The 55,836-nt window shown below is 71.8% G+C and carries 53 protein-coding genes, 1 other RNA gene and 2 pseudogenes (2 of these 56 only partly in view); 35 read left to right on the top strand and 21 right to left on the bottom strand.

The window, feature by feature from the left end:
- Positions 1-584, bottom strand: partial view of a class I SAM-dependent methyltransferase gene (locus tag ACIBL4_RS13525; RefSeq protein ID WP_399409471.1) — the 5' portion only. It extends 67 nt beyond the left edge of the window; only the first 584 of its 651 coding nucleotides appear in the window; its start codon is at positions 582-584; its stop codon lies beyond the left edge, outside the window.
- An 89-nt stretch (positions 585-673) separates the two neighbouring features.
- Complete coding sequence (locus ACIBL4_RS13530; RefSeq protein WP_399409473.1) at positions 674-2,413, bottom strand: MFS transporter; 1,740 nt, start codon at positions 2,411-2,413, stop codon at positions 674-676.
- A gap of 240 nt (positions 2,414-2,653) precedes the next feature.
- Between ACIBL4_RS13530 and ACIBL4_RS13535 the strand changes: the two genes are divergently transcribed.
- Complete coding sequence (locus tag ACIBL4_RS13535) at positions 2,654-3,976, top strand: MFS transporter (protein WP_399409475.1); 1,323 nt, start codon at positions 2,654-2,656, stop codon at positions 3,974-3,976.
- Between the two features lie 266 nt (positions 3,977-4,242).
- The gene (locus ACIBL4_RS13540; protein ID WP_399409477.1) at positions 4,243-4,983 is read left to right on the top strand and encodes a class I SAM-dependent methyltransferase; all 741 of its coding nucleotides are present in this window, start codon (positions 4,243-4,245) and stop codon (positions 4,981-4,983) included.
- 4 nt (positions 4,984-4,987) lie between these two features.
- Here the strand turns inward: ACIBL4_RS13540 and ACIBL4_RS13545 are convergent, their stop codons facing one another.
- The 3 genes from ACIBL4_RS13545 to ACIBL4_RS13555 all read right to left on the bottom strand — a co-directional run bounded on the left by ACIBL4_RS13545 (position 4,988) and on the right by ACIBL4_RS13555 (position 8,321).
- Positions 4,988-5,605: a response regulator gene (locus tag ACIBL4_RS13545; RefSeq protein WP_399409479.1), complete on the bottom strand. Its 618-nt coding sequence runs from the start codon at positions 5,603-5,605 to the stop codon at positions 4,988-4,990.
- The gene (locus ACIBL4_RS13550; RefSeq protein ID WP_399409481.1) at positions 5,602-6,825 is read right to left on the bottom strand and encodes a hypothetical protein; all 1,224 of its coding nucleotides are present in this window, start codon (positions 6,823-6,825) and stop codon (positions 5,602-5,604) included. The genes ACIBL4_RS13545 and ACIBL4_RS13550 overlap by 4 nt, the downstream gene beginning before the upstream one ends.
- Before the next feature lie 233 nt (positions 6,826-7,058).
- A complete protein-coding gene (locus ACIBL4_RS13555) occupies positions 7,059-8,321 on the bottom strand; it encodes a sensor histidine kinase (protein WP_399409483.1) in 1,263 nt (420 codons plus the stop codon).
- 363 nt (positions 8,322-8,684) lie between these two features.
- Here ACIBL4_RS13555 and ACIBL4_RS13560 point away from each other — a divergent pair, with 363 nt between their 5' ends.
- The 3 genes from ACIBL4_RS13560 to ACIBL4_RS13570 are packed head-to-tail and all read left to right on the top strand — an operon-like array spanning position 8,685 to position 11,602.
- Entirely contained in the window at positions 8,685-9,542 is an 858-nt protein-coding gene (locus ACIBL4_RS13560) for a MaoC/PaaZ C-terminal domain-containing protein (RefSeq protein ID WP_399409485.1), read from the top strand.
- A 31-nt stretch (positions 9,543-9,573) separates the two neighbouring features.
- Complete coding sequence (locus ACIBL4_RS13565; protein ID WP_399409487.1) at positions 9,574-10,650, top strand: Zn-dependent alcohol dehydrogenase; 1,077 nt, start codon at positions 9,574-9,576, stop codon at positions 10,648-10,650.
- A gap of 10 nt (positions 10,651-10,660) precedes the next feature.
- The gene (locus tag ACIBL4_RS13570; protein ID WP_399409489.1) at positions 10,661-11,602 is read left to right on the top strand and encodes a 3-oxoacyl-ACP reductase; all 942 of its coding nucleotides are present in this window, start codon (positions 10,661-10,663) and stop codon (positions 11,600-11,602) included.
- A gap of 70 nt (positions 11,603-11,672) precedes the next feature.
- Here ACIBL4_RS13570 and ACIBL4_RS13575 read toward each other — a convergent pair whose 3' ends face one another.
- A complete protein-coding gene (locus ACIBL4_RS13575) occupies positions 11,673-11,849 on the bottom strand; it encodes a hypothetical protein (protein ID WP_399409491.1) in 177 nt (58 codons plus the stop codon).
- 97 nt (positions 11,850-11,946) lie between these two features.
- Positions 11,947-13,188: a hypothetical protein gene (locus ACIBL4_RS13580; RefSeq protein ID WP_399409493.1), complete on the bottom strand. Its 1,242-nt coding sequence runs from the start codon at positions 13,186-13,188 to the stop codon at positions 11,947-11,949.
- A 198-nt stretch (positions 13,189-13,386) separates the two neighbouring features.
- Between ACIBL4_RS13580 and ACIBL4_RS13585 the strand changes: the two genes are divergently transcribed.
- The 3 genes from ACIBL4_RS13585 to ACIBL4_RS13595 are packed head-to-tail and all read left to right on the top strand — an operon-like array spanning position 13,387 to position 16,320.
- Positions 13,387-14,241, top strand: coding sequence for a Nif3-like dinuclear metal center hexameric protein (locus ACIBL4_RS13585; protein ID WP_399409495.1), 855 nt, complete (start codon positions 13,387-13,389; stop codon positions 14,239-14,241).
- Complete coding sequence (locus ACIBL4_RS13590) at positions 14,238-14,981, top strand: zinc ribbon domain-containing protein (RefSeq protein ID WP_399410562.1); 744 nt, start codon at positions 14,238-14,240, stop codon at positions 14,979-14,981. Before ACIBL4_RS13585 ends, ACIBL4_RS13590 begins: the two co-directional genes overlap by 4 nt.
- Positions 14,982-15,000: 19 nt before the next feature.
- Positions 15,001-16,320 (top strand): bifunctional RNase H/acid phosphatase, encoded by a 1,320-nt coding sequence (locus tag ACIBL4_RS13595; protein WP_399409497.1) that lies wholly within the window; start codon positions 15,001-15,003, stop codon positions 16,318-16,320.
- Here ACIBL4_RS13595 and eda read toward each other — a convergent pair.
- From eda to ACIBL4_RS13615, 4 genes are all read right to left on the bottom strand, one after another.
- Positions 16,295-16,942 carry a bifunctional 4-hydroxy-2-oxoglutarate aldolase/2-dehydro-3-deoxy-phosphogluconate aldolase gene (gene eda, locus ACIBL4_RS13600; RefSeq protein ID WP_399409499.1) on the bottom strand — a complete coding sequence of 216 codons (648 nt, stop codon included), beginning with the start codon at positions 16,940-16,942 and terminating at the stop codon, positions 16,295-16,297. The two genes, ACIBL4_RS13595 and eda, sit on opposite strands and share 26 nt — an antisense overlap.
- Positions 16,943-17,029: 87 nt before the next feature.
- A complete protein-coding gene (gene yaaA / locus ACIBL4_RS13605) occupies positions 17,030-17,812 on the bottom strand; it encodes a peroxide stress protein YaaA (protein ID WP_399409501.1) in 783 nt (260 codons plus the stop codon).
- 43 nt (positions 17,813-17,855) lie between these two features.
- Positions 17,856-18,434 carry a hypothetical protein gene (locus ACIBL4_RS13610; protein ID WP_399409503.1) on the bottom strand — a complete coding sequence of 193 codons (579 nt, stop codon included), beginning with the start codon at positions 18,432-18,434 and terminating at the stop codon, positions 17,856-17,858.
- Positions 18,431-19,186 (bottom strand): MerR family transcriptional regulator, encoded by a 756-nt coding sequence (locus tag ACIBL4_RS13615; RefSeq protein WP_399409505.1) that lies wholly within the window; start codon positions 19,184-19,186, stop codon positions 18,431-18,433. The genes ACIBL4_RS13610 and ACIBL4_RS13615 overlap by 4 nt, the downstream gene beginning before the upstream one ends.
- Positions 19,187-19,349: 163 nt before the next feature.
- Here ACIBL4_RS13615 and ACIBL4_RS13620 point away from each other — a divergent pair, with 163 nt between their 5' ends.
- The 6 genes and pseudogenes from ACIBL4_RS13620 (at position 19,350) to ACIBL4_RS13645 (ending at position 27,131) form a co-directional block, all read left to right on the top strand.
- Complete coding sequence (locus tag ACIBL4_RS13620) at positions 19,350-19,928, top strand: Uma2 family endonuclease (RefSeq protein ID WP_399409507.1); 579 nt, start codon at positions 19,350-19,352, stop codon at positions 19,926-19,928.
- 24 nt (positions 19,929-19,952) lie between these two features.
- On the top strand, positions 19,953-20,792 hold the full coding sequence (locus ACIBL4_RS13625) for an AraC family ligand binding domain-containing protein (protein ID WP_399409509.1): 840 nt from the start codon (positions 19,953-19,955) through the stop codon (positions 20,790-20,792).
- Positions 20,793-20,874: 82 nt separating this feature from the next.
- Positions 20,875-21,588, top strand: a pseudogene (locus ACIBL4_RS13630) (DMT family transporter); the annotation flags it as partial.
- 115 nt (positions 21,589-21,703) lie between these two features.
- An RNA gene (gene rnpB, locus ACIBL4_RS13635) (RNase P RNA component class A) lies at positions 21,704-22,109 on the top strand.
- Positions 22,110-22,860: 751 nt separating this feature from the next.
- The gene (locus ACIBL4_RS13640; RefSeq protein ID WP_399409511.1) at positions 22,861-24,750 is read left to right on the top strand and encodes a DNA/RNA helicase domain-containing protein; all 1,890 of its coding nucleotides are present in this window, start codon (positions 22,861-22,863) and stop codon (positions 24,748-24,750) included.
- Between the two features lie 266 nt (positions 24,751-25,016).
- Positions 25,017-27,131 carry a DUF2075 domain-containing protein gene (locus ACIBL4_RS13645; protein ID WP_399409513.1) on the top strand — a complete coding sequence of 705 codons (2,115 nt, stop codon included), beginning with the start codon at positions 25,017-25,019 and terminating at the stop codon, positions 27,129-27,131.
- Positions 27,132-27,186: 55 nt separating this feature from the next.
- Here the strand turns inward: ACIBL4_RS13645 and ACIBL4_RS13650 are convergent, their stop codons facing one another.
- Positions 27,187-27,315 (bottom strand): DUF6408 family protein, encoded by a 129-nt coding sequence (locus tag ACIBL4_RS13650; protein ID WP_307174844.1) that lies wholly within the window; start codon positions 27,313-27,315, stop codon positions 27,187-27,189.
- A gap of 516 nt (positions 27,316-27,831) precedes the next feature.
- On the opposite strand from ACIBL4_RS13650, the gene ACIBL4_RS13655 reads away from it, so the two are divergent.
- The 13 genes from ACIBL4_RS13655 (at position 27,832) to ACIBL4_RS13715 (ending at position 41,356) form a co-directional block, all read left to right on the top strand.
- The gene (locus ACIBL4_RS13655) at positions 27,832-28,857 is read left to right on the top strand and encodes a lytic transglycosylase domain-containing protein (protein WP_399410564.1); all 1,026 of its coding nucleotides are present in this window, start codon (positions 27,832-27,834) and stop codon (positions 28,855-28,857) included.
- 116 nt (positions 28,858-28,973) lie between these two features.
- Complete coding sequence (locus ACIBL4_RS13660) at positions 28,974-30,041, top strand: sigma-70 family RNA polymerase sigma factor (RefSeq protein ID WP_399409515.1); 1,068 nt, start codon at positions 28,974-28,976, stop codon at positions 30,039-30,041.
- Positions 30,042-30,383: 342 nt separating this feature from the next.
- Positions 30,384-31,313, top strand: coding sequence for an ABC transporter ATP-binding protein (locus tag ACIBL4_RS13665; RefSeq protein WP_399409517.1), 930 nt, complete (start codon positions 30,384-30,386; stop codon positions 31,311-31,313).
- Complete coding sequence (locus ACIBL4_RS13670; protein ID WP_356924281.1) at positions 31,310-32,080, top strand: ABC transporter permease; 771 nt, start codon at positions 31,310-31,312, stop codon at positions 32,078-32,080. Before ACIBL4_RS13665 ends, ACIBL4_RS13670 begins: the two co-directional genes overlap by 4 nt.
- 3 nt (positions 32,081-32,083) lie before the next feature.
- Positions 32,084-32,887, top strand: a complete 804-nt coding sequence (locus ACIBL4_RS13675) for an ABC transporter permease (RefSeq protein ID WP_104783858.1) — start codon at positions 32,084-32,086, stop codon at positions 32,885-32,887.
- An 8-nt stretch (positions 32,888-32,895) separates the two neighbouring features.
- Positions 32,896-34,137, top strand: a complete 1,242-nt coding sequence (locus ACIBL4_RS13680) for an MCE family protein (protein WP_399409520.1) — start codon at positions 32,896-32,898, stop codon at positions 34,135-34,137.
- Positions 34,134-35,171 carry an MCE family protein gene (locus tag ACIBL4_RS13685; RefSeq protein WP_399409522.1) on the top strand — a complete coding sequence of 346 codons (1,038 nt, stop codon included), beginning with the start codon at positions 34,134-34,136 and terminating at the stop codon, positions 35,169-35,171. Before ACIBL4_RS13680 ends, ACIBL4_RS13685 begins: the two co-directional genes overlap by 4 nt.
- Positions 35,168-36,334, top strand: a complete 1,167-nt coding sequence (locus tag ACIBL4_RS13690; protein ID WP_399409524.1) for an MCE family protein — start codon at positions 35,168-35,170, stop codon at positions 36,332-36,334. The genes ACIBL4_RS13685 and ACIBL4_RS13690 overlap by 4 nt, the downstream gene beginning before the upstream one ends.
- Positions 36,331-37,446, top strand: a complete 1,116-nt coding sequence (locus ACIBL4_RS13695) for an MCE family protein (protein ID WP_399409526.1) — start codon at positions 36,331-36,333, stop codon at positions 37,444-37,446. Before ACIBL4_RS13690 ends, ACIBL4_RS13695 begins: the two co-directional genes overlap by 4 nt.
- The gene (locus tag ACIBL4_RS13700) at positions 37,443-38,747 is read left to right on the top strand and encodes an MCE family protein (RefSeq protein WP_399409528.1); all 1,305 of its coding nucleotides are present in this window, start codon (positions 37,443-37,445) and stop codon (positions 38,745-38,747) included. The genes ACIBL4_RS13695 and ACIBL4_RS13700 overlap by 4 nt, the downstream gene beginning before the upstream one ends.
- Positions 38,744-40,021 (top strand): MCE family protein, encoded by a 1,278-nt coding sequence (locus ACIBL4_RS13705; protein WP_399409530.1) that lies wholly within the window; start codon positions 38,744-38,746, stop codon positions 40,019-40,021. The genes ACIBL4_RS13700 and ACIBL4_RS13705 overlap by 4 nt, the downstream gene beginning before the upstream one ends.
- Positions 40,022-40,041: 20 nt before the next feature.
- A complete protein-coding gene (locus ACIBL4_RS13710; protein ID WP_399409532.1) occupies positions 40,042-40,506 on the top strand; it encodes a hypothetical protein in 465 nt (154 codons plus the stop codon).
- Positions 40,507-40,573: 67 nt separating this feature from the next.
- Positions 40,574-41,356, top strand: coding sequence for a hypothetical protein (locus ACIBL4_RS13715; RefSeq protein WP_399409534.1), 783 nt, complete (start codon positions 40,574-40,576; stop codon positions 41,354-41,356).
- A gap of 18 nt (positions 41,357-41,374) precedes the next feature.
- Here ACIBL4_RS13715 and ACIBL4_RS13720 read toward each other — a convergent pair whose 3' ends face one another.
- Positions 41,375-41,719: a MazG-like family protein gene (locus ACIBL4_RS13720; protein ID WP_399409536.1), complete on the bottom strand. Its 345-nt coding sequence runs from the start codon at positions 41,717-41,719 to the stop codon at positions 41,375-41,377.
- A gap of 45 nt (positions 41,720-41,764) precedes the next feature.
- Positions 41,765-42,322 (bottom strand): DoxX family protein, encoded by a 558-nt coding sequence (locus ACIBL4_RS13725; RefSeq protein ID WP_399409538.1) that lies wholly within the window; start codon positions 42,320-42,322, stop codon positions 41,765-41,767.
- Positions 42,323-42,477: 155 nt separating this feature from the next.
- On the opposite strand from ACIBL4_RS13725, the gene ACIBL4_RS13730 reads away from it, so the two are divergent.
- The 3 genes from ACIBL4_RS13730 to ACIBL4_RS13740 all read left to right on the top strand — a co-directional run bounded on the left by ACIBL4_RS13730 (position 42,478) and on the right by ACIBL4_RS13740 (position 45,120).
- Positions 42,478-42,804: a nuclear transport factor 2 family protein gene (locus ACIBL4_RS13730; protein ID WP_399409540.1), complete on the top strand. Its 327-nt coding sequence runs from the start codon at positions 42,478-42,480 to the stop codon at positions 42,802-42,804.
- Between the two features lie 60 nt (positions 42,805-42,864).
- On the top strand, positions 42,865-43,851 hold the full coding sequence (locus tag ACIBL4_RS13735) for an aldo/keto reductase (protein ID WP_399409542.1): 987 nt from the start codon (positions 42,865-42,867) through the stop codon (positions 43,849-43,851).
- A gap of 126 nt (positions 43,852-43,977) precedes the next feature.
- Positions 43,978-45,120, top strand: a complete 1,143-nt coding sequence (locus tag ACIBL4_RS13740; RefSeq protein WP_399409544.1) for a D-alanyl-D-alanine carboxypeptidase family protein — start codon at positions 43,978-43,980, stop codon at positions 45,118-45,120.
- Positions 45,121-45,396: 276 nt separating this feature from the next.
- On the opposite strand, the gene ACIBL4_RS13745 is transcribed toward ACIBL4_RS13740, so the two are convergent.
- Entirely contained in the window at positions 45,397-46,155 is a 759-nt protein-coding gene (locus ACIBL4_RS13745; protein ID WP_399409546.1) for an SDR family oxidoreductase, read from the bottom strand.
- A gap of 223 nt (positions 46,156-46,378) precedes the next feature.
- On the opposite strand from ACIBL4_RS13745, the pseudogene ACIBL4_RS13750 reads away from it, so the two are divergent.
- Positions 46,379-46,852: pseudogene (locus ACIBL4_RS13750) on the top strand (alkaline phosphatase D family protein); the annotation flags it as partial.
- Between the two features lie 48 nt (positions 46,853-46,900).
- On the opposite strand, the gene ACIBL4_RS13755 reads toward ACIBL4_RS13750, so the two are convergent.
- Positions 46,901-47,935, bottom strand: a complete 1,035-nt coding sequence (locus tag ACIBL4_RS13755) for a Gfo/Idh/MocA family protein (protein ID WP_399410566.1) — start codon at positions 47,933-47,935, stop codon at positions 46,901-46,903.
- Positions 47,936-48,020: 85 nt separating this feature from the next.
- Here ACIBL4_RS13755 and ACIBL4_RS13760 point away from each other — a divergent pair, with 85 nt between their 5' ends.
- Both ACIBL4_RS13760 and ACIBL4_RS13765 read left to right on the top strand, forming a co-directional pair.
- The gene (locus ACIBL4_RS13760; protein ID WP_399409548.1) at positions 48,021-49,436 is read left to right on the top strand and encodes a multidrug effflux MFS transporter; all 1,416 of its coding nucleotides are present in this window, start codon (positions 48,021-48,023) and stop codon (positions 49,434-49,436) included.
- Positions 49,433-50,563 (top strand): serine hydrolase domain-containing protein, encoded by a 1,131-nt coding sequence (locus ACIBL4_RS13765; RefSeq protein ID WP_399410568.1) that lies wholly within the window; start codon positions 49,433-49,435, stop codon positions 50,561-50,563. Before ACIBL4_RS13760 ends, ACIBL4_RS13765 begins: the two co-directional genes overlap by 4 nt.
- A gap of 66 nt (positions 50,564-50,629) precedes the next feature.
- Here ACIBL4_RS13765 and ACIBL4_RS13770 read toward each other — a convergent pair whose 3' ends face one another.
- Positions 50,630-51,310: an IMP cyclohydrolase gene (locus tag ACIBL4_RS13770; protein WP_399409550.1), complete on the bottom strand. Its 681-nt coding sequence runs from the start codon at positions 51,308-51,310 to the stop codon at positions 50,630-50,632.
- Between the two features lie 19 nt (positions 51,311-51,329).
- On the bottom strand, positions 51,330-51,521 hold the full coding sequence (locus tag ACIBL4_RS13775; RefSeq protein WP_399409552.1) for a hypothetical protein: 192 nt from the start codon (positions 51,519-51,521) through the stop codon (positions 51,330-51,332).
- A gap of 222 nt (positions 51,522-51,743) precedes the next feature.
- Here ACIBL4_RS13775 and ACIBL4_RS13780 point away from each other — a divergent pair, with 222 nt between their 5' ends.
- Complete coding sequence (locus tag ACIBL4_RS13780; RefSeq protein WP_399409554.1) at positions 51,744-52,730, top strand: small ribosomal subunit Rsm22 family protein; 987 nt, start codon at positions 51,744-51,746, stop codon at positions 52,728-52,730.
- Between the two features lie 10 nt (positions 52,731-52,740).
- On the opposite strand, the gene ACIBL4_RS13785 is transcribed toward ACIBL4_RS13780, so the two are convergent.
- Both ACIBL4_RS13785 and ACIBL4_RS13790 read right to left on the bottom strand, forming a co-directional pair.
- Positions 52,741-54,087, bottom strand: coding sequence for a S28 family serine protease (locus ACIBL4_RS13785; protein ID WP_399409556.1), 1,347 nt, complete (start codon positions 54,085-54,087; stop codon positions 52,741-52,743).
- 130 nt (positions 54,088-54,217) lie between these two features.
- Positions 54,218-54,427 carry a DUF6243 family protein gene (locus ACIBL4_RS13790; protein ID WP_399409558.1) on the bottom strand — a complete coding sequence of 70 codons (210 nt, stop codon included), beginning with the start codon at positions 54,425-54,427 and terminating at the stop codon, positions 54,218-54,220.
- 107 nt (positions 54,428-54,534) lie between these two features.
- Here ACIBL4_RS13790 and ACIBL4_RS13795 point away from each other — a divergent pair, with 107 nt between their 5' ends.
- Positions 54,535-55,176, top strand: a complete 642-nt coding sequence (locus ACIBL4_RS13795; protein ID WP_399409561.1) for a TetR/AcrR family transcriptional regulator — start codon at positions 54,535-54,537, stop codon at positions 55,174-55,176.
- Here ACIBL4_RS13795 and ACIBL4_RS13800 read toward each other — a convergent pair.
- On the bottom strand, positions 55,155-55,836 hold the 3' portion of the coding sequence (locus ACIBL4_RS13800) for a glycerophosphodiester phosphodiesterase (RefSeq protein ID WP_399409563.1). The gene runs 203 nt beyond the window's last position; 682 of the gene's 885 nt are visible here — the last part of the coding sequence; its start codon lies beyond the right edge, outside the window; the stop codon is at positions 55,155-55,157. The genes ACIBL4_RS13795 and ACIBL4_RS13800 overlap by 22 nt on opposite strands.

Here is a 55,836-nt window from a genome sequence, read left to right on the forward strand (position 1 = left end):
CCGGAGGCGAGGGCCCGGAGGTAGACGCGGTAGGGGGCCTGGCCGGTGAACTCGTCCTCCGGCTCGGGGAAGACGTCGTGGATGACGAGCAGGCCGCCCTCGGCCACGTGCGGGGCCCAGCCCTCGTAGTCGGCGGTGGCGTGCTCGTCGGTGTGGCCGCCGTCGATGAAGACGAAGCCGAGAGGGGTCTGCCAGATCGCCGCGATCTGCGGGGACCGGCCGACCAGGGCGACCACGTGCTCCTCCAGGCCCGCCTTGTGCAGTGTGCGGCGGAAGGTGGGCAGCGTGTCCATCAGGCCGAGCTCGGGGTCGACCGTCTCCGGGTCGTGGTACTCCCAGCCCGGCTGTTGCTCCTCGCTGCCCCGGTGGTGGTCGACGGTCAGCGCGGTGACGCCGGCCTCGCGGGCCGCGTCGGCGAGCAGGACCGTGGAGCGGCCGCAGTACGTGCCGACCTCCAGCAGCGGCAGCCCGAGCCGCCCGGCCTCCGCCGCCGCCGCGTACAGGGCCAGGCCCTCACCCACGGGCATGAAGCCCTTCGCCGCCTCGAAGGCGGCCAGGATCTCGGGCTCGGGGGCCGTGGGCATGGGGTTCCTCTCGGTCGTACGACGGTCCGGGCGCCCATGCTGCCGGACCCCCTGCCGGGGAGTGACAGGGGGTCCGGGTGGGCAGCGGGTCAGGCGGAGACCGTCTCGCCCGGCAGCGACAGGTCCAGGTCGACCGGCCGCTCGTCGCCCGTGTGGGTCGCGGACGAGGCGAGCGGGGCGTGGCCCGTGGCGCGGGCGGCGACGACGTAGGAGCCGCCGGCCGGGACGGTGAGGGCGTAGGCCCCGTCCTCCGCTGAGAGCGTCGCGCCCGCCTGGCGGCCCCGGCGGTCGATCAGCGTGACCTTGGCGCGGGCGACCGGAGTGCCGTCCGCCGCCAGGACGCGGCCGCGGAAGCCGCGCAGCACCGCTTCGGCGCGCTCCAGGTTGGCGTCCTCCTCGCTGCTGGCGCGCAGCCGCGGCTTGTCCGACGTACGGCGGCCCGGCAGGAAGAGGGCCAGCAGCAGGCCCACGGCGACCGCGCCGGTCGCGATCAGGAAGGAGAGCCGGAAGCCGTGCATGGTCGGGATCTCGACGCCGCCGACGTTGTCCGCGGTGTTCGCCAGCACCATGCCGATGACGGCGCTCGACACCGACGTGCCGATGGAACGCATCAGGGTGTTGAGGCCGTTCGCGGCGCCCGTCTCCGAGGCCGGGACCGCGCCGACGATCAGTGCGGGCAGCGAGGAGTAGGCCAGGCCGATGCCCGCGCCCAGCAGGACCGAGATGACCAGGCTCTGCCAGGCGGCGCTCATCAGGCCGAGGCCCGCGCCGTAGCCGATCGCGATGATCAGCAGGCCGAGGATCAGGGTGACCTTGGGTCCGTACTTCGCGGACAGGCGGGCGTAGACGGGCGCGGTGAGCATCATCGTCAGGCCGAGCGGCGCGACGAGCAGACCCGCGACGACCATCGACTGGCCGAGGCCGTAGCCGGTGGACTTCGGCAGCTGGAGCAGCTGGGGCAGGACCAGGGAGACGACGTAGAAGGAGACGCCGACCATGATCGAGGCGAGGTTGGTGAAGAGGACGGCCGGACGGGCCGTGGTGCGCAGGTCGACCAGCGGGGCCTTGACGCGCAGCTCCATCACGCCCCACAGGAGCAGGACGACCGCGGCGGCGGCGAACAGGCCGAGCGTGGTGCCGGAGGTCCAGCCCCAGTCGCTGCCCTTGGTGATCGGCAGCAGGAAGAGCACGAGACCGGCGGAGAGGCCGATCGCGCCCGGCAGGTCGAAGGAGCCCTCGGCGCGCATCGGCGACTCGGGCACGACGAGCAGGGTGAGGACGATGGCGAGGACACCGAGGCCGGCGGCGCCGTAGAACAGGGCGTGCCAGTCGCTGTGCTGCGCGACCAGGGCGGCGGCGGGCAGGGCGACGCCGCCGCCGACGCCTATGGAGGAGCTCATCAGGGCCATGGCCGAGCCGAGCTTCTCCCGGGGCAGCATGTCGCGCATCAGGCCGATGCCGAGCGGGATGGCGCCCATCGCGAAGCCCTGGAGCGTACGGCCGGCGATCATGAGCAGCAGGTCGCTGGTGAAGGCGCTCACCAGGGCGCCGACGACCATGACCGCCAGGCTCGTGATCAGCATACGCCGCTTGCCGTAGAGGTCGCCGAGGCGGCCCATGATCGGGGTGGCCACCGCGCCCGAGAGGAGGGTCGAGGTCAGGACCCAGGTGGCGTCGCTGGGGGCGGTGTCCAGCAGTTGCGGCAGATCCTTGATGACCGGGACGAGCAGGGTCTGCATCACCGCGACAACGATGCCCGCGAAGGCGAGCACCGGGACCACGGCCCCGCGCGCTCTGCCGGCGGGACGGACTGTCGTCGTCTGCGTCATTGAGGGTGGCCTCCAGGCCGGGGGTTCGGGTGTTGCGTGATTACGTGGGGTGTGAACCTTGTATGCGTAGGCAACTATTCCGTTGCTTCGGCACTCTAACGAAATCTTGACCTTCTCTTGGGGAAGGAGGTCCGGGGTGCCGTTGCCCCCCTGGGTCGAAATCCCGATGCAAGGAGCATGGAGTGGTTGAGAGCATGACATCCATGCTCGAAGTCGCCGAAACGCCCCGTACGCCACGTCGTGCTGGACGTGTCCGTCGTCAACGTGGCGCTGCCGTCCATGCGGACCGGGCTCGGACTGAGCGAGCAGGGCCTGCAGTGGGTGGTGAACGCCTACGCCATCGCCTTCGCCGGGTTCATGCTGCTCGGCGGGCGGGCCGGAGACCTCTACGACCGCAAGCGCATGTTCCTCGTCGGGCTCGGCCTGTTCACCCTGACCTCGCTGGCGGGCGGACTGGCGCAGGACGACTGGCAGCTGTTGGTGGCGCGGGCCGCGCAGGGGCTCGGGGCGGCGGTGCTGGCGCCCTCGACGCTGACGATCCTCACCGCCTCGGTGCCGGAGGGCGCGGCCCGGGCCCGGGCCGTCGGGACCTGGACGGCGGTCGGCGCCGGCGGCGGCGCGGCGGGCGGCCTGGTCGGCGGGCTGCTGGTGGAGACGCTGTCGTGGCGGTGGGTGCTGCTGATCAACGTGCCCGTGGGCGCGGTCGTGCTGTGCGGGGCCGCGTGGTTCCTCACCGAGGGCCGGGCCGGGGACGGGCGGCGGCTCGACCTGCCGGGCGCGCTGCTCGTGACGGGCGGGCTCGGCACGCTGGCCTACGGCATCTCCCAGACGGAGGAGGCAGGCTGGACGGCGACGGCCACGCTGCTGCCGCTGCTCGCCGGGCTCGCGCTGATCGCCCTGTTCCTCACCGTAGAGGCCCGGACGCGGAGCCCGCTGATGCCGCTCGGGCTGCTGCGCCTGCGGTCGGTGTCGTCGGCGAACGTGGCGATGTTCCTGTGCGGGTCCGCGATGTTCTGCATGTGGTTCTTCATGACCCTGTACGCGCAGAACGTCCTGGGCTACACCCCACTGGAGGCCGGGCTCGCCCTGGTCCCGAGCTCGCTGGCCGTCATCTTCGCCTCCAAGCTCGCGCCCCGGCTCATGCGGGGGCTCGGGCCGCGGAACGTGGCGGCGCTGGGCACGCTGGTCGCCGTGGCCGGCTTCGCCTGGCAGTCGACGATGACCCCCGAGGGCGCGTACGCGACGACGATCCTCATCCCCGGAGTCCTGATGATGCTCGGCGCGGGACTGGCGGCGACCCCGCTGGCCTCCGTGGCCACGTCCGGCGCGCCGCCCAAGGAGGCCGGACTGGTGTCCGACCTCGTCAACACCTCCCGCACGGTGGGCGGTTCCCTGGGCCTGGCGGTCATGTCGACCCTGGCGGCGACCCGATCGGCGGGCAGCGAGACACCGGCGGCACTGACGGAGGGGTATGCGCTGGCGTTCCGGGTGGGCACCGGGGTGCTGGTGGCGAGCGTGCTGCTCATGTGGGTCTGGCTGCCGCGCACGGCGGATAGGCGGTAGGGCCGCCGGACCGGGCTCGGCAGAAGAGCGGTAGGGCCGCCGCCATCGGAAAAGAGGCCTGCGGCGTGGTCCGGAACAGGGGTGTGGCGACCCTGGGAAGGCGCGCCGCGGGTGTTTCGGCCCGGCGATGGAGTGGTCCGGCGGCGGAGGCGCCACCGGGGCGCGGCAAGCCGCACAGGCGCCTCCCGCTCCTGCCCGGGAGGCCCTCCCGACCTGGCCTTTCGGCGTCTCCCGGCCTACGGTTGGCGGACCTGGAAGGGGGCCGGATGGACCGGAACATACGCACCGTCGACGACGTACTCGCACTGCTCGACGGGCTGTTCGCGCCCGAGGCCGATCGGTGGACGGGGCGGGGTGCCGACTGGTGGGACGGGTTCTACGCCGACCGCTCCCGGCCGGTGCCGTTCTTCGCGGCGAAGCCGGACGAGAGCCTGGTGTCTTGGGCGGACGGAGGGCTCGTCGGCGCGGGGCGGGCACTCGACCTGGGGTGCGGCCCGGGGCGCAACGCGCTGTATCTGGCGGAGCGGGGATTCGAGGTGGACGCCGTCGACCTGGCTCCGGCGGCCGTCGACTGGGCCAGGGAACGGGCCCGTGCGGCGGGAGTTGGCGGGGTACGGTTCCACTGCGGTGACGCGTTCGCGCTCGCCGGTACGGAACTCACCGGCCCGTACGACCTCGTCTACGACTCCGGCTGCTTCCACCATCTGCCTCCGCACCGGCGGATCAGCTATCTGGCCCTGCTGGACGATGTCCTGGCTCCCGGGGGCCTGTTCGGTCTCACGTGTTTCGCGGCCGGTGCCGGCGGGATGGGGTCGGAGCTGTCCGACACCGACTTCTACCGTGCGGCGAACGGCCTTGGGGGCGGGCTCGCGTACACGCCCGAGGCGCTGCGGGAGATCTTCTCGGGTCTGACCGAGGTCGAACTGCGGCGGATGCGGGACGAGTCGGAGGAGTCCGGGTGCTTTGGTGAGGGGTTCCTGTGGACGGCGTTGTTCCGGTCGGGCTGAGTTGTCACAGCCAGCCCTGGCGGCGGGCCTCGCGCAGGGCCTCCGTGCGGTTGCGGGTGCCCGTCTTGCCGATAGCGGAGGAGAGGTAGTTGCGGACGGTGGACTCCGAGAGGTGGAGTCGGGCGGCGATGTCCGCGACCGTCGCGCCGTCCGCGGAGGCCTTGAGGGCGTCGCTCTCGCGTGCGGTGAGGGGGTTGGGACCGGCGCTGAGCGCGGCCGTGGCGAGGGCCGGGTCGACGACCGTCTCGCCGGCCAGGACGCGGCGGATCGCGGCGGCGAGTTCCTCCACGGGGCCGTCCTTCACGAGGAAACCGGTGGCCCCCGCCTCCAGGGCGCGACGCAGATAGCCGGGCCGGCCGAACGTGGTGAGGATCAGCACGCGGCAGTGGGGCACACGTGCGCGCAGTTCGGCGGCGGCGTCCAGGCCGCTTTTTCCCGGGAGTTCGATGTCGAGGAGCGCGACATCGGGGCGGTGGGTGAGTGCCGCGTCCAGGATCGCGTCACCGGCCCCCACCTGGGCGACGACCTCGAAGTCGTCCTCCATGCCGAGCAGCAGCGCGAGCGCACCGCGCAGCATGCCCTGGTCCTCCGCGAGCAGCACGCGGACGGGTCTGCCGGTCACGGGCCGAGGGGAGGGCGGGGCGCGTCGAGCACCGAGGCCAGCGTCTCGGTGAACGCCGTCGCCGAGTGGTCGGCGTGGGCACGGATGCGCGCCGCCACGGCCTCGGCGCCGCCGCCCTCGAGGAGTTGGACCAGCCGGTCGAGCCGGTCGCCGCTCTGCCGGTGTCCTTCCTGGGTGGACAGGTAGAAGTCCGTCGCGTCGTAGGCCATGTGGAAGACGTGCTTCTTCACATCGCTCAGCGTCAGGTAGTCGTCGTGGGTCTTGGGGGTCGGCTCGGGCGCGCCGACGCACACCGCGGGCGTACCGGCGCCCCAGGCGTTGACGGCCAGGTGGTAGGTGTCCGTGATGACCAGGCGGTACCGGGGCAGGACCCGCACCAGGTCGCCGATGGTGTGCCGGCCTGGGCGCTGCGCGATGTGTCCGACCGGAGCGGGGACGTCCCGGTCGAACCAGGGCAGCCACTCCAGCGGGGCGCCCAGACGCTCGGACAGGTCCTGGCAGAAGGCGGGCAGCCACTCGGGGATCGGCGTCCGCGCACCGAGGAACACACCGATCGCACCGCCGTCCGGGACCGCCCGGGACCATTCCGTCGTCGCGAGGTGGTCGAGGTCGCCCGGGCGGGACAGCAGCGCCGCGTCCGAACCGAAGTGGTCGGTCGTACGGTCCCCGCGCAGATGCGCGATCTTCGCCCCCGAGAGCGGGTCACGCACCCAGACGCGGCGGCTTCGCGTCACCAGGCGTGAGAACAGCGGGCCGTACTCCTTGTCCTCGTAGTCGGACTGGGAGTTGTGCAGGATCGTCCCGCCGTAGCTGAGGGTGCGCGCGAGGAGTTCGTCGGGCTGGTCCGCGAACAGCAGGGTGCGGTTGAGCAGGTTGCGGGCGGCCACTCGGTCCTCGGCGAAACCGAAGTCGAGCAGGCGGTTCGTCGCGTCCTGCTCCAGGTAGTGCCGGGTGTGGAGGAAGTCGCCCCAGAAGACGACCGCGTCGTGGTCGCGGAGCGAGTCGAGGTGCTCGGCCAGGGGGAGGAAGCGGAACGGCAGCTCTGTGCCTCGGGCGCAGTCGCGCAGCGGCACGGTCTCCGGCGTGTGCAGGGTGTACCAGGTGGCGTCGGTCTCGGGGGCCATCCGCCGCCGCAGGGACTCGAACGCCAAGTCGACGGTCAGCATGCCGGTGTTGCGGTACCCGATGTTCGGCGCGGTGATGACGGCGACGCGTGCCATGTGCTCCATTTTCCCTAGCCGTTGCCGGCGCCGTTCACGTTGTACGTGTGCGGTACGAGTACGTGTGGCGCGCGCGGACCGTCGGCCAACGTACACGCCCGCGCGGGCCGTTGCGCGTCCCGCCCCTGGTCGCCGGGGCGGGCAGCCGGCATCCGGCCGCCCCGGACCAGCCCCGCGGCCTCGTGAGACGATGCTTGAGCTTCGCCCAGCCGCGCGCCCAGTCCTGCCGCCGGTCACGCCCGTTGCCCCACCGCCGAGTTCGCGTCCGTCGCATCGACATCGAGCGGGAGCTCCGCCGACACGGCGAATCCGCCCCCGGCCCGCGGCCCCGCCGTCAGTGAGCCGCCCACCGCCGCGAGACGCTCGGTCAGGCCCGTCAGCCCCGTACCGGCCCGGGCGCCCGAGCCACCGAGCCCACCGCCCGCGCCGTCGGCGACCACTCCGACCCCGATGCCCTCACCGCCGGAAACCCCTGCCCCCACCCCGTCGTCCACCACCGACAGACGCACTCGCTCCGCCCCGCCCGACAGCGTGATCTCGCACTGCCGCGCGGCGCTGTGGCGCACGGCGTTCGTGACCGCCTCGCGTACCACCCAGCCCAGCAGCGCCTCGGTCTGCGGGCCGAGGCGAGGGCCGGAGCGGGTCACCGTGAGCTTGATGCCCGCCGCCGTCAGGGCCGAGTGCGCGCGGTCGAGTTCTGTGTCGAGGCTGCCCTGGCGGTAGCCGGTCACGGCCTCCCGGATCTCGGTGAGCGCCTGGCGGCCCACGGACTCGATGTCCGTGATCTGGGCCAGCGCGGCGTCCAGGTCGCGGGCGGCGAGACGACGGGCCGCCTCCGACTTCACGACGATCACCGACATTGTGTGCCCGAGCAGGTCGTGCAGGTCACGGGAGAAACGGAGACGCTCCTTCTCGACGGCCCGGCGGGCCAGTTCCTCGCGGGCCGCGCGCAGTTCGCCCACCGCCTCGGAGAGCCGCATGATCGCCGCCGTCACCATCGTCGAGATCCACGTGGCGTACGCGGTGTCGAGGCCGCCCCAGCCGTCGTGGAACCAGGACACCGCACCCGCCAGCACCGCCACCGCCGTACCGGCGGACCGCAGGTGTGACATGCGCAGGGCCGCGCCCGTCGCGAGGCCGAGCAGGGGGAAGAGCAGCAGCCAGGTGCCGCCGTAGCCGGCGGCGAGCGAGCAGGTCACGGCCGCCAGCAGGGCGAGGGCCACCTGCGTGGAGCGGGCCTCGCGGGTCTCCCTGCGGAATGCGCGGAACGCCACGTAGATGTAGAGCGAGTTGAAGGCGAGCAATCCCAGCGCGCCGATCCACGGGTTCGGGGTCCGGTCCTGGAAGAGGTTGGAGAAGGCGCCCATCCCCAGCAGCAGCCACGGCAGCAGGGTGAACCCGCTGGCCGGCGGACCGGGATGCTCGGGAAACTCGCCCCCTCTCCTGGCCCCCCGGGTCGCCCGCACATGGCACCTGACCTTCTGTGTCCAGGACATGCCCTCGCCCCCGATCAGACGTCCGCCGCGCCGCGGCGGTACGACAGTGGTCTGCGTGTCATGGCAGCACGCTACGGACCCGCCGGGGCCGGGCGGCAGATGCGGTTGTACGGAGTTCGGCGGGACAAATGTCATGGGCCGGTTAATGTCATGGACCGGTTCTCACCCGGCGGTCATCTGACACGGCGTCAGGAGGCTTCACAAGTGTGGGGGCCTGGGCTATACAAAGGGCGCAGGACTGGAACGCGTTCCAGTTCGGCCGCAGACGGCCTCGGCGCGGCCGACGGTGCGGACGGCCGTGCCGAGGTCTTTGCCACGGTGGTCCTTCCCACGGTGGACTTTCTCACGGCGATCAGGAGCCCCATGCCCATCGACGCAGCCAAGGCGCTCGCCACCGAACCCCGGACCGGCGAGCTCTCCTGGGACCACAAGGACGTGCAGCTCTACCACCTCGGCATCGGCGCGGGCATCCCCGCCACCGACCCCGACGAGCTGCGCTACACCCTGGAGTCCCGGCTGCACGTCCTGCCGAGCTTCGCCACCGTCGCCGGTGCCGGATCCCCCGGCGTGATCAGCGGCCTGTCCATGCCCGGTGTCGACGTCGACCTCGCCCGAGTCCTCCACGGCGGGCAGAGCCTCCAGGTCCATCGCCCCATCCCGGCCCGGGGCCGCGCGACCGCCACCGGCCGGGTCGCCGCCGTGTACGACAAGGGCAAGGCGGCCGTCCTGGTCATGCGCACCGAAGTCGCCGACGACGACGGCCCGTTGTGGACCAACGACGCGCAGATCTACGTCCGGGGAGAGGGCGGCTGGGGCGGCGACCGGGGACCGTCCACCCGGCTCGAACCGCCCGTCGGCGAGCCGGACCGGGTCGTCGAACGGCACGTCCGCGAGGACCAGGCCCTGCTGTACCGGCTGTCCGGCGACTGGAACCCGCTGCACGCCGACCCCGAGTTCGCCAAGCGCGCCGGATTCGACCGTCCCATCCTGCACGGGCTGTGCACCTACGGCATGACGCTCAAGGCGGTCGTCGACACGCTGCTCGACGGGGACGTGACCCGGGTCCGCTCGTACGCCACCCGGTTCGCCGGGGTCGTGTATCCGGGCGAGACGCTGCGCATCCGCATGTGGCGCCTGGACGGCGAGGTCCGGGTCGCCGTCAGCGCCGTGGAGAGGGACGACGCGCCCGTCCTCGCCGACACCGTCGTCGCACACACCTGAGTCCCACACGCCGTACGAGGGGAGCCGCACCATGCGCGCAGCCGTACTGCACGAGATCGGCCAGGACAAGCTGGAGGTCCTCGACGACATCGAGGCGGTGGGGTTCGGCCCCGGCAAGGTGCGGATCCGGGTGCGCGCCGCGGGGCTGTGCCACTCGGACCTGTCCGCGATGAGCGGGGTGCTGCCGCAGCCCGGGCCGTTCGTACCCGGGCACGAGGGGGCGGGCGAGATCCTCGAAGTCGGCGAAGGCGTAAGCCGGTTGGCGGCCGGTGACCGGGTCGTCGTGTGCTGGCTGCCCGCCTGCGGTGCCTGCCCCGCGTGCAAGCGCGGACAGACCGAGCTGTGCCTGGCCGGGTTCATGAACGCGGGCACCCCCAACTTCAGGCGGCCCGGCGGGGACGTCTTCGGCATGGCCGGCACCGGCACCTTCACCGAGGAGGTCGTCGTCGACGCCGGGTGCGCGGTCCCGATACCCGACGACGTGCCCTTCGACATCGCCGCCCTCATCGGCTGCGGCGTCACGACCGGACTGGGCTCCGCGCTCAACACGGCCGACGTGGAGGCCGGTTCGTCGGTGGCGGTCATCGGGTGCGGCGGTGTCGGCATCTCCGTGATCCAGGGGGCCCGCCTGCGCGGGGCCGCCGAGATCGTCGCCGTCGACCCGGTCGAGACGCGGCGCGAGGCAGCCCTGCGGTTCGGCGCCACGAAGGCCGTCCCGCCCGACGAACTGCCCGACGCCAAACAGCAGATCACCGGCGGCGAGGGCTTCGACTACGTCTTCGAGGTCGTCGGCAAGTCCGCCACGGCACGCGCCGCCTACGAGAACACCCGGCGCGGCGGCACCCTCGTCGTGGTCGGCGCGGGAGCCATGGACGACGTCCTCCAGCTGAACATGTTCGAGCTGTTCTTCGACGAGAAGCGGATCCTGCCGTCCATGTACGGCGGCGGGGACATCCTGCGCTCCTACGAACGCACCATCGCCCTGTGGCGCGCGGGCCGCGTCGACCTGGCGGGCCTGATCACCCACCGGGTTCCCTTCGCCGACATCAACGAGGCTCTGGACCAGATGCGCACCGGAACCGCCCTGCGCACGTGCATCGAGCTGTGAGGACACCGCCATGCCGCTGCCGCTGAAGGGACTGTCCGCGATCGTCACGGGCGCGGGCCGCGGGCTCGGCCGGGCCGAGGCGCTGGAACTCGCCCGGCTCGGCGCCGCCGTCGTCGTCAATGACTACGGGCGGCCCGGCCGCGACGGCACCGGCGAGGCCTGCGCCGGACCCGCCGAGGAGGTCGTCGCCGAGATACGGGCGGCCGGCGGGACCGCGCTCGCGCACACCGGCGACGTCTCCGGCTTCGAACAGGCCCGCGGGCTCGTCGAGTCGGCCGTCGCCGAGTTCGGCAAGCTCGACATCCTCGTCAACAACGCGGGCATCCTGCGCGACCGCATGGTGTTCTCGATGGCCGAGGAGGAGTGGGACGCCGTACTCCGCGTGCACCTCAAGGGGCACTTCAACACCATCCGGTTCGCCGCCGCCCACTGGCGGGAGCGGTCCAAGCGGGCCGGGGAGCCGGTGTACGGGCGGATCGTGAACACCTCCTCCGAGGCGTTCCTCGCCGGTTCGGCCGGGCAGCCCAACTACGCGGCCGCCAAGGGCGGGATCGTCGGCCTGACCACCTCCACGGCCCTCGCCCTCGGCAAGTACGGCGTCACGGCCAACGCGATCTGCCCGCGCGCCCGCACCCGGATGACCGAGGACGTCTTCGCGGGCGTCGAACAGTCCACCGGCAACGGCCTCGACCCGCTCGCCCCCGAGCACGTCGCCCCGCTCGTCGGCTATCTGGCCTCACCCGCCGCCGGCCATGTGAACGGACAGCTCCTCGTGGTGCACGGCGGCATGGTGGCCGTCGTCGAACGGCCGCGCGTCGCCGCCCGGTTCGACAGCAAGCAGGACACCTTCACGTACGAGGAACTGGAGGCCGTCCTCGGGCTGTACTACGCGGACCGGCCGGCGGGGGAGACGTTCGCGGCGGTGGAGGTGCTGGGGCTGAAACGCGGCTGAAGAACGGGAACGGCCCCACCCGTCACACAGGGGGTGGGGCCGTTTCGGCCGTACGGTCACTGACGTTGCGTCAGGCCGCCGTCCCGGTGCGCTCCGTCCGCTCGGTCTCCGTCACCGGCTTGCGGTGGCGGCCGCGCGGAGCCGTCTCGCCGACCTGCGTGGAGATCTCGCCGCGGTGCCGGCCGTGGCCGGCGGCGGTCTCCTGGACGTCGGCAGTGTGCAGCTGGTTGGTGCTGGCGTCGCTCATCGGATGGAATTCACCCCGTCAACATGATCTTTCAAACAGCCGGGCGAGTTTAACCGGCCCCCCGCACCCCGGATCCAGGCGGCCACGCCAACCGGCACTAGTTCGTTACAAGCCGTCCCAACGGCGCCTCTTGCAGGGGAACCGGGCGGGGGGTGGAGGGGACCGGGGGCGGAGCGGGATCGGCTGGTGGAGTGGGTTGTGGGGGTTGTGCGGGCTGTGCCGGCCGCGGAGGCGTGTCGGAGGTTTCCGGAGTCGGGGGCGCCGGTTCCGGGGGGTGTCCTGTTACCGGGGACGCGCCGTGCTCGGGCGGTACGGCCGCGGGCGGGCTCACCTGTGCCACGCCGCACGGCACGGCCTCCGTCGCGTACGGCAGCCGCAGCACCCCGTCCGGCGTCCACAGGCCGGCGCCCGCCAGCCACCCCTCTGGTGCCGGGAGATGGTGCACCCGCCGCTCGGCCGGCCGCCACACGCCGACCCAGCTGCCGCGCGGACCGTCCATGCGCAGCGCCACCGCGCAGCTCTCCGGCGTCAGCATCTGCCCCGGCTGGATCGCGAACGGCGTGACGGTGCAGTCCGGCAGCCGCAGGCACTCCGGGAAGCGCACCGGCAGGGTGCTGCCGAGGACACCCCAGCCCAGCCGGTCCTGCCCCGGCGAGGGCGCGTCCGAGCGGATCAGCAGCAGCCCGCTGTCGTGGTCGGCGAGCAGCAGCCGGTCGTCGCTGTCGGCGGCGATCTGGAGCAGCGGCGACACCTCCCCGCCGCGCTCCAGGTCCACCACGACGGCCTTGGTGCGCCCGCCGGTCTCCCGGTCCAGGGCCAGCAGCCGTCCCGTACGGTCCAGCCAGACCCCGCCCGAGCAGCGGCCGGGCAGCTCGGCCAGCCGCTCGGGCCCGAAGGCACCGCCCGCCACCAGCCACACCGTCGTCGCACGCGGGCCGACGGACAGGGCGTACGCCCGCTCGCCGCCGGGGGCGGGCGGCAGTAGCCGCAGCCGGGCCGTGTCGTCCGGGCACTCCACCACGCCCAGGGGCACCTCGCCGGTGCCGGGCCCGGTCGGGTACAGCAGCGAGAAGGCGTGCCGCCCGGCCACCAGACGGTGGATGAGGACCCGCCCGTCACCCATCGGCTGCACCTCGGTGCCCGGTTCCTCCGGCTGGTTGCGGGGCAGGGGCACCGCGTACGGCTCGGGGCCGTCCAGGGTCCAGCGCTCGGGGAACCAGGAGTCGCCGGCCGACGCGAGGCGTGCGGCGTAGGCGCCGTCCGCGGTGAGTGTGCATCCTGCCGGCGCGGCCTCGTCGTCCCCGTGTCCCACCGAAGGCTCGATCGCACACGCTGTCATCGTTCGGTCACCTCCAGTGACGAACGTAGTTTTCGTAAGCGCGGCCGGGGATCCGCAGGCACCCGACTTCACACATAAGGGTGTTCCAGGAACGATTCGCCTGAGGAGCAGGGGGCGACTGTGCTGAGCGGGACCAGGGCGGGCGGGCCGCGGCGGTGGCGGTTCAACGCCACAGATCAGACGGGTAGCCTTGCACCCGTGCCCCGTCTGTCTGAAGTCATCGCCGAGCTGGAGAGCCTGTGGCCCGCCGAGCGGGCCGAGTCCTGGGACGCGGTCGGCACCGTCGCGGGCGACCCGGACCAGCAGGTCACGCGCGTCCTGTTCGCCGTCGACCCGGTCCAGGAGATCGTCGACGAGGCGGTGAAGCTGGGCGCCGACCTGCTCGTCACCCACCACCCGCTCTATCTGCGCGGCACGACGACGGTCGCGGCGTCCCACTTCAAGGGCCGTGTCGTCCACACGCTCATCAAGAACGACATCGCGCTGCACGTCGCCCACACCAACGCCGACACCGCCGACCCCGGCGTCTCCGACGCCCTCGCGGGCGCCCTGGACCTCAGGGTCACCGGGCCGCTCGTACCGGACCCCACCGACCCGGAGGGCCGTCGGGGCCTCGGCCGCGTCTGCGCCCTGGACCATCCGCTGACCGTCCGCGAGTTCGCCGCCCGCGCCGCCGAGCGGCTGCCCGCCACCGCGCAGGGCATCAGGGTCGCCGGCGACCCCGAGGCGCTCGTCCGCACGGCCGTCGTCAGCGGCGGCTCCGGCGACAGCCTCTTCGACCACGTACGCGCGGCGGGCGTCGACGCCTTCCTCACGGCGGACCTGCGCCACCACCCCGTCTCCGAAGCCCGCGCCCACAGCCCCCTCGCGCTGCTCGACGCGGCGCACTGGGCCACCGAGTGGCCCTGGTGCGAGCTGGCCGCGAGCCAGCTCGACGAGATCTCCGACCGCCACGGATGGGACCTGCGCGTCCACGTCTCGAAGACGGTCACCGACCCCTGGACCGCCCACGCGGCCTCTACCACTTCTGACCCCCTGGGAGCCCCGAACTGAACGCCGAGCCCGCCGACCAGATCCGACTTCTCGACGTCCAGGACCTCGACGTCCGCCTCCAGCAGCTGGCCCACCGGCGGAGGTCGCTGCCCGAGCACGCCGAGATCGAGTCGCTGACCAAGGACCACACCCAGCTGCGCGACCTGCTCGTGGCCGCGCAGACCGAGGAGAGCGACACCGCCCGCGAGCAGACCAAGGCCGAGCAGGACGTCGACCAGGTGCGCCAGCGCGCCGCCCGCGACCAGCAGCGCCTGGACTCCGGTGCCGTCACCTCCCCCAAGGACCTGGAGAACCTCCAGCGCGAGATCGCCTCGCTCGCCAAGCGGCAGGGTGATCTGGAGGACGTGGTGCTGGAGGTCATGGAGCGCCGGGAGTCCGCGCAGCAGCGGGTCGCCGAGCTGACCGAGCGCGTCTCCTCCGTCGAGGCGAAGATCGAGGACGCGACCGCGCGCCGTGACGCGGCCTTCGAGGAGATCGACGGCGAGACCGCCACGGTCACCAAGGAGCGCGAGGTCATCGCCGGGTCGATCCCCGCCGACCTGCTCAAGCTCTACGAGAAGCTGCGCGAGCAGCAGGGCGGCGTCGGCGCGGCGAAGCTGTACGCACGCAGCTGCCAGGGCTGCCGGCAGGAACTCGCCATCACGGAGCTGAGCGAGATCCGCAGCGCGGCGCCCGACAGGGTGATCCGCTGCGAGAACTGCCGCCGCATCCTGGTGCGCACGTCCGAGTCCGGTATCTAGGCCGCGGGGAGCCTGTCCGGTGCGGGAGTTCATCGTCGAAGCCGACGGCGGGTCGCGGGGCAACCCGGGGCCCGCGGGCTACGGCGCCGTGGTGAGCGACGCGGCGACCGGTGAGACGCTGCGGGAGGCCGCCGAGTACCTCGGCGTCGCCACGAACAACGTCGCCGAGTACCGCGGCCTCCTCGCCGGCCTGCGCGCCGCCCACGAGCTGGACCCGGCCGCGACGGTCCACGTCCGGATGGACTCCAAGCTCGTCATCGAGCAGATGTCGGGCCGCTGGAAGATCAAACACCCCGACATGAAGCCCCTGGCCGCGGAGGCGGCCCGGATCTTCCCGCACGGGCGCGTGACGTACGAGTGGATCCCACGCGAGCGCAACAAGCACGCGGACCGGCTGGCCAACGAGGCGATGGACGCCGGGGCCAGGGGGGAGCAGTGGTCGGCCTCGACTTCTACGGCGGAGCTGGACACCAAGGCCGGGGCTGCCGCCCCGCCTGGTCCACCGGGCCCGCCGGGTGACGCCGCGGCAGGCGCCGCGAGGGCCCGCGAAGCCCTGGCGGCCGGCAGGACTCCGGAATCCGGGCCTTCCCCCGTGCCGTCTTCCGTCCCCGGGACGACGGAGCAGCCGGACGCCGACGTCAGCCCGGCCAAGGCGGATGCCGATGCCCGTGCCGCCAGGGCCGTTGCCGCCCCGGGGTGGGCGCCCGCCGACATGGGTGCTCCGGCCACCTTCGTGCTGCTGCGGCACGGGGAGACGCCGTTGACGCCGCAGAAGCGGTTCTCCGGCAGTGGGGGCTCCGATCCGGCCCTCTCCGACATCGGCAGGGACCAGGCCGAGCGAGCCGCCGCCCTGCTCGCCCGGCGGGGCACGATCCAGGCGATCGTGTCGTCGCCGCTGGCCCGCACCCGGGAGACCGCCGGGATCGTCGCCGCCCGGCTCGGCCTGGACGTCAGCGTGGACGACGGGCTGCGCGAGACGGACTTCGGCGCCTGGGAGGGCCTCACCTTCGCCGAGGTGCGCGAGCGCCACCCCGACGACCTGAACGCCTGGCTGGCCTCCCCGGACGCCGAACCCACCGGCGGCGGCGAGAGCTTCGCGGCGACCGCCACCCGGATCGCCGCCACCCGCGACAAGCTGATCGCGGCGTACGCGGGCCGCACGGTCCTGCTCGTCACGCACGTGACTCCGATCAAGACACTGGTCCGGCTCGCCCTCGGCGCCCCGCCGGAGTCGCTGTTCCGGATGGAACTGTCGGCCGCGTCGCTGTCGGTCGTCGCGTACTACGCGGACGGCAACCCCAGCGTCCGGCTCCTCAACGACACGTCCCACCTGCGCTGAGCGCCGCCGCCTCACGGGCCAGCGCCTCGATGCGGCCCCAGTCGCGCGCCGCGACCGCGTCCTGCGGCAGCATCCAGCTCCCGCCCACGCAGGCGACATTGGGCAGGCCCAGATAGTCCGGGGCGGAGGCCGGGCCGATCCCGCCCGTGGGACAGAACCGGGCCTGGGGGAGCGGCCCCGCCAGCGACTTCAGATACGCCGTACCGCCCGCGGCCTCGGCCGGGAAGAACTTCATCTCCCGCACCCCGCGCTCCAGCAGCGCCACGACCTCCGAGGTGGTCGACACCCCCGGCAGGAACGGCACGCCGGAGCCCCGCATCGCCTCCAGCAGCACGTCCGTCCAACCGGGACTGACCAGGAAGCGGGCGCCCGCGGCCACCGTGTCCGCGACCTGCTCGGCGCTGATCACCGTCCCGGCACCGACCACCGCCTCCGGCACCTGCCCGGCGATCTGGCGGATCGCCTCCAGCGCCGCCGGCGTCCGCAACGTCACCTCGATCGCCGGCAGCCCGCCGGCGACCAGCGCCCGCGCCAGCGGCACGGCGTCACCGGCATCCTCGATGACGACGACGGGAACGACGGGCGCGAGGTCCAGCAGGGCGGCGGGCAGCGGAGAGGGCATGGCCGTATCCTGCCGCCGCGTCAACAGCATGCGCAAAGGGCATTGCGCATACTGCAACGCTTCAGGGTTGCGCTACTGGGATGTGGCTCAGTGCACCTCGGTCACCAGCACGTCCAGCGACCACGCCTGCCCCGCCTTCGCGGGCGCCTGAGCCTCCACGACGTACCCGAGATCCCGCAGCGCCTCCACCAGCTCGGCCGGCCCCTTCGGGGCGGCCCCGGCGGTCAGCAGGCTGCGTACGATCCGCCCCTTCGTCGCCTTGTTGAAGTGGCTGACGACCTTCCGCGTCGGCGCGTGCAGCACCCGCACGGCCGCCGTCCGCCCGGCGACCTCGCCCTTCGGCTTCCACGCGGCGGCGTACGCGGCGGACCGCAGGTCCAGCACCAGCCCGTCCCCGGCCACCTCGGGAAGCACCGACGCCATCGGCGTACGCCAGTGCGCGCCCAGCGCACCGAGACCCGGCAGCTTCACCCCCATCGAGCACCGGTAGGACGGAATCCGGTCCGTGACCCGGACCGCTCCCCACAGCCCGGAGAGGACCAGCAGCGACCGTGCGGCGCGGCGCTTGGCCGCCGTGTCGAGGGTGGCCAGGCCGAGGGCGTCGTACAGCACGCCCGTGTAGATCTCCCCGGCCGGCCGGGTCCCCGCGGTGAGCAGGTCGGCGTTCTTGGCGACCTCGCCCCGCAGCCCCTCGCTCAGCCCCAGCACCTCGCGTGCCTTGTTCTCGTCGCCGGAGCACAGCTCGACCAGCTCGGTGAGGACGGCCTCCCGGGCGTCGGACAGCCCCGGCAGGGACAGCGACTCGGGCTTCAGCGGGGCACCGCGGCCGGAAGAGGCCTTGCCCTCGGACGGCGGCAGCAGGACGAGCACGGGTACTCCTTCGATCGAACTCCGCCGACAGCGTACGGGGAGCTCAGACGCGGGCCCGGCCGAGGGCGCGGACGAGGCCGTCGGCGTCGTCCGCGTGGAAGCGGACGATCCGCACCTCGCGGCGCCGGCCGAGGAAGGTGACGTGGGTGACCGGCTCGGTCAGTTCGAGCGTGACGGTGGTCTGGGACCCGACCTCGACATCGAGTTCGCCGTCGGCCCGCTCGTGCGTCATCCGCAGCTCGCGCCGCACCGAGGCGATCCGCTCCAGCGGCACGCACAGGTCGACATGGACGTACCGCCGTATCCGCAGCCGGCCGGCGTCCGTATCCAGCACGTGCGGCCGTACGACGGACGAGGCGTGCAGCGCGACGACGAGCACGATGCCGTACACGTCCAGGAAGAGAAGCACGGCGTGTGCGGTCGGCCAGTCGCGCAGCAGCACGGACATAGCGACCGTCTCGACGAGACACACGAACCCGAACCCGAACATCATCGCGCCCTGCCCGCGCGCGTACCCGAAGACCTGTCCGCTGCGCGCCCCCTGCGTGCGCCGCAGCACCCACAGCACGAGACTCACGAGCAGCCGTGCCTCGTGCCGTACGACCAGCCGCGCGACCCTCACCGCCGCTCCTCGGTGAGGAGACGCAGCGTCCGGCGGAGCGCCTCCGCCTGGGCCGGAGCCAGGTCCTCGTAGAAGGCGCGCAGCACACTGTCCTCGCCGTCGAGGTCCCCGATCTCCGGGAACAGCCCCGGCGGAATGCAGTCGGCGAGGGCCCGGGCCGCTCCGGCGACGCGTGGATCGTCCGGCTCCGCATCGGCGAGCGCGTCGAGCAGGACGTACGCCTCGTCGGCCCGCGCCGCGGCGTCGGGCCGGCCGAACACCTCACCCAGCGACGACACGAGCTGCTGCCGCGCTTCGTCCGGCATGACCGTCTCCAGGAAGGCGATGATCTCGCGGTCCTTGGCCGCCATCGGCGAGTCCGACAGCTGCGCGGTCCCCGCGAACAGCGCGGCCAGCCCGGGCGACACCGGCCCCTCGGCCGGCAGCCCGCCCTCCGCCTCCAGCAACGCCCGCAACCGCCCCCGCCGCTCCCGGATGGCCTCCTCCTGCCGCGCCAGATCCTCGTCGAGCTCGGTCAGCACCTCGACGAGGTCCTTGGCCGCGTCGTCCGCCAGCACATCCCGCACCTCCGCGAGTCCCAGCCCCAACTCGGTCAGCCGCCGGATCCGCGCCAGCACGACGGCGTGCCGCAGCCCGTACTCCCGATACCCGTTCGCCCGCCGCTCCGGCTCCGGCAACAGCCCCTGATGGTGGTAATGCCGCACGGCCCGCGTGGTGACACCGACGACGGCGGCGAGTTCTCCGATCCGCATGGGACCAGTAGAGACGTTGACGTTGCGGCAAGGTCAAGGACCGGCTCTGGCTTCTGACGGCGCTCGTGATCCTGTGCCACGATCGAGGGAACGGGTCCCGATCTCACGGACAGGTGATCTTCCGATGTCCCAGTCTGGCGAGCGACCGAAGGAGGGGCGTGACATGACTGCCATGGCCCATGAGCCGCTCACGCAGGAAGAGGTCCTGCTGGAGGGCTTCCTCGCCCTGGACACGCCGGAGGGTTTCCGGGCCGAGCTGATCGAGGGGGAGATCGTTGTGACGCCGCCGCCGGACGGGGATCACGAGAAGTGCATCAGCCGGATCGTGCGGCAAGTGATCAAGCAGTCCCGGACCGACATGGACTTCTCCGGGAACAAAGGGCTGAAGATGCGGAGCGGGGACGCCTGCCCCAAGAACCACCTGGTGCCGGACGTCACGTTCGGTCCCGTCGAACTCGACCTGTTCGGCGGGGTCGGATCCTGGATGTCCTGCGAAGGCGTCGCCATGGTGCTGGAGGTGACGTCGACCAAGCCGAAGGCCGATCGCGAGGTGAAACGCCGTTGCTACGCCCGCGCCGGCATCCCTCTCTATCTGCTCGTCGACCGGGACACCGCTCAGGTCACGCTGTTCAGCGAACCCAAGCAGGACGACTACCGCGAGCATTGCGCCCGCCCCTTCGGCAAGCCGATCGCACTGCCCGAGCCGTTCGCTTTCGAACTGGACACCACGGACCTCCTCTGATCCCCTGTGAGCCGGGGGTACGAGATGAGCGCACAGGGGCGGATACGGGAACAGGCCCGGTGGGCCAGGGCGCGGCTGGGGCGGGGCGGGCCGCCGCTGGACCTTCTCACCGCACACTTCGACCGGCACGTCTACGCCCCGCACGCCCACCGCGAATTCACCATCGGCGTCACGGTCGGCGGCTCGGAGGTCATCGCGTACCGGGGTGGGCAGATCCACTCCTACCCCGGCTCGATCGTCGTCCTGGAACCGGGCGAGATGCACACCGGCGGACCGGCCGCCCGCGAGGGCTACGCCTACCAGGCCCTGTACGCCGAGCCGTCCCTCCTCACCGACGGCACGCTCGGCGGCCCCCCGCACTTCCGCGACCCCGTCCTGCACGACCCCGAACTGGCCACCGCCCTGCGCGCCGCCCACACCGACCTCAGCGCCTGCCCCGACCCCCTGGAGGCCGAGTCCCGGCTGCCCTGGCTGCTCACGGCCCTGGCCCGCCGGCACTCCACGGCCCGGGCGAGCGAGGACACCGTCCCCGGAGCCGATCACATCGCCAGAGCCGTACGCGACCGCCTCGCGGACGAACTCCTGGAACCCCCCTCCCTGACCGCCCTCGCCACCGACCTGGGCCTGTCCCGCTACCAACTCCTCCGCGCCTTCCGCACGACGATGGGCGTACCGCCCTACGCCTGGCTCGCACAGCACCGCGTGACCAAGGCCCGCGGCCTCCTGGAAGCCGGCCTGCGCCCCGCCGAGGTCGCCGGACTCGTCGGCTTCGCCGATCAGGCGCACCTCACCCGCTGGTTCCGCCGCGTGCTGGGCGTGACCCCGGCGGCTTACCGCAACAGCGTTCAAGACGCGGTGGGGTGAGGGGACCGAGACTCGCCGTATGACTGCACGCGGCTGGTTCCTGTTCTCCCTGATGGGAGTGGTCTGGGGCGTCCCCTACCTGATGATCAAGGTGGCGGTGGAGGAGCTGTCCCCGTCCATGGTGGTGTTCACGCGCTGCGCGCTGGGCGCCGCGCTCCTGCTCCCCTTCGCGCTCCGCCAAGGCGGTCTCGGCCGCACCGTCCGGACCCACTGGAAGCCGATGCTGGCCTTCGCCGTCATCGAGATCATCGGCCCCTGGTGGACCCTGACCGACGCCGAACGCCATCTGTCCAGCTCCACCGCCGGGCTCCTCATCGCGGGCGTGCCGATCGTCGCCCTCATCCTGGCCCGCTTCTTCGGCGCCGAGGAACGCGTGGGCGCCCGCCGTGTCGCCGGACTCGCCCTCGGTCTCGCGGGCGTCACCGTCCTCACCCTGCCCCACCTCACCGGCGACGCCCGCTCCCTGGCCGAGGTGCTGGTGACGGTCGTCGGCTATGCCACCGCCCCGCTGATAGCCGCCCGGCATCTCAAGGACGTACCGACCCTCCAGCTGATCACCCCCTGCCTCACGCTCGCCGCCGTCGTCTACGCCCCAGCCGCTTACCTGACCCGGCCCGCCACCATGCCCTCGGCCGAGGTCCTGGCCGCCCTCGCCGGCCTCGGCATCGTCTGCACCGCGATCGCGTTCGTGGCCTTCCTGGAACTGATCAAGGAGATCGGCCCGACCCGGGCCGGCGTGATCACCTACGTCAACCCGGCGGTCGCCGTCGCCGCGGGCGCCCTGTTCCTGGACGAGGAACTGACCCTCGGCATCGGCGTCGCCTTCACCCTGATCCTGGCGGGCTCGGTGCTGGCCACGGCCGCGGCGCCGAAACGGGAGATCCGCCGGGTACCATGGTCGACACGGCAGACGAGCCGGGCGGACGGCCGCGTGGAGTCCCCCTGACGGGGAGCTCCCCGAGGAACGTCCGGGCTCCACAGGGCAGGGTGGTGGCTAACGGCCACCCGGGGTGACCCGCGGGACAGTGCCACAGAAAGCAAACCGCCGGGGGCTCCGGCCCTCGGTAAGGGTGAAACGGTGGTGTAAGAGACCACCAGTGCCTGGGGTGACTCAGGCAGCTAGGTAAACCCCACCCGGAGCAAGGTCAAGAGGGAGCACCTCGGTGCTCCTGCGCGGACGCTCGAGGGCTGCCCGCCCGAGTCCGCGGGTAGACCGCACGAGGCCGGTGGCAACGCCGGCCCTAGATGGATGGCCGTCGCCCGGGGCTCCGCGAGGAACCCCGGGAACAGAACCCGGCGTACAGCCCGACTCGTCTGCCGCTGTCGGCGGCTTGCCTTGGAAAGGGCATCTGATCTGGGGCGGAAGTCCGTTTCGATCTTTCGGGGCTTGCCGCGTCACGCGGCGGAAGTCCCTCGGGCAGTGCTGGATGCCCTGAAAAGTTCCTTGGCGCAGATTTAGCGGGCTAGGTCTCTGCGCTGGCCGTTCGCGGCAGCCGTCAGAGCATGGTGCTGGAGCTGCTGGCGGTGGGGTTGGTCTTGGCTCGACGGGATCACGCGGCCCGATCGCGGTTCGCGCCGGCGACTGGAGCCGTCAGAGCGAGGCACTCGCCGGGCACTTCGAGCGGGGGCGCGGCTCGGCGCCGATATCCGGGACGCGCTGACCGGCGCCATCGACGCGTTGCTCGCCGCGGGAGACTTGATCGAGTCGGAGGGCAGCCTGATTCCCGCCGAGGGTTTCTGATTCTTTGCGATGGCCCTCCTCATCTCGCCCGGAGGGCCTCCGAGTGACGGGGCCTGGTCGCCGTTGCGTCGACAGGCTTCGTTGCGGCGTTTAGACCCTGACACGGCCGCATTCGCCGGGAGTACTCCGGTATCCGGACTTGGATAGGGGAGATCGGACACGCCACTCGCTGCTGCCACTATGACCACCGGTACGACCGTCAGTACCGCCAGGTACTCTAAAACCCATCGTCAACGCGGCCCGACGGGCTTCCGCTCCACCTCGGTGGAGTCTCGAAGGACATGCCCCCACCCGCACGAGTCTTTTCGTGCTGCCTGGGGGAAGTTCTTGCTGTTCCGCGCGTCCGCGAAAACGGTCGCCGTCATGGCACTCGACGGTTCGCTGTTCCTGCACCTCACCGACAACTTCGTCCACATGCACGGCTATCGGCCCGGCGCCTCGGAGGTGCGTTCCTGGGAGCGCAGCATCCCCGTCCTGGCCGCCGCCCTCAACGACGCCGGCCTGGGCGACGTGGAGGTCATGCTGGAGTACTCGCTCCCGCTGAACAGCAAGCGCGTCGACGTCGTCCTCGCCGGAGTACACCCGGTCACGGGAGAGCCGTCCTACGTCGTGGTGGAGCTGAAGCAGTGGAGCCAGGCGCTGCCCCACGAGGACGACCCCACCCTGTGCCACGTCGACGCCTATGCCCACCCGGTCCTCAACCCCATCGAGCAGGTGCGCCGCTACTGCGAATACCTCGTCAACTTCAACGGGGCGGTAGCCGAACACCGGCATCGGGTGGCCGGAGCGGCATATCTGCACAACGCCACCGAGTTCGGCGTGACCGGGCTGCGGGAGATCGAGCGCGATGGCCACGGACTGCTCTTCACCGCGGAACGGCGGGGCGCCTTCCTCGACCATCTCCGTACGAGGCTGAGCGACGAACACTCGGGGGCCCAGGCGGCGGACCAACTGCGGGCAGGAGCCACCGTGCCGTCGAAGCAGTTGATGTCCGTGGCCGCCGAGGAGGTGCGCGAACGCCAGCAGTTCATCCTCCTCGACGAGCAGCAGGTGGCGTACCGCATGGTGCTCAACGCGGTGGAGAAGGCGAAGCAGGCCGACCGCAAAGAGGTCGTCATCGTCACGGGCGGGCCCGGTACCGGTAAGAGCGTGATCGCGCTCCAACTGCTCGGTGACCTGTACCGCCGCGGAGTTCCCACGTTGCACGCGACCGGTTCGCAGTCGTTCACGAAGACAATGAGGAAAGTCGCCGGAGCCCGCAAGCGGGAAGTCCAAGACCTGTTCAAGTACTTCAACAGTTTCATGACCGCTGAGAAGAACAGTTTGGGTGCGCTGATCTGCGACGAGGCGCACCGCATCCGGGAGACCTCGGCCAACCGCTACACCCGTGCAGCACTCCGCACTGGCAGGGCACAGATCGACGAGCTCATCGACGTCGCCTACGTGCCCGTGTTCTTCCTCGACGAGCATCAGGTCGTGCGCCCCGGCGAGATGGGCACCGTGGCGGAGATCAAGGCGGTGGCAGCGAAGCGGGGCATCCCATGCCACGTCGTCCCGCTCGACAGCCAGTTCCGCTGCGGTGGCAGTGACGCCTACCTGCGCTGGGTGATACGCCTTCTCGGTTTGGAGCCGGGCGGGCCGGTCGTCTGGGAGCCCGACGACCGCATGCAGTTGTTGGTGGCCGACAGCCCGCAGGAGATGGAGGCCTTCCTCGAAGCCCGTCGGTCCCAGGGCTACGGTGCCCGTATGTCCGCAGGTTACTGCTGGCGCTGGTCCCCGGAACCCAAGCCAGGCGAGCCGCTCGCGACCGATGTCGTCATCGGCGACTGGGCCCGCCCGTGGAACCTGCGCGGCGACCGCTCCGTCTCCGGCGCGCCCCCGGCCGCGCTCTGGGCCACCGACCCGGCGGGCTTCGGACAGGTCGGCTGCGTCTACACCGCGCAGGGCTTCGAGTACGACTGGTCCGGCGTCATCATCGGTCCCGACCTGGTCTGGCGCGGCGACCGCTGGATCACGGACCGCATGGCGTCGAAGGACCCGGTCTTCAAGAAGTCCACGCCCGACACGGACGTGGACCGCCTGATCCGTAACACATACAAGGTGCTGCTGACCCGGGGCATGGTCGGCACGATCGTGTATTCGACGGACCCGGAGACACGGGAGAAGCTGCGGGAGCTGGCGGGCGGACACCGGGACCGGAAACCCGCCACGGTCTGACGGGGCAGCGGGAAGCCCGGCGGGAGCGGCAGGCGGAACGGATAGCCCATCCTCTCTGCCTCTTTCGCGATGTCGTGCCACGGCACTGACAGCGTGATCCGGCCACGATTCTTGCGGTTCGGGCCGACAGCCGCTCTGTCGCTCCCCCTGTAGGCCACCGCCTCCTTAAGATCATCGGTACCAATTGCGGCCCGACGGGCTTCCTTACGAGGACACGCCCCCATCCGCACGAGTCATTCGTGCCCTGGGGGAACCACCTCGTGTCCATGCTCCTGCTGAAGCTGGCGGCGCAGGATCTGCTCACCTTGAACTCAAGACGCCGCATGGTGCCGCATCTAGCCGCCAGGTGGCGGCATTTTCGGGGAGCGGATGCGTCGCTGACGGAGCGTTTCGCTTGGGCGGAGAGCCTGGTGAGCCTCGCCAGCGACCTGGTCGCCGCCGGTCGCGGGAACGTGGAGATGATCGTCGAGTGTGCTGCCACCCTCAGCGAGACTGACCGCCCGGACGGCCCCCGGCGCATCGATGTCGTTCTCGTGGGCCATCATCCGCACCGGCGTCAGTTGTCCGTGCAACTCGTCGAACTGAAGCGCTGGTCGATGGTGACCAGGGTGGAGCAGGCGACCGCTGATCTCGTGCACGTACCGGGGATGGGCAGGAAGAAGCACCCGGCACTGCAGTTGCGCGAGTACTACGAGGCTTTTACGGGCACCGGCGGGCCGCTGAGCGGACTCGACTTCGAATGCGGCGGCTTCGCCTACCTGCACAACGCCACGGACGAGTCCGTACGGCCCCTGATCGACATCGACATGCCGACCGGCTCCTACGCCCGTGTGTACACCAATGACGGGCGAGAGAAGCTATTGTCCGACCTCCGCGAGAACTTCGCCGAGGAAGGTGGCGCCTCTGCGGCCGAAGTACTCATGCGGAGCATGGGGCTACGCAACACGCCCTTGCTCGACGCCATGATCTGGTCGCGCGGAGAGGACACCGTGTTCACCCTGCGCGGGCGGCAGAAGGAGGTCGCCGACCAGATCTTGGACACGGCCTCCAAGGTCCTCCCCGACCCCTTGAATCCAGCCCTCGTCCCCGACGAGCGGCGCGTGGTCTTCCTGGTGACAGGTGGCGCCGGGACCGGCAAGAGCGCCATCGGACTGCAGATCAAGGCGGAGTTGGAAGCTCGAGGCCGGACAGTCAAGTACGCCAGCGGCAGCCGGGCCTTCAATGGCGCCATTCAGGAACATGTCGGCTACGGAGACCGGGAGTTCCGCGAGACCTTCACCTACTTCAGCAGTTTCGTCACCCCGCCGGATCCGCCTCTGGACGCGCTGATTTGCGACGAGGCGCACCGTATCCGGGACCGTTCGACGAACCGTTTCTGGAAGCCCGAGCAGCAGGGCACCCAGCCCCAGGTGGACGAGTTGCTCGATGCGTCCCGGCTGACGGTTTTCTTCCTGGACGAGGGGCAGTCCGTGCGACCGAACGAGGTCGGCACCGTCGGCCTGATCGAGGACGCGGCCAGGCGACGCAACGCCCGACTCGTGCGCTACGGCCTTCGGGAGCAGTTCCGGTGTGGTGGCAGCGACGCCTACATCCGCTGGGTGCGCGCCGTGCTCGGGGTGACGGACGACGCACCGGGGCAGTGGACACCGGACGGACTGATGCACGTGGAGGTGGCGGACACCCCGCATGAACTCGAACGCATCATCCGCAGCGAAGCCCTGGCCGGCGCGTCCGCGCGCATGGTCGCCGGCTACTGCTGGCCCTGGACGAAGCCTCTCGGCGAGGGGAAGCGACTGGAAGCCGACATCCGCATCGGCGACTGGCACAGGCCGTGGAACGCGGACAGCGACAGCTTCTGCGAGAACGACGCGCCACCGTCGAAGATCTGGTCGGTGCACAAGAACGGTCTCGACCAGATCGGCTGTGTGTATACGGCGCAGGGTCTCGAATGGGACTGGTGCGGTGTGATCATGGGTGAGGACATGGTGCGCCGCGACGGCCAGTGGGTGTTCCAGCGGGGCAAGGAGCATGAGGAGCCGGAAACGGGAATCAAGCGCGTCGCCACGCCGGGGTCGTTCGACCCGAAGGTGAAGGCCGGCAGTGTGGACGACGGGGAATTCGCCCGACTGGTCCGGCATGCCTACCACGTGCTGATGACTCGGGCGAGCCGTGCGACGGTGCTCTACTCCACGGACGAGGAGACCCGGACCTACCTGAAGGAACTCGTTGGCGAGGTCCATCTCCACGGACTGCGCCCCACCTGGGAGAACCTGCCGAGGGAAGCGCGCGTACCGCACCTGCCCCGGCCCCGGAGAGGAAAGCGCCGCCGCAGGAACCGGAACACGCCGGGCTCGGAGGGATCCGATCTGCGTCTGTTCTGACGGGTGCCGGCACTGACGCGGAGTGGCGGGCTCTCCGGGCCCGCCACATGTCTGGTCAGAGGACCAGGCGCGCTGCCGCGGTCAGGGCCGCCACCACGAGATTGGCGACGACACCTACGGCGACGTCGACCAGAATCTCGCGAAGCCGGTTACGACGTGCAGGCTTGTACTCAACGGGGTTCATGGGTAACCACTCCTTGGCGTGAGCTGGGAATGGCAGGGACGGCCCTACCGGACATCCGCACTCACACCACGTGCGGCACGCGGTGGAAACCACTCGTCAGTCACAGCCGAGGACCGGCGCCTGAACGCCGCCGACGTACCCTCCGGGAAGGTGCGCAGCGGGAAACAACCTAGTGCAGCACCAAAATGTCGGTAGCCAATTTCGGCCACCGTGATCGCCGTCGCCTCCCAGTACGACTGACCACCCACGACTGGAACGGCGTGTACACCGTCGATGAGCGGGTCGAGATGCTCAAGCAGCCGCCGCGCGACGAGCGGCGCCGCGTCACCGCGATCAGCTCCCGCGAGATCGCGGCGGCCCTGAAGAGCATCGGCATCCGCAAAAGCGACGCGCCCCGCGACGGACCCGCCCCCCTCCCCCGTAGAGCAGACGACAGACAGCTCACAGGGAGGGGAGCAGGACGTGGCAGGGCACAAGGGCAGGCGTGTCAGAAGTGCGGCGGCCGCAGTGGTGGCGATGGCGGCGCTCAGCGCGTCGCAGGCGCCGGGGGCGGTGTCGGCGCGGGCCTCCGTACCGGCGGCCGGTCAGGCATCCGTCGCGGACGGACCCAGCGTGTCCGGCGACGCGCCGTACCGGACCGAGCTGCCGCCGCTGCGGCCGGGGAAGCGCGCGGGCGGCCAGGCGGCGGCGGAGGAAGAGGTGGGCGGCGCGCTGCCGGTGAGTGTGTTCGCCGCCTATCGGCGGGCCGAGGACCGGCTCGCGCGTGAGGCGCCCGGGTGCCGGCTGCGCTGGCAGCTGCTGGCGGCGATCGGACAGGTGGAGTCGGGACAGGCGCGGGGCGGCAGGGTCACGTCGGACGGTACGACCGTGGCGCCGATCCTCGGGCCGCGGCTGGACGGCACGGCCTTCGCGCTGATCCGGGACACCGACGGCGGCGCCCACGACGGGGACACGGCGTACGACCGCGCGGTCGGGCCGATGCAGTTCATCCCCTCGACCTGGGCCCGCTGGGGCGCGGACGGCAACGGCGACGGGCGTAGGGATCCGAACAACGTCTTCGACGCGGCACTCGCCGCCGGACGGTATCTGTGTGCGGGCGGACGGGATCTCTCCGTTCCCGCCGAGCTGGACCGGGCGATCCTGGGCTACAACCACTCGGCGGCCTATCTGCGCACGGTCCGGGCCTGGTACGCGTACTTCCTGGAAGGGCACCGGGTGGTGCCGGACCGCTCCGCCGGGTCCTCCGCCGCGCGCTCCGAGCCGTCACGATCGCCCTCGAAGCCGGAGCAAGCCGCACCCACCCCTTCCGGCCGTCCGACCGCCATCCCGTCCCGCCCGTCGTCGGCCCCCGCCTCACCGGCCCCCACCCCGTCCCGTCCGGCCACCGAGCCCCCGGAGACGGAGGAGCCGCAACTCCCCGTCCCCGACCCGGACATCGAGCTCCCCGGCGACGACCTGCTGCCCAGCGCCGCCCCACTGACCAGTAACAACGCGGACTCGATGACCGCCGACCCCTCCACAACCGCTGATACTCGGCGGTAATGTCGCCCCACCCGCCGGACAGCACGAGGCCGGTGGGCGAGCGCGAAGGGGCCCTCATGGCGACGGACATGCCTGCGGACATGCCCGCAGAGACACCTGCAGAGACACCTGCAGTGGTGACCGCGGCCGACGAGCGGTGGCGGCGCATGTGGAGCCATCGCGAGCACCTGCTCAAGGTGGCCCGGCGCAGGTCGATGAGCGCCGAGGACGCCGAGGACGCGGTGCACGAGGCGATGCTGCGCGCCGCCGAGCGGCCCGACCTGGACGAGGAGCGGCTCGCGGCCTGGCTGACGACGGTGACGATGCGGCTGTGCGTCGACCGCTACCGGCAGGTGAACCGCGAGGCCGAGGTGCGGACCAGCCCGACGCTCATCGCCCCCGGCCCGGTGCCCGTCGAGGAGGCCGTGTGCGACCGGGCCGAGGCGAAGTGGCTGGCGGTGCGCAGTGGTGAGCTGCCCGCCCGGCAGGCCGAGGCGCTGCGACTGAAGTCGGAGGATCTGGACGTCGGCCAGGTCGCCGTCCGGATGGGGCTGAGCTACCGGACCGTCGAGTCGCTGCTGGCCCGGGCCCGGCGGACGCTGCGGCAGTCGCTGGCCGCCACGCTCGGGTTCGCGCTGTTCCTGATCGGCTGGGGGCGGCCGCGCGGAGTCGGCAGGGGACAGGCCGTGGCGGTCGCCTCGACGGCGGCGTCCCTGGCGGTGGCGGGGTTCGTGCTGCCGTACACCCTCGACGGCGGTGGAGGCGGGGGTGAGGGTGGCGCGGCGCCTCGGACCGCGGTCGCCTCGCCGGGTGCGGAGGCGGTTCGGCCGGGTGGCGGTGGCGGGGATCGTACGCCGCGGGGGAAGGGCCCCACAGCTGCGGCAGCCGAGCGCGGAGCGGCCGTGTCCCCCTCCGGCGAATCGTTCCTCCCGCTGTCCGTGCCGTCGGTGCCGTCGCTGCCGGAGGTCCCGGACGTTCCGGGCGTTCCGGGCGTTCCGGAGGTCCCGGTGTCACCGCTGCCCGTCCTGTCCGCGCCGGAGGTCCCGCAGGTGCCCGACGTCCCGATACCTGATGTCCCCGACCTGCCGGTGGATCCTTCCGCCGTGCCGACGGGCACGGCGGTCCCGGAAACTCCGGAGGCTCCGGAAGCCCCCACCACACCGTCCGCCTCGCTCCCCGTGCCCACGCCGAGCCCGCTTCCGTAGCGCCCGGAATCCCGCCCGGTACCCCGCCGGGCGTCCCGCCGGGCGTCCCGCCCGGTATCCCGCCGGGCGTCCCGCCGGGAATCCCGCCCGGTATCCCGCCGGGCGTCCCGCCGGGAATCCCGCCCGGTATCCCGCCGGGAATCCCGCCCGGTATCCCGCCGGGCGTCCCGCCCGGCGTCCCGCCGGTATCCCGCCGGGAACCCCGCCCGGCGTCCCGCCGGGAAACCCGCCCGGAACCCACTCGAAAAAAATCCACCCCCCGAGCGACGGACCCCCCACCCCTCCCCGTAGAGCAGATGTCAGAGCTGCTGGGGCTGCTCCACGGGCTGAAGGGCGGACCGTATGGGTGTCGAGATCTGTGTGGAAGGGCTGACCAAGTCCTTCGGTCACCAGGTCATCTGGCAGGACGTCTCACTGACGCTGCCCGCCGGGGAGGTCTCCGTCATGCTCGGCCCCTCCGGCACGGGCAAGTCGGTGTTCCTCAAGACGCTCGTCGGCCTGCTCAAGCCGGAGCGCGGCTCCATCACGATCCAGGGCCGGGACATCACCAAGCTCCGCGAGCACGACCTGTACGAGGTGCGCAAGCTCTTCGGCGTGCTGTTCCAGGACGGTGCGCTGTTCGGCTCGATGAACCTGTACGACAACATCGCCTTCCCGCTGCGCGAGCACACCCGTAAGTCCGAGAGCGACATCCGGCGCATCGTGCTGGAGAAGATGGACATGGTCGGGCTGATCGGGGCGGAGGGGAAGCTGCCCGGTGAGATCTCCGGCGGGATGAGGAAGCGGGCGGGGCTCGCCCGGGCGCTCGTGCTCGACCCCGAGATCATCCTCTTCGACGAGCCCGACTCAGGTCTCGACCCGGTCCGGGTCGCCTACCTCAACCAGCTCATCGTCGACCTCAACGCCCAGATCGACGCGACCTTCCTGATCGTCACGCACGACATCGCCTCGGCCCGCCAGGTGCCGGACAACATCGGGCTGCTGTTCCGCCGGGAGCTGGTGATGTTCGGGCCGCGCGAGGAGCTGCTGGCCAGCGACGAGCCCGTCGTACGGCAGTTCCTGAACGGCCGGATGCAGGGCCCGATCGGCATGGCGGAGGAGAAGGACGCGGCGCAGGTCGAGCAGGAGCTCGCGCAGCTCGACGACAGCGGGGGCGTTCAGGAGCCGGCTCCCCGCCTGCTGCCGGGGCCGGGCATCGCCCGGCCACCCCGCTGGGAGGCCATCGCCCGGCGCGAGGCCGCGCTGCACCAGAAGGCGGTGGCCGACGCATGAGCCTGTCTCCAACCGGAGCGCTGCGGCACTCGGGCAGCCTCTTCGCGATGGCGCTGGACGTCGTCCGGACGATCCCCCGACGGCCTTTCCAGGCACGGGAGTTCATCCAGCAGACATGGTTCGTCGCGAGCGTCACCATCCTGCCGACGGCCCTGGTCTCCATCCCGTTCGGGGCGGTCATCGCGCTCCAGATCGGCAGCCTCACCCGGCAGTTGGGCGCCCAGTCCTTCTCCGGGGCCGCCTCCGTGCTCGCCGTGCTGCGCGAGGCCTCGCCGATCGTCACCGCGCTGCTGATCGCGGGCGCCGGCGGCACGGCGATCTGCGCCGACCTCGGAGCGCGGAAGATCCGCGACGAGATCGACGCGATGCAGGTGCTGGGCATCGACCCCATCCACCGGCTCGTCGTCCCCCGCGTGCTGGCGTCGATGCTGGTGGCGGTGCTGCTCAACGGCCTGGTGTCGGTGGTCGGCGTGGCGGGCGGCTACTTCTTCAACGTCGTTCTCCAGAACGGTACCCCGGGTGCCTACCTGGCCTCCTTCACCACGCTCGCCCAGCTCTCCGACCTGTGGGCGGCCGAGGTCAAGGCACTCGTCTTCGGCGCGATCGCCGGGATCGTCGCCTCCTACAAGGGGCTGACCGCGAAGGGCGGGCCCAAGGGTGTGGGCGACGCGGTGAACCAGTCGGTGGTGATCACCTTCATGTTGCTGTTCGTGACGAACTTCGTGATGACCGCCGTGTACTTCCAAGTCGTTCCCCAGAGGGGCTGAGGCATGGCGCTGTTGAAAGGCCTGGAGGAGCTGGGAGCCCAGCTGTCCTTCTACGGGCGCTCGCTGGCCTGGACCGGCCGCACCCTGCGCCGCTACAAGAAGGAGATCCTGCGGCTGCTCGCCGAGGTGAGCTTCGGCCGGGGCGCGCTCGCCGTCGTGGGCGGCACGGTCGGCGTGATCGCCTTCCTGTCGTTCTTCACCGGCACGGAGGTCGGGCTGCAGGGATACGCGGCCCTGAACCAGCTCGGCACCTCCAACTTCGTCGCCTTCCTCTCGGCGTACTTCAACACCCGTGAGATCGCCCCGCTGGTGGCCGGGCTCGCGCTCTCCGCGACCGTCGGCGCCGGGTTCACCGCTCAGCTCGGCGCGATGCGGATCAGCGAGGAGACCGACGCGCTGGAGGTCATGGGCGTGCCCTCGCTGCCGTTCCTCGTAACGACCCGGATGATCGCCGGGTTCGTGGCCGTCGTCCCGCTGTACGTGATCGGCCTGCTCTCCTCGTACCTGGCCGCCCGCACCATCACCACCGGCTACTACGGGCAGTCCACGGGCACCTACGACCACTACTTCCAGCAGTACCTGCCCCCGGTGGACGTGCTGTGGTCCTTCGGGAAGGTGCTGGTCTTCGCCGTCCTGATCATCCTTGTGCACTGCTTCTACGGCTACTACGCGAGCGGCGGCCCGGCGGGCGTCGGCGTCGCGGTGGGCCGTGCGGTGCGGACCTCGATCGTGGCGATCAACGTCCTGGACTTCTTCCTGTCGCTGGCGATCTGGGGCGCCAGCACGACCGTACGGATCGCGGGGTGAGCCGCCGTATGAGGGTGCTGAGACTGCGGTTGTACGGCGTCGTCTTCATCGCCGTGCTCGCACTGCTGCTGTCCCTGTCCGTCGCCGTCTACCGGCAGGCGTTCACGCCGGTCGTGCGGATCACGCTGGAGGCCGACAGCCTCGGCAACCAGCTCGATCCGCGCGCCGACGTCAAGCTGCGCGGGCTGCTGGTCGGCGAGGTGCGCGAGGTGCGGGCCGACGGGACGAAGGCGACGCTCGACATCGCGCTCAAGCCGGAGCACGTCGCCCACATCCCGTCCGACGTACACGCGCGCCTGCTGCCCAAGACGCTGTTCGGCGAGAAGTACGTCGACCTGGTCGCACCAAGCGGCTCATCGGCCCGGCCCATCCGCGCCGGTGACGTCATCACCCAGGACCGCACCCGCGTCGGCATCGAGGTCCAGCAGCTGATGAACGACCTGCTGCCCCTGCTGCGGACGGTCCAGCCCGGCAAGCTCAACGCCACGCTCTCCGCGTTCGCCACCGCCCTGGAGGGACGCGGCGACCGGATCGGCGACAACCTCACGCGAGTGGAGGCCTACCTGCGCCGCCTCAATCCCCACCTGCCGTCCCTGAAAGAGGACATCGCACGCTTCGCCGACGTCGCCGAGATCTACGGCGACGCCGCGCCCGACCTGATGGAGATCCTGCGCAACACCGTCACCACCAGCCGCACGATCGTCGAGGAGAAGGACCGGCTGGCGGCGGCGCTGACGACCACGGCGACCGTCGCGGGCACCGCCGAGGACTTCCTCGACGCCAACGGCGACCGGCTGATCACCCTCGGCCGGGTCTCCCGCCCCACGCTGGAGCTGTTCGCCCGCTACTCACCCCAGTACCCCTGCCTGCTGGCCGGCCTGGTCCGGCAGGAGAAGGCGTCCGAGGAGGCGTTCCGGGGCGGAAAGATGCACATCACGCTGGAGGTCGTACGGCCGCAGGGCGCGTACGAACCGGGGGAGGAACCGCGCTACGGCGAGCGGTCCGGCCCCGACTGCCGTGATCTGCCGCATCCTCCGGTGCCGGCGCCCGGCGCCCACCTCGACGACGGTTCCAAGAAGCCGGGTTCGTCCTCGGGCCGTCCGCTCGGCGTCTCCGCCACCCGGGCCGAGCAGCGGGCCGTCGGCTCGCTCGTGGCGCCCGTGCTGGGCGTGCCCGCGGACGAGGTGCCGCCGGTCGCGACGCTGCTGTTCGGGCCGATGGCGCGCGGGACGGCGGTGAGCGTCGCATGAGCACCACGAGGGCCCGGCAAACCGCCGCCCCGCTGATCAAGTTCAGTCTCTTCGCGCTCGTGACGCTGGTGGCGACGGCCCTGCTCGCCGCCACCATCGTGAACATCTCCTTCACCCCCGAGCACGAGTACCGCGCGGTCTTCAGCGACGTCACCGGCCTGGAGGAGGGCGACGACATCCGGGTGGCCGGAGTGCGGGTCGGCGAGGTCGCGGGCATCCGGATCAAGGACCGGACGCTGGCCGAGGTCACCTTCACCGTCAGCGAGGACCGGCCCCTGCTCACCAGCACGGGCGCCGTCATCCGCTACCGCAACCTGGTCGGACAGCGCTACGTCGCGCTGACCGAGGGCGCCGGCGACGGCACCCGGCTGCGCCCCGGCGGCACGATACCGCTCGCGCGCACCCAGCCCGCCCTCGACCTGAACGCGCTGCTGAACGGCTTCAAGCCACTGTTCGCCGCGCTCAGCCCGAAGGACGTCAACCAGCTCGCCACCGAGATCATCAAGACCCTTCAGGGCGAAGGCGGCACCGTCAACAGCCTGCTGACGCACACGGCGTCGCTCACCACGACGCTGGCCGGCCGCGACAAGCTGATCGGCTCGGTGATCGACAACCTCAACACCGTGCTGAAGACGCTCGACAAGCGTGGCGCCCGCTTCTCCGGACTGCTCAAGCAGCTGCGCCGGGTCATCTCGGGCCTGTCCGCCGACCGCAAGCCCATCGGGGAGTCGCTGGTGAGCATCGGCGATCTGACGGAGGCCACCTCGGGCCTGCTGAAGGACGCGCGCCCGCCACTCAAGGACGACATCGCGGAGCTGACCGACCTCACCGGGACGCTGAACGACAACGAGAAGACCGTGGAGGGCGTGCTGAAGAGGCTGCCGAACAAGCTGGGCGAGCTGACGGGGACGGCGTCCTACGGCTCGTGGTTCAACTTCTACCTGTGCGACTTCGACGGCCGGATCGTGCTGCCGAAGACGAAGCAGGTGCTCACGCCCGAGATGCACGTGGCGAGGGCGAGGTGTGGGGCATGAGCCGCAAACGCCGCCCGGAGCCGCTCGTCAAGGTGCGCATCGACCCGCCGAAGCTGCCGAGAGTACGGCTGCCGAAGGTACGGCTCCTGCCGCGCCGCAAGCCGCGTCCGCAGCCGCTGGTCAAGGTCCGTGTCGACCCGCCGAAGCTGCCGAGGATACGGCTGCGCCGCCCGCGCCTGGGCCCCTTCCGTGAGCGCAATCCCATCATCATCGGCGCCGTCGGACTCACCGTCCTCGCGCTGCTGACCGTGGCCGCCTTCAACGCCGACCGCCTGCCGGTGATCGGCGACGGCGAGACGTACAGCGCCGCCTTCGCGGAGGCGGGCGGTCTCAAGCCGGGCGACGAGGTGCGGATCGCCGGGGTCAAGGTCGGCAAGGTCGAGGAGGTCGACCTGGACGGCGACCACGTCAAGGTCACTTTCAAGATCAAGGACGAGCCGGCGTTCGGCACCGAGACGGGCGCGTCGATCCGGGTCAAGACGATCCTCGGCGCGAAGTACCTCGCCCTGCACCCCAAGGGACGGGGCCGGCTGGAGCCCGGCAGCGAGATCCCGCTGAGGCGGACCGTCCCCGCGTACGACGTCGTGCAGGCGTTCAGCGATCTCACCACCACGACGGAGAAGGTCGACACCGACCGGCTGGCCAAGGCGCTGGACACCATCTCCACCACCTTCGAGGACTCACCGCACGAGGTACGGGCGTCCATCAAGGGCCTGTCGAAGATCTCCCGGACGGTGGCCTCGCGCGACAAGGCCCTCCAGGAGCTCCTCGACCACGCGAACGGCGTGACGGGCGTACTCGCCGACCGGTCGGGCGACTTCACAGCCCTGGTCGAGGACGGCGACAAGCTGTTCAAGGAGATCAGCAAGCGGCGGGCGGCGATCCACAAGCTGCTGAAGACCTCCGCCGCGCTCGGCATCCAGCTCTCCGGCCTGGTCCAGGACAACGAGAAGGAGATCGGGCCCGCGCTCAAGGGCCTCAACACCGTGGTGAAGATGCTCGAACGCAACCAAGCCGGCCTGGAGCGGAGCATCAAGCTCCTGGCCCCCTACGTACGGGTCTTCACCAACACCCTCGGCAACGGCCGCTGGTTCGACTCCTACGTCCAGAACCTGGTCGCCGCACCGGTCGTGCCGCGGACGCGGACGGGAGGCGCGCGGTGAGCAACCGTCGGAAGAAGAGCCTGGCCCTGCTGACCGTCCTGGCCCTGGTCGCCGCGCTCACCTACGTCCTGTGGCCGCGGACCGAGCCGGCCCGCGTCACGGCGTACTTCCCCCGCACCGTCGGCATCTACCCCGGCTCGGACGTGCGCGTGCTGGGCGTGCGGATCGGCGAGGTCAGGAAGATCACGCCGGAGGGCGGCCGGGTACGGGTGGAGCTGGAGTACGACGCGGACCGCAAGGTCCCGGCGGACGCGCAGGCCGCGATCATCAACTCCTCGGTGGTGAGCGACCGTTACGTGCAACTGCTACCGGTGTACCGGAGCGGTCCGGTGCTGCGGGACGGCGACGAGATCCCCGAGTCGCGCACGGCCGTACCGGTCGAACTGGACCGCGTCTTCGACAGCCTGCACACCACGGCCGAGGCGCTCGGCCCCGAGGGCGCCAACAAGGACGGCGCCCTGTCACGGCTGCTCGGCGTCAGCGCCGACAACCTCGACGGCCAGGGGAAGAACCTCCACCGGACGGTCGAGGACCTCTCGGAGGCGGTCACGACTCTCTCCGACGGCCGTACGGACCTGTTCGGCACGGTCCGCAACCTCCAGGTGTTCACGGCGGCGCTGGCGGCGGACGACAAGAGCGTGCGGTCGTTCAACAGCAGCCTCGCCAAGGTCGCCGAGCAACTCGCGGGCGAGCGCAAGGACCTGGCGGCAGCGCTGAAACACCTCGGCACGGCCCTCGGTGACGTGTCCGCGTTCGTGAAGAAGAACAAGAAGTCGCTGACGTCGAACGTGGAGGGCCTGAGCAAGGTGACCAAGGTGCTCGTCACTCAACGGGCGGCGCTGGAAGAGCTGCTGGAGGTCGCGCCGACGGGCATGTCGAACCTGAACAACGCCTACAACCCCTCCGCCGGCACCCTCGACACCCGCAACAACCCCGACCACCCGCAGGATCCGGCCTCCCTGCTGTGCACGATCCTGAAGACAACCGGGGAGAAGACCGACTGCAAGGACCTGAGGGACCTCTTCGACTCCCTGCCCGAAGTACCCAAGGGCACCGCGGCCACCGGCACGGTCGACCGCACCCTCGGCGGAATCCTGGGGGCACGCGCATGAGGCCACCGCGCAAGAGCGGGGCCGTCGCCTGGGCGGCCGTCGGGACGCTGCTGCTGTCCGGCTGCGAGTTCAACGGCTGGTACGACGTCCCGCTCCCCGGCGGAGCCGCCGCCGACGGCAACGCCTACCACGTCACCGTCGAGTTCCGCGACGTCCTCGACCTGGTCCCGCAGTCGGCGGTCAAGGTCGACAACGTCACCGTGGGCGCGGTGGAGAAGGTGGAGCTGGCGGGCTGGCACGCGAGGGTCCGCCTCCGGGTCGCCGACTCGGTGAAGCTGCCCGCCAACGCCGTGGCCGGGCTGCGGCAGACCAGCATGCTCGGCGAGAAGTACGTGGCGCTGGCCCCGCCGCAGGAAGGCACGCCGGTCGGCCGGCTCCGTGACGGCGATGTGATCCCCCTGTCCCGCAGCGGCCGCAACCCGGAGGTCGAAGAGGTGCTGTCCGCGCTGTCCGCCCTGCTCAACGGCGGTGGCGTGGCCCAGCTCAAAACGATCACCACGGAGCTGAACAAGGCCCTGGAGGGCCGGGAGAACCGGGTGAAGTCCCTGCTCAAGGAGCTCGACACCTTCATCGGCGGCCTGGACGACCAGCGCCGGGACATCGTCCGCGCGCTCAAGGCCGTGGACCGGCTGGCCAAACGGCTGGGCAAGGAGAAAACGACGATCGCCGAGGCCGTCGACACCATGCCACCCGCCCTGAAGGTCCTGGCCGACCAGCGCCGCGACCTGACGAGGATGCTCACCGCCCTGTCCAAGCTGGGCAGGACCGGCACCAAGGTGGTCAACGCCTCCCACGACGACACGGTCGCCAACCTCAAGCGGCTGCGGCCGATCCTGCGACAGCTCAACAAGGCGGGCAGCGACCTGCCCAACTCCCTGGAGCTGCTGACGACGTACCCGTTCCCGCGCAACGTGGTGGACGCCATCAAGGGCGACTACGTCAACCTGCACATCACGGCGGACCTCGACCTGCCCGGGATCTACGGCAACCTGACGGACGAGCCGGGCGGCGGGAACGGCGGGGGCACTCCGGTGCCGGAGCTTCCCGAGCCCCCGGACCTGCCGGACGTACCGGATCTCCCGGAAGCCCCGGATCTGCCGGACGTGCCGAAGCCCACCGCGCTGCCGAGCGGTCCGACCGTGCCGTCGGCCCCGTCGGCCCCCTCGGGCGGCGACGACCCGCTGTGCCCGCCGGTGTGCACCGCCGGATACGGCTCCGGCGGCCACCGCACCCGGGGCGACTGGCCCGAGGGGATCAACCTCGAACTCGCCGAGCTGCTGCTGAAGGGGGTCCAACCGTGATCACCCGTACGGTCAAGGCGCAACTGATCGCCTTCACCGCCCTCACCGCCGTGGGGGTGTCCTACGTCGGCGCCGAGTACACGGGCCTGGTGGACGAGGTCCTGGACCGCGGCTACACAGTGCGGGCCGACTTCGCCGACTCCGGGGGCGTCTTCCCCGGCGCAGAGGTCACCTACCGCGGGGTGCCGGTGGGCAAGGTCGGCGACCTGCACCTGGCCGGTCCGGACGGCGTCTCGGTCACGCTCGACATCGAGGACGGGGCGCCGCGCATCCCGGCGGACACGCTGGCCGTGGTGGCGAACCGTTCGGCGGTGGGCGAGCAGTACGTCGACCTCCAGCCCCGCACCTCCCGCGGCCCGTACCTGCTGGACGGCAGCACGATCCCGCGCGGGAGCACGCGGGTGCCGCTGTCGACGACGGACATGGTCCTCAGCCTGGACCGCCTGGTGAACTCCGTCGGCAAGGACGACCTGGGCGTCACGGTCGACGAGTTGGGCAAGGCGTTCGCCGGCACCGGCCCGAACCTGAGCCGCCTGGTGGACTCGGGCAACACCCTGGTCGAGTCGGCGTCCGAGGCGCTGCCGGAGACGATCGCCCTGATCGAGGACTCACGCAAGGTCCTCAAGACACAGGCCGACCAGGGCTCGTCGATCAAGTCGTTCGCGCGCGATCTGGCGGCGCTCTCGGCCCAGTTGAAGGCCAGCGACGGGGACCTGCGCAAGCTGATCGGCAACGCGCGGCCGGCGGCGGAGGAGCTGAACGCGCTGCTGAAGTCGACCGGCCCGCAGCTGTCGGTCCTGCTGGCCAACCTGATCAGCGGCGGCCAGGTCACGCTGGCCCGTCTCCCCGGCGTCGAGCAGGCCCTGGTCACCTTCCCGCTGATGGTCGCGGGCAGTTACACGGTCGTCCCGGGCGACGGCACCACCCACTTCGGCCTGGTGCTGAACGCCGACGACCCGCCGTCCTGCACCCAGGGGTACGGCACGACACGCCGCGACCCCGCGGACACCAGTACACGCGAGGCGAACACCGACGCCCGCTGCACGCTCCCGCGCGGCAGCCAGTCGTCGGTACGGGGCGCGCAGAACGCCCCGGGCGCGTCGACCCCCGACGGCGGCGCGAACCAGGCGGCGTACGTCACCCCCTACGACCCGGAGACCGGTACCACCACCGGCCCGGACGGAAACAACGTCGAGATCGGCTCGACGGGCGGCCAGCAGGCCGTGTTCGGAAAGGAGTCGTGGCAATGGCTGCTCGTTGGCCCCGTGGCCTGAGGCCGGTGCGCCCCGGAGTGATGACGGCAGGGCTCGTCGCGGCGACCGTCGTCACCACAGCACTGGCGCTCTGGCTGGCCTTCGGCCTCTACCAGCAGCGCGAGGCGGACCAGCGACGCCAGGGCATCCTGGCCGCCGCCCGCCAGTCGGCGCTGAACTTCACCTCCCTCGACTACCGGCACTACGACCGCGACAGCACGAACGTACTGGCGGGCGCGACGGGCGAGTTCAAGAAGCAGTTCACGGCGCAGACGGACCAGTTGACGAAACTGGTGGCCCAGAACAAGTCCGTGTCGCAGGGCCAGGTCCTGGAGGCGGGCATCGTCCGCTCCGACGAGGACTCGGCCCGTGTGCTGGTGGTCGCCGACAGCAAGGTGACCAACACCGCCGCGCCCGAGGGGGAGGCGCGCACGTACCGGCTCCAGCTCGAGCTCGTGCACAAGGACGGCCGCTGGCTGACCTCCGACGTCGAGTTCGTCGGCTGACCCACGGGCCGATCCGCCGACCGAAAAGCGCCTACAAGCACCGACGAGGAGCACGAGGAGTACCACCATGCCGAAGACGACCACCGGCCGCGCCCCCGGCCCCGGCACCCGCCGCACCATGACGGCGGCCGCCCGCGCGGCGGCGAAGCGCGCGGAGCGCGGCCACCGTGAGGCGGGCGCGGCGACGGACGGCGACGAGGAGTCCCGGCACCGGGCCGAGCGGCCACGCGCCGGACGCACCGTCCTCGTCGAGGCCCCGAAGGACGGCTGGGACGACCCGCCGGAGCCGTCTCCGCAGTCGTTCGAGGAGGACGGGCCGCAAGACCGGAGCGACCTCGCCCCCCGCGGCCGTCGGAGGCCGCTCACCTTGCTCCTGGCCGCCCTGCTCGTCGTCGGCCTGGTCGCGCTCGCCGCCCTGGCATGGCAGTACCGCGAGGGCAGCCAGACGGAGACCGCCCGGACCGAGGCGCTCGCAGCCGCGCGAAAGGCGGCGCCGGTCGTCCTGTCGTACGACTACCGCCGCCTGGACAAGGACTTCTCCCGGGCCCGCGCCCACCTGACCGGCGACTTCCGCGACGAGTACGGCAAGACCACGAAGACCGTGGTCGCCCCGACGGCCGAGAAGTACCACGGCGTGGTGAAGGCCACGGTCGCCGCCCCCGGCTCCGGCGGCGCCCCGGCCGCCTCCGTCGTCTCGGCCTCCCCCGACAAGGTCGTGGTCCTGCTCTTCGTCAACCAGGTCACGGAGAGCACCCAGGTGTCGGGGGCCCGAGTGGACCAGAACCGGGTGCGGATGACGATGGACCGCACGGGGGACGGGTGGAAGGTGAGCGCGGTGGACGCGCTGTGAAGGCAGCTCCGTCTCGGATCAGCCCGTTGCCGAGGCCAGTGACCGCTCCCGCACCCGCTCCAGATGCCGCCCGAACACCTCCCGCGCCTCGGGTGTCAGTGTCCGCAGCGCCATCAGTGCCGTGATGGCGACGTCGCACAGCTCCGCCTGCACGTCGTCCCACGTGTGCGTCACGCCCTTGCGCGGGTTCTGGCCGGTCGCGCCGATGACCGCCTCGGAGACCTCGCCGACCTCCTCGGACAGTTTCAGGATGCGCAGGAGCACGCCCTCGCGGCCCTCGGCCGGGCGGTGGGTGTCGAGCCACTCGGACAGGGTGTCGATGGTGGCCCACAGGTCGGGCTCGGGCGGCGTGTGATCACTCATGGGCGGCAGCCTGCCACGAGGGTCTGACAGCGCCCCCTGCCGCTGCTACTCCATGAACTCCTCTTCGAACAGCGCGTCCTGCTCGCCCTCCTTGGCCTTCCGCAGCCGCCGGGCCCGCGCCCCCACGATCAGCGCCGTCCCCGCCGCCGTCGCCGCGAACGCCGCCGGGATCATCCAGCCCCGGTTCACGGCGTGCCCGAGCGCGTGGTCCAGGGAGAGCCGGCCCGGGCCGGTGACGGCGAGGCCCGCGGCGGTGAGGCCCAGTGTCGCCGCGTACTCGTAGCCGCCGCTCTGGTTGAAGAAGCCGTTCGGCGTGTGCACCGCCGCCGCGCCCGCCATCGCACCGGCCGCCGCGGCCCCGGCCGCCGGTGTGGCGAGACCCAGGGCCAGCAGCGTGCCGCCGCCGGTCTCGGCGAGGCCCGCCGCCGTCGCGCTCGCCTTGCCGGGGACGTAGCCGACGGACTCCATGAACTGGCCGGTCCCCTCGATGCCGTGCCCGCCGAACCAGCCGAACAGCTTCTGCGTGCCGTGCGCGGCCAGCACACCGCCCGTCCCCAGCCGGAGCAGCAGCAGGCCCAGATCACGTCGGTCGTAACGCCTCACGTCGTCTCCCGGAGCAGACAGCAGGAACAGAACACTCCCCGTCGCGTTTCCACCGTCGCACCCCTGACACCCCCCGACACCCGGCGGACTCGCCCGGGACGCCGTTCGGGTGGCACCGGTGGCGTGGTCCGGTGGCCGGTACGAGGCTGACTGGCATGACGATTCAGACCACACGTCTCAGCGACCCGGCCGTCCGCGCCTTCGTGACCGCCGTGAACAACCGCGACCGCGAGGCCTTCATGGCGCTTCTCGCGCCGGGCGCGACCATGGCGGACGACGGCTCCGACCGCGACCTCGCCGACTGGATCGACCGGGAGATCTTCTCCTCCCACGGCCACCTGGAGGTCGACAACGAGTCCAACGGCGGCCGCGCCATCATCGCCCGCTACAGCAACGACACCTGGGGCGAGATGCGCACCCGGTGGACCTTCACCCTGGACGACGACGGCAGGATCTCCCGCTTCGAGACCGGCCAGGCCTGAAAAAACCACCCCCGCCAGGGCCTTGTGTTCGCGTGCGCTCCAACTCCTAGCCTCCCGGTCATGGAAACCACACGGCCGCTCGGACGCAGCGGCATCGAGGTGAGCGCCCTCGGCTTCGGCTGCTGGGCGATCGGCGGGGAATGGCAGGACACGGACGGGCAGCCGCTCGGCTGGGGCAAGGTCGACGACGAGGAGTCGGTGCGGGCGGTGCGGCGCGCCCTCGACCTGGGCGTCACCTTCTTCGACACCGCCGACACCTACGGCGCCGGACACAGCGAACGCGTCCTCGGCCGGGCCCTCGGCAAGCGCCGGGCCGAGACGGTCGTCGCCACCAAGTGGGGCAACGTGTTCGACGAGGACACCCGCACCCGCACCGGCGGCGACGCCTCCCCGGCCTATCTGCGCCGCGCTCTGACCGCGTCCCTGGACCGGCTCGGCACCGACTACGTCGATCTCTACCAGTTCCATCTCTCCGACGCGGACACCGAGCAGGCCGCCGTGCTCCGGGACGCGTGCGAGGAACTGGTCCGCGAGGGGCTCATACGGGCGTATGCCTGGAGCACCGACGACCCCGCACGCGCCGCCGTGTTCGCCGACGGGCCGCACTGCGCCGCCGTCCAGCACACGCTCAACGTGCTCCAGGACGCGCCCGCGATGATCCGGCTATGCGAGGAGGCGGGCCTGGCGAGCATCAACCGCAGTCCGCTCGCCATGGGGCTGCTCACCGGCAAACGCCGGGCCCGGCAGCCGTTGGAGGCCGGTGACATCCGCAGCAGGCCCCCGGCCTGGCTCCAGGGGTTCGGTGACGGGTCCGGCGCCGACCCCGAGTGGCTCGCCCGCATCGACGCCGTCAGGGACGTCCTCACCAGTGAGGGCCGCACGCTCGGCCAGGGCGCCCTGGCCTGGTTGTGGGCGCGCAGCCCGCGCACCGTTCCCATCCCGGGCTTCCGTTCGGTCGCCCAGGCGGAGGAGAACGCGGCGGCGCTGGAGAAGGGGGCACTGACCGGCGCGCAGCTGGCCGAGGTCGACCGGCTGCTCGGGCGGTGACCGCCCCAGCGCCGGGCTGGGCGATGTCCGGGCTCGAGCCGAGCAGCCGTGATCCTTGCGGGACCTTGGGCGAGTCTTTGGACGTTCCGTGCACGCCGAGGCGGTTCCGCTTCGTAACGTCGCGGGATGTGTGACTCCGCCCGGCTGTCCAGACGTTCCGTACTCGCCCTGGCCGTGGCCGCCCCGGTGGCCGCCGCCGCACCGGCCCGGGCCTCCGGGCCCGTGCTCGGCGGCGACCGCCTCGGCGGCGACGCGGTGCAGGCGGGCAGCACCACCGGACTGCCCGCGAGGCTCACCGCCCGGTCCTGGCTGGTCGCCGACCAGGACAGCGGCGAGGTGCTGGCCGCCTACCGGGCGCACCGGCGGCTGCCGCCCGCGTCCACGCTGAAGATGCTGTTCGCCGACACGGTGCTCGACCGGTTCCCGCCCGGCACCCGGCACACCGTCACCGCCGCCGACCTCGCCGGCATCCCGGCGGGCTCCAGCCTCGTCGGCATCCGGGCCGGGACCACGTACACCGTCGGCGAGCTCTGGCAGGGCGTCTTCCTGCGCTCGGGGAACGACGCCGTGCACGTCCTCGCTCATATGAACGGCGGTGTGGCGAGGACCGTCGCCGACATGCGGGCCAAGGCGCGGGAACTCCAGGCCCTGGACACGCACGTGGTCAGCCCGGACGGCTACGACCACCCGGGGCAGCTGTCCTCGGCGTACGACCTGACGCTCTTCGCCCGGTACGGACTACGCGACCCCGGCTTCCGCGCCTACTGCCGTACGAGAACGGCCGACTTCCCGGCCGGGGGCGGGAAGACGTTCCAGATCCAGAACACCGACCGGCTGCTGGGCGGGGCGTGGGGCCTGCGGGCGTATCCGGGGCTGATCGGTGTGAAGAACGGCTACACGACCCACGCCGGCAACACCTTCACCGGCGCCGCCACACGGGCCGGGCGCACCCTGCTCGTCACCGTCATGCACCCCGCCGACCGGATTGACTCCGTCTACGAGGAGGCCGCCGCCCTGCTCGACTGGGGTTTCGCGCAAAGTGCCTCGGCACGGGCGGTGGGCACGCTGGTCGAGCCGGTGAGCGCGGGACGCGGGCCGGAGCCGACACCCGGGCGCGGGACCGCCGCCGCCGGTACGGACGCGCGCGGACCCTCGGCGGGGCGACTGGTGGAAGGCGCCGGCACCGCGGTCGCGCTCCTGGCGGGCGGGGCCTGGGCGCTGCGCCGGCGCGGGGCGCGCCGACCCGCGAAGGGACGGCACCGCGAATGACGCCCACCAGCCGTACGGCACCCGCCCTTGACGTTTGCGGCAGTCGTTCCACGCGCACCGGTGCGTACCCCGCGGTCCCACGCAGGGTCCACCCCCACCCGGTGCCGTGGAACGACTGCCGCCGCCCCCCTGGATGTGGCCGACGGAAGCTCTCTGCTCCAACTGTGAAGCTTTCGTGTAGGAGATTTGAGCATAAGTGCCCGACCGGCCGCAATAGGGCGGACGTTGGTATTCCGTTTGTGCAGGTTGACGAGTTGACGAATCCCCGCCCCCGGATCAGCCGCGCCCGATGTACGGCATCGCCGTGGCCAGTACGGTCGCGAACTGCACATTCGCCTCCAGCGGCAGCTCCGCCATGTGCCGGACCGTGCGGGCCACGTCGGCGACGTCCATGACCGGTTCCGGGGCGACCTCCCCGTTCGCTTGCAGGGCTCCCGTCTGCATACGGGCCGTCATGTCGGTCGCCGCATTGCCGATGTCGATCTGCCCGACGGCGATCCGGTACGGCCGCCCGTCCAGCGACAGCGACTTGGTCAGACCGGTCAGCGCGTGCTTGGTCGCGGTGTAGGCCACCGAGTGCGGGCGGGGCGCGTGCGCGGAGATCGAGCCGTTGTTGATGATCCGCCCGCCCTGCGGCTCCTGCTCCTTCATCTGCCGGTACGCCGCCTGCGCGCACAGGAACGCCCCGTTGAGGTTGGTGTCCACCACGTGCCGCCACGCCTCGTAGGGCAGGTCCTCGACCGGCACGCCGCCGGGCCCGAAGGTGCCCGCGTTGTTGAACAGCAGGTCGACCCGCCCGAAGCGCTCGACGGTGGCGGCGAACAGGGCGGTCACGTCCTCGGGCCGTGAGACGTCCGTCCGTACGGCGAGAGCCGCACCCTCGGGCACCAGGGCCGCCGTCTCCTCCAGCGTCTCGGCCCGCCGTCCCGCCAGCGCCACCGACCAGCCGGCACGGAGCAGTTCCACGGCGACCGCCCGGCCGATGCCGGAGCCCGCCCCGGTCACCACCGCGATCGCATTTTCCTTGGCATTCATGGGCCCGCAGCGTACGGGAGGGCCCGCCATGCGGAACTCACCCATCCGTCACGCGAGTGCTGTGTACGTGTCGACCAGGTGTCGTCCCCGGCCACTCCAATGCCCCCTGCAGCCATTCGTCAGGGGAGGACCGGATGACACCCGCAGCACACCCGTCCCAGCACGCCCCCGAACTCCGCGCGGCGGCCCGGCACATCGGCCGCCGCCGCTTCCTCACCGCCACCGGGTCCTGTTCGCCCGGCGGCACATGGACGCCACCACCCCGTCGCGGGTGTCGATGGACGCCTGGGACGGCTACAGCGCCTCACGCCGGCGCGTCCTCGACGGGGCGAAAGCCACCGGCGTCGAGAACCTGATGGTGCTCAGCGGCGACGTGCACGCGGCGTACGCCTTCGACATCAAGGACGACTTCGACGACCAGTCCTCGGCGACGCTCGGCACGGAGATCGTGGCGACGTCCATCTCCAGCGGCCGGGACGGCGCCGACAAGCCCGCCACCTGGGACACCTACAGGTCCGCCAACCCGCACCTGAAGTTCTTCAACGGGCGGCGCGGCTACGTCACGGTCGCCCTGGGACGGGAGTCGGCGCGGGCCGACTTCAAGACCGTGCCGTACGTGACCCGGCAGGGGGCGCCGGTCGCGACGGCCGCTTCCTTCGTGACGGAGGTGGGGGAGCAGGGGCTCAAGCCGGCGTGAGCAGGGCTCAGCCGGAGCGAGCAGGGCTCAGGCCGGAGTGAGCAGGGCTCAAGCCGGCGTCAGCTCGGCCGTGAGGTCCTCGTCCGGGGTCTCGCCCGGGTAGCGGACGCCGACGCGGTCCCGGATCGCGTCGAGGGTCCCCATCACGGCGAGCGTGCCGTCGAGCGGGACGAGCGGGGACTCGGTCTCACCGGCGCGCACGGCGCGCATCACCTCGGTCGCCTCGTGACGGAGGCTGTTGCGGGGCCCGTCCGCCGGGTCGGCCGTGAACTCCTCGGGGTCACGGCCGTCCCGGTGCAGCACGAAGCGGTCCGGGAAGAAGAAGCCGTGCGGGATGTCGATACGGCCCTGGGAGCCGGTGACCGAGGCGGAGGTCGCCGTGCCGCCGACGATGGAGCAGTGCACCGAGCCGAGAGCGCCACTCTCCCAGGAGAGCAGTGCTCCCGTCTGGAGATCGACGCCCTCATCGGAGAGCACCGCTCTCGCCGCGATGTCCGACGGCTCCCCGAGCAGCAGCTGCGCGAACGACACCGGATACACGCCGAGATCGAGCAGCGCGCCCCCGCCCAGCTCCGGGTTCCGCAGCCGGTGCGAGGGCGGGAACGGCCCGGCCAGCCCGAAGTCGGCCTGTACTGTGCGCACTTCACCGATGGCGCCGTCGTCGACCAGCGACTTCAGCCGCCGCACCAGCGGATTGCAGTACATCCACATCGCCTCCATCAGGAAGCGCCCGTGCTCCCTCGCCAGCGCGACGAGTTCCGCCGCCTCGCGCACGTTCAGCGTGAACGGCTTCTCGCACAGCACGTTCCGCCCGGCCGCCAGACACAGACCGGCGGCGGTCCGGTGCGCGGTGTGCGGAGTGGCGACGTAGACGACATCGATGTCCTCGTCCCGGGCGAGCGCGTCCCAGTCGCCGTACGCCCGCGGAATCCCGAACCGCTCCGCGAACGTCTTCGCCGACGCCTCCGACCGGGACGCCACCGCCACGACCTCGGCGTCCGGCAGGTCGATCAGGTCCGCGGTGAACGCGCCCGCGATCCCGCCGGTCGCCAGGATCCCCCACCGCACCGTGTCCGCCGTCATTCCCGCCCCGCCTTCACCTCGTAACCCGAGCAGCCCGTACGAGCTGAGAGCATAGGTGGCGATCGACTCGAAAAGGGAGGGACTCATGCCCGAGGGTGGGGCGTCCATATCGAACACCGCGCAAGGGGCCGCTGCCGGGACGGAGCGGCCCGACCTCACACCGCACCGCCGCACCGGGCTCCTGGTCACCTTCCTCCTCGGCAGCCTGACCGCCGTACCTCCACTCGCGATGGACATGTACCTCCCGGCCCTGCCGGAGGTCACCCGCGCCCTGCACGCGCCAGCCGCGACCGTCCAGCTCACCCTCACCACCTGCCTGGCCGGCATGGCGCTCGGCCAGCTCGTCGTCGGTCCGATGAGCGACCGCTGGGGACGCCGCCGCCCCCTCCTCGCCGGGCTCGGCGTCTTCATCGTCGCCACCGTCCTGTGCGCGCTCGCGTCCACCGTCGAATGCCTCGTCGCCTTCCGGCTGGCGCAGGGCCTCGCGGGCGCCGCCGCGATCGTCATCGCCCGGGCCGTCGTCCGCGACCTGTACGACGGCATGGCCATGGCCCGCTTCTTCTCCACCCTCATGCTGATCTCCGGCGTCGCCCCGATCGTCGCGCCGCTCATCGGCGGGCAGGTCCTGCGCGTGACGGACTGGCGGGGCGTGTTCGTCGTCCTCACGGCCATCGGCGTCCTGATCGGGCTCCTGGTCTGGACGAGGCTGCCCGAGACCCTGCCGCCCGCGCAGCGCCACAGCGGCGGCGTCGGCGAGGCCCTGCGCGCGATGCGCGGCCTGCTCGCCGACCGCTCCTTCGCCGGCTACACCCTCACCGGCGGTTTCGCCTTCGCCGCCCTCTTCGCCTACATCTCCGCGTCCCCCTTCGTCATCCAGGAGATCTACGGCGCCTCCCCGCAGACGTTCAGCCTGCTTTTCGGCGTCAACTCGGTCGGGCTGGTCCTCGTCGGCCAGATCAACGGCAAGATCCTGGTCGGCCGGGTCAGCCTGGACCGCGTCCTGGGGACCGGCCTGGCCATCGTCATCACGGCCGCGACCGCGCTGCTGCTGATGTCCCTGGGCGTGTTCGGCGAGGTCGGCCTCGCGCCCGTCGCCGTGGCGCTGTTCGTCCTGATGTCCGCGATGGGCATCACCCTGCCCAACACCCAGGCGCTCGCCCTGATGCGCACCAAGCACGCCGCCGGCTCGGCGTCCGCCCTGCTCGGCGCGTCGTCGTTCCTCATCGGCGCGATCGCCTCCCCGCTCGTCGGAGTCGCCGGGGAGGATACGGCCGTCCCGATGGCCGTCGTCCAACTGGCCGCCGCCCTGGTGGCACTGGCCTGCTTCGTGGGAATGTGCCGACCTTGGAAGACGGACGGGAAGACGGACGAGAATCCGGACGGGAAGACGGACGAGAATCCCGACGGGAAGACGGACCGGAACACGGCTGAGGAGACGGACCGGAACACGGCCGGGGAAACGGACGGCAGGCGCGCGAGCGTGGAGGGAGCAGGGAGCTGAGCGCACCACGACTGCGCCACGGCACGCCGGAACGGGCCGGCCTCGACCCCGGGGAACTGCGTCACCTGGTCCGGGAGATCCACGTCCTCACCACCGGGCAGCGCCCCTGGGCGCCGGGCGCGGTCCTGGTCGTCGGCCGCGGCCCCGTGATCGCGGTCGAGGAGGCGGCCGGCTGGGCCGTCCGCTACTCGGCCTACGACGAGGACACCGACACCGGCGTGGAACTGCCCGTCGAGGACCGGGTCCCGATGACCGTCGGCACGCCCTTCGACCTCGCGTCCCTGACCAAGCTGTTCACAGCCGTGGCCACCGTGCAGCAGATCGAGCGCGGCACCCTGGGCATCGACGCGCGGGTGGGGGCGTACCTGCCCGACTTCACGGGGGCGGCACGGCACGGCATCACCGTACGGCAGCTGCTCACCCACACGTCCGGGTTGCGGACCGAACTCCCGCTGTACGACTGCGCGGACGACGCCGAGCGGCTGGCCGGGCTGCGGGCGGAGGCGCCGGTCGAGACCCCGGGCACGTACCGCTACTCCGACCTGAACATGCTGCTCCTCCAGCACCTCCTGGAACGCCTCACCGGCCGCACGCTCGACGTCCTCTTCCGGGACGGCATCACCCGGCCGCTGGGCATGACGGCGACGGATTTCGGGCCGTGCCCCGGGGCGGCGGCGACGGAGGACCAGCGACGGCCGTGGGCCAAGGCGGACCGGGGGATGCTGCGGGGCGAGGTGCACGACGAGAACGCCTGGGCGCTGGGCGGTGTGGCGGGCCACGCGGGCCTGTTCTCCACGGGCCGGGATCTCGCGGTCTTCTGCCGCACCCTCCTCGCCGGCGGCTCCCACGGCCCCGCCCGCATCCTCGGCCCCGACTTCGTCGAACTCCTCTTCACCCCACCGGGCCTGGGCTTCTCCCTCGACCAGCCCTGGTTCATGGGTGACCTGGCCGGACGCGGCGCGGCGGGCCACACGGGCTTCACGGGCACGTCCCTCGTCCTCGACCCGGCGACCGACACGTTCCTGATCCTCCTCACCAACGCGGTCCATCCCCGCCGCCGCCACCCGGACAGCGCGCCGAGGGCGGCGGCGGGGACCCGGGTGGCTCGGGCGGTGCGGGGGAGGTGAGAGGGGGAGTGAGCCCGAGGGGACCCACGCAAGCATCAACACGGTGTTGCTCCCGCTTGATCCGGGTCAGGCATGGCGAATGGGCCCCTGAACGCCGGTGATCGGTGCGAACGCGGTTGCGGCGACCAGGAAGCGAGAGTCCAGCGCCGACCACAGCTCCGCCAGCAGCGCGTCCGCGTCCTGGGCGGCGGTGCTCAGGTCGAGGTGGCGTCGGGCCGTCGACACAGTGTCTCCGTCCGATTGGTAGGTGCTCAGCACCACGGCCTGCCCTGGAGCGAGATCGCCCAGCGCGACCACGGTGGTGTCCGCGCTCTCCCGCTGGCCGTCCGGACGGCGTGCCGCGCCGAACCAGGCCCGGTGGCCGACACGGTCCACGACAGCGGTGATCCGCGGGGTGCAGATCGGCGGGTCCGGCTCGTAGCCGAGGTCCTCCAGCGCGCCAGCGGGGGCGAGGCCCTTCGCCAGCCGAGCGGCGACCTCCGTCACCTGTTCCCCGTTGCCGTAGACGGCCCATCGCTCGTCCGCGGTCGCGGCGACGTAGTGCCGGAGGCTGTCGTGGCCCGTGGCACCGACCGGTACGACGGTCAGCTCCCCGGACACGGTGAGCTCGATCCGGCGGGCCCGGGATGCCTCGCTCCGTCCGGTGAGCGCGTACGCGGCGGTCAGCTCCCCGTTCAGAGTGCGTGCCAGCAGGATGAGCCGACCGGGATAGGGGTTGTCCCGAAGGGCTTCCAGGATGGTGGTCATGCCTCAGCGCCTTTCTGATTCAGCTCGGTGCGAGATCCTCCGAACGGAAGAGCGAGGTGAGTATCACACCGAAGCGCGCGAGCGCTTCGGCGGCGCCTTGGCAGCGGTCCAGAAGGGCCAGCTGGGCTCCGGCCGCCACCTCTCCGGCGACCAGGTCGGCGTCCGTCCGCGCGATCGCGAGGCGGCCGGGGCCGGTCGGTGGGTTCCGCACCTGTGTGCGACCGGTGCCCCTTGCGAGGCCGCAGCGGTCCGGCAGTAGCCGGCCGCGTGGCCCATTGCGTGCCCGAAGGAGCGGCGGCAGGCGGGGACAGCAGCCAGCTGTGAGCTCGGCGCGACGAATGGGCTTCCAGCGTCATGCCGACCGCCCCACGTGCACAGTCCGACCAGCCCGGACGGGTGAGTCTCCGGGCTCGGGGCCTCGTAGAATCGCCGGGTGAACGCCCCCGCACCCCCGGCCGAAACCCTCCGCGCCGCCCTCGCCGGTCTGCTCGACGGGCTGCCGCCCCGGCAGGCCGCGCAGGCGGTCGAGCGGCTGATCGCCAGCTACCGCGGGGCCACCCCGACCGACGCGCCGATCCTGCGGGACCGGGCCGATGTCGCCGCCTACGCGGCTTACCGCATGCCCGCGACCTTCGAGGCGGTGCGGTCGGCGCTGGAGGCGTTCGCCGAGGCCGCGCCCGCGTGGGTGCCCGGATCGCACACCGACGTCGGCGGCGGCACGGGTGCGGCGGCCTGGGCCGTGAGTGCCACCTGGGGCGGGGAGCGGCCGGTCACCGTGCTCGACTGGGCCGAGCCCGCGCTCGCCCTGGGGCGGGAGATCGCCGCGGCCGACCCGGCCCTGCGGGACGTACGGTGGCAGCGCTCTCGGATCGGAGCGGCGCTCACTCTGGAGAGCACTGATCTCGTCACCGTCTCCTACGTCCTCAACGAGCTGACCGCCCCCGACCGCATCGCCCTCGTCGACGCCGCCGCGACCGCCGCCCAGGCCGTGGTGATCGTCGAGCCCGGCACTCCCGACGGCTACGCCCGCGTCATCGAGGCCCGCGACCGGCTGGTCGGCGCCGGCTTCCACGTCGCCGCCCCCTGCCCGCACAGCGCCGCCTGCCCCATCGCCCCGGGCACGGACTGGTGCCACTTCTCCGCCCGGGTCAGCCGTTCCTCCCTGCACCGCCAGGTCAAGGGCGGCTCCCTCCCCTACGAGGACGAGAAGTTCAGCTACGTCGCCGCCGCCCGCTTCCCCGTGACCCCGGCACCCTCCCGTGTCGTGCGGCGCCCGCAGATCCGCAAGGGCCAGGTCCTCCTCGACCTGTGCGAGACCGAACCGTCCCTGCACCGCACCACCGTCACCAAACGCCACGGCGATCTCTACAAGGCGGCACGGGACGCGGACTGGGGCGACGCCTGGCCTCCTGCGCCCTGACCGGAACCGGTCAACCTTGACCGGCCCAGCGGGACAACGCCTTCTCCGCCGACACCCGGTCGGCGGGGGACAGGTCGGCGATGTCGGCGCCGTGATTGCCGCCCGGTACCCACAGGACCTGTGAGTCGGCCCCGCCCGGCTGGAAGTGCTCGGCCACGGAGGGGTCCTGGGTGCCGTAGACGAACAGCAGCCGGCTGCCGCGGCGGCGGACCCAGTGGTCGATGTCCGGCATGGCCTCCGGGTCGAAGCGCATCGGGATGTCCCTCGGGACGAAACTGCGCGCCTCGATGGCGTCCGGGTGCCGCAACAGATCCGCCAGGTGGGCCGTGGGGACGCTGCCGTACCCCAGCTGCGTGCCGATCTGGTACCAGTACGGGACGTAGTGCTGCGCCGTCCTGTCGGCGTACAGGGACAGGCCGGCGGTGTCGTCGAGCCACGCGTACAGCTCGTCGGCCGTCGCCTCCGGGCCCGGAAGCGCGGCGATGTCGGCCGCCGTCCCGCGCTGCCAGAACATGAACGGCGCGCGCAGCACGGCGATTTCGAGCGCCTTGTCGGCGCTGCCGACGATGCGGAAGGTGTCGCCGGCGGCAGCAGCCCAGGCCTCGTAGCGGGCGACCATGTCCGCCCGGTTCAGCAGGATGCGCCGCTGGACGGCCTCGATGGCCTCGCGGGCGGCGGGGGTACCGACCGTCCCCAGGAAGCGGACGTAGGCGGAGTCCTCGCGGTCGTCGACGTTGTTCGGGGCTCCGTAGACCACCGTGCCCTCCACGTCGTGGGGATGGAAGCGGCGGTGGTAGACGCTCGCCATACCGCCCTTGCTGCCACCGGTGGAGATCCACGCGCCGGAGTAGAGCCGGCGGAAGAGCCGGACGACGCGGTGGTGGTCGTCGGCGGCCTGGCGGATCGTGAGGTGGGCGTAGCCGGTCCCTGCGGGGCGTGACGTGCCGAAGTAGCGGTGTTCCACCTGGAGTTGGTTGGCGCCCAGCAGGACCGTCGCTTCCGTGCGCCGGGGTGCGAGGACCGCCTGGTAGCCCGTGCTGAACAGCACGGTGGGCCGGTCGGCGGCGGTGTGCAGCAGGGTGAGGCGCTGCTCGAAGGTGCCGGACGCGGGGTTCGTGTGGTCGACCGGCTGGCGCAGGCCCAGGACGAAGTGCCGGTAGCCCGGTTCGGCGTCCTGCCGCTCCTCGATCAGCCGCAGTCCGGGCAGCGCCCGCAGCGCGTCCGCGATGTCGCCGGTGCCGGGACGGGCCGCTGCGGCCGCCGCCCGGGCGGGCAGGGCTGCCGTCACGGCGAGACCCGCCGTCGAGACGGCCGTCGCCGCCGAGGTGAGCAGTCGTCGTCTCGTCCACACGCGCATCGTGAGTCCTCCCGGGTGTCCGTCGGTCGCGGTTGTTCGGCCGCGGTTTGTCGGCCGGTTCAGTACATCCGCCGGACGTCCCGGGAGGATCCCGCGCGCGAGGGGACCGTCTCCCCCGGGCGGGGGAGGCTCACGACGATGTGTCGGTCGTACGGTCCTCCTGTCCTGCCTGCTGCTGCCGTTTCTCCTGAAGCTTGCGCAGCAACTCGCGTTTCTGGGCCCGCGGATCGAGGCCGCCGCCGATCCGGCCGCCCCGGCCGCCGCCGCGCAGCGCCTTGCGGCCGAGCTTCTGGCGCGATCCGCCGACACCCAGCAGGTTTCCGGCTCCACCTCGGGTCATGTGGGGCTCCTTTTCCATTCCTCTTCCGCGACGAGACGGTTCGTCTCGTGCATAATGCTCCACTGTCCGCGAGACGGTCCGTCTTGTCAACCTGATAAATTCGGTCCATGGCCGCACAGAAGTCCGCACAGCCCGCCCCCGGAAAGCCCGCCCCCGACGCCTCCCGGCGCAGCGAGAAGTCCCGTCGCGCCATCTACGACGCCGCCCTCGCGCTCGTCGTGGAGGTCGGTTATCCGAAGACCACCATCGAGGGCATCGCCGCCCGCGCCGGCGTCGGGAAGCAGACGATCTACCGCTGGTGGTCGTCGAAGGCGGATGTGCTGATGGAGGCGTTCCTGGACCTGGGCGAGCAGTCCCTGCGGGAAGCGGGACCGGAGCCGTACGCCTTCCCCGACACCGGCGACCTCGCCGCCGACGTCAAGGGCGTCCTGCGCGCCACCGTCGACCAGTTGCGCGACCCGAGGTTCGAGGCGCCGTCCCGCGCGCTGGCCGCCGAGGGCGTCGTCAACGAGCAACTCGGGCGCGAACTCGTCGCCAAGCTGATGCAGCCCTCACTCGACCTCTACATCGGCCGGCTGCGGGCCGCCCAGGAGGCCGGTCAGGTGCGGCCCGACATCGACCCGCGCATCGCCCTGGAGTTCTTCATCTCCCCGCTGGCCCAGCGCTGGCTCCAGCACACGGGCCCGATCTCCTACGAGTACACCGACACCCTCGTCGACTACGCCCTTCACGGCCTCGCGCCGCGCTGAGGACCCCGCCGGCCGGCCCGCGCGAGGCGTCCCGGCGCGTCCGTGATCACGCCGTCGCAGCCCAGCGCCAGCACCCGGTCCCGCTGCGCGTCCGTCACCACCGTGTGCGCCCACACCCGCCGAATTCCCGACCGCACCGCCCGCGCGAGATCCGCGTCACGCGCCCGGTGGTCCACGTCCAGCAGGTCCACATACGACCGCCAGCGCTCCGGGCGGTCCGTGCGCAGTTGCCGTGCCGAGCGCCACAACTGCGTGAGCAGGCCCAGGCGGTGGACGCGCCGGGCCACCTCGGGGTCGTTGGAGTTCACGAACACCGAGCGGGTCAGGCCACGGGCCCGGATCAGCCCGGCCAGCCGGTCCAGGCTCCGCGGGTCCTTCGCCTCCAGCATCAGCACGATCCGCCCGCCGAAACGGTCCAGTACCTCGGCGACCGTCGGCGGCCGTTCCGAGCGCCAGCTGCCGGGCAGCGCGTCCTTCGGGCGCAGCCGGACGCCCCGCCACTCCCGGGCGTCGAGGCCGCGCACCTCGCCGCCCAGGTAGGTGGTGCGGTTCAGGGTCTCGTCGTGGAACACCACCGGCGTACCGTCGCGCAGCAGCCGCGTGTCGAAGTCCAGCACCTGCGCCGTACCGCGCTCGTAGGCGGCCACCAGCCCCGTCATG

It is taken from the genome of Streptomyces sp. NPDC050416 (assembly GCF_044458845.1).
GTDB lineage: Bacteria > Actinomycetota > Actinomycetes > Streptomycetales > Streptomycetaceae > Streptomyces.

Coding starts and splice junctions, on each gene's coding strand:
- ACIBL4_RS13755 (WP_399410566.1), bottom strand. CDS start 47,935: ATGACGGCGGACACGGTGCGGTGGGGGATCCTGGCGACCGGCGGGATC.
- ACIBL4_RS13795 (WP_399409561.1), top strand. CDS start 54,535: ATGGCCGCACAGAAGTCCGCACAGCCCGCCCCCGGAAAGCCCGCCCCC.
- ACIBL4_RS13690 (WP_399409524.1), top strand. CDS start 35,168: ATGAGCCGCAAACGCCGCCCGGAGCCGCTCGTCAAGGTGCGCATCGAC.
- ACIBL4_RS13575 (WP_399409491.1), bottom strand. CDS start 11,849: ATGAGCGACGCCAGCACCAACCAGCTGCACACTGCCGACGTCCAGGAG.
- ACIBL4_RS13615 (WP_399409505.1), bottom strand. CDS start 19,186: ATGCGGATCGGAGAACTCGCCGCCGTCGTCGGTGTCACCACGCGGGCC.
- ACIBL4_RS13570 (WP_399409489.1), top strand. CDS start 10,661: ATGCCGCTGCCGCTGAAGGGACTGTCCGCGATCGTCACGGGCGCGGGC.
- ACIBL4_RS13550 (WP_399409481.1), bottom strand. CDS start 6,825: ATGGCACGCGTCGCCGTCATCACCGCGCCGAACATCGGGTACCGCAAC.
- ACIBL4_RS13715 (WP_399409534.1), top strand. CDS start 40,574: ATGCCGAAGACGACCACCGGCCGCGCCCCCGGCCCCGGCACCCGCCGC.
- ACIBL4_RS13770 (WP_399409550.1), bottom strand. CDS start 51,310: ATGACCACCATCCTGGAAGCCCTTCGGGACAACCCCTATCCCGGTCGG.
- ACIBL4_RS13685 (WP_399409522.1), top strand. CDS start 34,134: ATGAGCACCACGAGGGCCCGGCAAACCGCCGCCCCGCTGATCAAGTTC.
- ACIBL4_RS13735 (WP_399409542.1), top strand. CDS start 42,865: ATGGAAACCACACGGCCGCTCGGACGCAGCGGCATCGAGGTGAGCGCC.
- ACIBL4_RS13540 (WP_399409477.1), top strand. CDS start 4,243: ATGGACCGGAACATACGCACCGTCGACGACGTACTCGCACTGCTCGAC.
- ACIBL4_RS13625 (WP_399409509.1), top strand. CDS start 19,953: ATGAGCGCACAGGGGCGGATACGGGAACAGGCCCGGTGGGCCAGGGCG.
- ACIBL4_RS13700 (WP_399409528.1), top strand. CDS start 37,443: ATGAGGCCACCGCGCAAGAGCGGGGCCGTCGCCTGGGCGGCCGTCGGG.
- ACIBL4_RS13710 (WP_399409532.1), top strand. CDS start 40,042: ATGACGGCAGGGCTCGTCGCGGCGACCGTCGTCACCACAGCACTGGCG.
- ACIBL4_RS13620 (WP_399409507.1), top strand. CDS start 19,350: ATGACTGCCATGGCCCATGAGCCGCTCACGCAGGAAGAGGTCCTGCTG.
- ACIBL4_RS13555 (WP_399409483.1), bottom strand. CDS start 8,321: ATGTCCTGGACACAGAAGGTCAGGTGCCATGTGCGGGCGACCCGGGGG.
- ACIBL4_RS13730 (WP_399409540.1), top strand. CDS start 42,478: ATGACGATTCAGACCACACGTCTCAGCGACCCGGCCGTCCGCGCCTTC.
- ACIBL4_RS13655 (WP_399410564.1), top strand. CDS start 27,832: ATGGCGGCGCTCAGCGCGTCGCAGGCGCCGGGGGCGGTGTCGGCGCGG.
- ACIBL4_RS13645 (WP_399409513.1), top strand. CDS start 25,017: ATGCTCCTGCTGAAGCTGGCGGCGCAGGATCTGCTCACCTTGAACTCA.
- ACIBL4_RS13530 (WP_399409473.1), bottom strand. CDS start 2,413: ATGACGCAGACGACGACAGTCCGTCCCGCCGGCAGAGCGCGCGGGGCC.
- ACIBL4_RS13790 (WP_399409558.1), bottom strand. CDS start 54,427: ATGACCCGAGGTGGAGCCGGAAACCTGCTGGGTGTCGGCGGATCGCGC.
- ACIBL4_RS13785 (WP_399409556.1), bottom strand. CDS start 54,087: ATGCGCGTGTGGACGAGACGACGACTGCTCACCTCGGCGGCGACGGCC.
- ACIBL4_RS13680 (WP_399409520.1), top strand. CDS start 32,896: ATGAGGGTGCTGAGACTGCGGTTGTACGGCGTCGTCTTCATCGCCGTG.
- ACIBL4_RS13760 (WP_399409548.1), top strand. CDS start 48,021: ATGCCCGAGGGTGGGGCGTCCATATCGAACACCGCGCAAGGGGCCGCT.
- ACIBL4_RS13665 (WP_399409517.1), top strand. CDS start 30,384: ATGGGTGTCGAGATCTGTGTGGAAGGGCTGACCAAGTCCTTCGGTCAC.
- ACIBL4_RS13580 (WP_399409493.1), bottom strand. CDS start 13,188: ATGACAGCGTGTGCGATCGAGCCTTCGGTGGGACACGGGGACGACGAG.
- ACIBL4_RS13675 (WP_104783858.1), top strand. CDS start 32,084: ATGGCGCTGTTGAAAGGCCTGGAGGAGCTGGGAGCCCAGCTGTCCTTC.
- ACIBL4_RS13720 (WP_399409536.1), bottom strand. CDS start 41,719: ATGAGTGATCACACGCCGCCCGAGCCCGACCTGTGGGCCACCATCGAC.
- ACIBL4_RS13650 (WP_307174844.1), bottom strand. CDS start 27,315: ATGAACCCCGTTGAGTACAAGCCTGCACGTCGTAACCGGCTTCGCGAG.
- eda (WP_399409499.1), bottom strand. CDS start 16,942: ATGCCCTCTCCGCTGCCCGCCGCCCTGCTGGACCTCGCGCCCGTCGTT.
- ACIBL4_RS13670 (WP_356924281.1), top strand. CDS start 31,310: ATGAGCCTGTCTCCAACCGGAGCGCTGCGGCACTCGGGCAGCCTCTTC.
- ACIBL4_RS13740 (WP_399409544.1), top strand. CDS start 43,978: ATGTGTGACTCCGCCCGGCTGTCCAGACGTTCCGTACTCGCCCTGGCC.
- ACIBL4_RS13745 (WP_399409546.1), bottom strand. CDS start 46,155: ATGAATGCCAAGGAAAATGCGATCGCGGTGGTGACCGGGGCGGGCTCC.
- ACIBL4_RS13565 (WP_399409487.1), top strand. CDS start 9,574: ATGCGCGCAGCCGTACTGCACGAGATCGGCCAGGACAAGCTGGAGGTC.
- ACIBL4_RS13560 (WP_399409485.1), top strand. CDS start 8,685: ATGCCCATCGACGCAGCCAAGGCGCTCGCCACCGAACCCCGGACCGGC.